35 protein-coding genes (1 of these 35 cut by a window edge) are annotated in these 40,387 nt (G+C 44.0%); 13 read left to right on the top strand and 22 right to left on the bottom strand.

Annotation, left to right across the window (positions count from 1 at the left end; translation table 11 throughout):
* Positions 1 to 580: 580 nt before the first annotated feature.
* Positions 581 to 2,008, bottom strand: a complete 1,428-nt coding sequence (gene ccoG, locus ACHA99_RS21580; RefSeq protein WP_105250769.1) for a cytochrome c oxidase accessory protein CcoG — start codon at positions 2,006 to 2,008, stop codon at positions 581 to 583.
* Positions 2,009 to 2,099: 91 nt separating this feature from the next.
* Between ccoG and ACHA99_RS21575 the strand changes: the two genes are divergently transcribed.
* The 3 genes from ACHA99_RS21575 to ACHA99_RS21565 all read left to right on the top strand — a co-directional run bounded on the left by ACHA99_RS21575 (position 2,100) and on the right by ACHA99_RS21565 (position 3,867).
* Complete coding sequence (locus ACHA99_RS21575; protein ID WP_113941424.1) at positions 2,100 to 2,450, top strand: hypothetical protein; 351 nt, start codon at positions 2,100 to 2,102, stop codon at positions 2,448 to 2,450.
* 124 nt (positions 2,451 to 2,574) lie between these two features.
* The gene (locus ACHA99_RS21570; protein WP_113941423.1) at positions 2,575 to 3,480 is read left to right on the top strand and encodes a 1,4-dihydroxy-2-naphthoyl-CoA synthase; all 906 of its coding nucleotides are present in this window, start codon (positions 2,575 to 2,577) and stop codon (positions 3,478 to 3,480) included.
* A gap of 183 nt (positions 3,481 to 3,663) precedes the next feature.
* The gene (locus ACHA99_RS21565) at positions 3,664 to 3,867 is read left to right on the top strand and encodes a DUF2061 domain-containing protein (RefSeq protein WP_105250772.1); all 204 of its coding nucleotides are present in this window, start codon (positions 3,664 to 3,666) and stop codon (positions 3,865 to 3,867) included.
* 108 nt (positions 3,868 to 3,975) lie between these two features.
* Here the strand turns inward: ACHA99_RS21565 and glmS are convergent, their stop codons facing one another.
* The 18 genes from glmS to mioC all read right to left on the bottom strand — a co-directional run bounded on the left by glmS (position 3,976) and on the right by mioC (position 23,188).
* Positions 3,976 to 5,805 carry a glutamine--fructose-6-phosphate transaminase (isomerizing) gene (glmS, locus tag ACHA99_RS21560; protein WP_105250786.1) on the bottom strand — a complete coding sequence of 610 codons (1,830 nt, stop codon included), beginning with the start codon at positions 5,803 to 5,805 and terminating at the stop codon, positions 3,976 to 3,978.
* Between the two features lie 44 nt (positions 5,806 to 5,849).
* Positions 5,850 to 6,620 carry a DeoR/GlpR family DNA-binding transcription regulator gene (locus ACHA99_RS21555; protein ID WP_131524526.1) on the bottom strand — a complete coding sequence of 257 codons (771 nt, stop codon included), beginning with the start codon at positions 6,618 to 6,620 and terminating at the stop codon, positions 5,850 to 5,852.
* Positions 6,621 to 6,821: 201 nt separating this feature from the next.
* Complete coding sequence (locus ACHA99_RS21550) at positions 6,822 to 8,942, bottom strand: TonB-dependent receptor (RefSeq protein ID WP_393944882.1); 2,121 nt, start codon at positions 8,940 to 8,942, stop codon at positions 6,822 to 6,824.
* A 277-nt stretch (positions 8,943 to 9,219) separates the two neighbouring features.
* Positions 9,220 to 10,584, bottom strand: a complete 1,365-nt coding sequence (glmU, locus tag ACHA99_RS21545; protein ID WP_393944880.1) for a bifunctional UDP-N-acetylglucosamine diphosphorylase/glucosamine-1-phosphate N-acetyltransferase GlmU — start codon at positions 10,582 to 10,584, stop codon at positions 9,220 to 9,222.
* Between the two features lie 198 nt (positions 10,585 to 10,782).
* Positions 10,783 to 11,211, bottom strand: coding sequence for a F0F1 ATP synthase subunit epsilon (locus ACHA99_RS21540; RefSeq protein ID WP_105250790.1), 429 nt, complete (start codon positions 11,209 to 11,211; stop codon positions 10,783 to 10,785).
* A gap of 36 nt (positions 11,212 to 11,247) precedes the next feature.
* The gene (gene atpD, locus ACHA99_RS21535) at positions 11,248 to 12,639 is read right to left on the bottom strand and encodes a F0F1 ATP synthase subunit beta (RefSeq protein ID WP_105250791.1); all 1,392 of its coding nucleotides are present in this window, start codon (positions 12,637 to 12,639) and stop codon (positions 11,248 to 11,250) included.
* A gap of 35 nt (positions 12,640 to 12,674) precedes the next feature.
* Positions 12,675 to 13,535 (bottom strand): F0F1 ATP synthase subunit gamma, encoded by an 861-nt coding sequence (atpG, locus tag ACHA99_RS21530; protein ID WP_006084762.1) that lies wholly within the window; start codon positions 13,533 to 13,535, stop codon positions 12,675 to 12,677.
* 50 nt (positions 13,536 to 13,585) lie between these two features.
* A complete protein-coding gene (gene atpA / locus ACHA99_RS21525; protein ID WP_168827626.1) occupies positions 13,586 to 15,127 on the bottom strand; it encodes a F0F1 ATP synthase subunit alpha in 1,542 nt (513 codons plus the stop codon).
* 14 nt (positions 15,128 to 15,141) lie between these two features.
* Positions 15,142 to 15,675, bottom strand: a complete 534-nt coding sequence (atpH, locus tag ACHA99_RS21520) for a F0F1 ATP synthase subunit delta (RefSeq protein ID WP_006083842.1) — start codon at positions 15,673 to 15,675, stop codon at positions 15,142 to 15,144.
* A 15-nt stretch (positions 15,676 to 15,690) separates the two neighbouring features.
* On the bottom strand, positions 15,691 to 16,161 hold the full coding sequence (atpF, locus tag ACHA99_RS21515) for a F0F1 ATP synthase subunit B (RefSeq protein WP_006083841.1): 471 nt from the start codon (positions 16,159 to 16,161) through the stop codon (positions 15,691 to 15,693).
* Between the two features lie 37 nt (positions 16,162 to 16,198).
* Positions 16,199 to 16,450, bottom strand: a complete 252-nt coding sequence (atpE, locus tag ACHA99_RS21510; protein ID WP_006083840.1) for a F0F1 ATP synthase subunit C — start codon at positions 16,448 to 16,450, stop codon at positions 16,199 to 16,201.
* A gap of 64 nt (positions 16,451 to 16,514) precedes the next feature.
* Positions 16,515 to 17,309, bottom strand: coding sequence for a F0F1 ATP synthase subunit A (gene atpB, locus ACHA99_RS21505; protein ID WP_105250793.1), 795 nt, complete (start codon positions 17,307 to 17,309; stop codon positions 16,515 to 16,517).
* Between the two features lie 12 nt (positions 17,310 to 17,321).
* Positions 17,322 to 17,705: an ATP synthase subunit I gene (locus ACHA99_RS21500; RefSeq protein ID WP_105250794.1), complete on the bottom strand. Its 384-nt coding sequence runs from the start codon at positions 17,703 to 17,705 to the stop codon at positions 17,322 to 17,324.
* 225 nt (positions 17,706 to 17,930) lie between these two features.
* The gene (locus ACHA99_RS21495; RefSeq protein WP_131524523.1) at positions 17,931 to 18,809 is read right to left on the bottom strand and encodes a ParB/RepB/Spo0J family partition protein; all 879 of its coding nucleotides are present in this window, start codon (positions 18,807 to 18,809) and stop codon (positions 17,931 to 17,933) included.
* A gap of 9 nt (positions 18,810 to 18,818) precedes the next feature.
* Positions 18,819 to 19,607, bottom strand: a complete 789-nt coding sequence (locus tag ACHA99_RS21490; protein ID WP_393944875.1) for a ParA family protein — start codon at positions 19,605 to 19,607, stop codon at positions 18,819 to 18,821.
* A 73-nt stretch (positions 19,608 to 19,680) separates the two neighbouring features.
* Entirely contained in the window at positions 19,681 to 20,301 is a 621-nt protein-coding gene (gene rsmG, locus ACHA99_RS21485; RefSeq protein ID WP_393944872.1) for a 16S rRNA (guanine(527)-N(7))-methyltransferase RsmG, read from the bottom strand.
* 117 nt (positions 20,302 to 20,418) lie between these two features.
* Positions 20,419 to 22,308 (bottom strand): tRNA uridine-5-carboxymethylaminomethyl(34) synthesis enzyme MnmG, encoded by a 1,890-nt coding sequence (gene mnmG, locus ACHA99_RS21480; protein ID WP_113941417.1) that lies wholly within the window; start codon positions 22,306 to 22,308, stop codon positions 20,419 to 20,421.
* Positions 22,309 to 22,747: 439 nt separating this feature from the next.
* Positions 22,748 to 23,188: an FMN-binding protein MioC gene (gene mioC, locus ACHA99_RS21475; protein WP_393944871.1), complete on the bottom strand. Its 441-nt coding sequence runs from the start codon at positions 23,186 to 23,188 to the stop codon at positions 22,748 to 22,750.
* Positions 23,189 to 23,438: 250 nt separating this feature from the next.
* On the opposite strand from mioC, the gene ACHA99_RS21470 reads away from it, so the two are divergent.
* From ACHA99_RS21470 to ACHA99_RS21450, 5 genes are all read left to right on the top strand, one after another.
* Positions 23,439 to 24,992 carry an oligopeptide:H+ symporter gene (locus ACHA99_RS21470; protein WP_263174234.1) on the top strand — a complete coding sequence of 518 codons (1,554 nt, stop codon included), beginning with the start codon at positions 23,439 to 23,441 and terminating at the stop codon, positions 24,990 to 24,992.
* Between the two features lie 265 nt (positions 24,993 to 25,257).
* Entirely contained in the window at positions 25,258 to 26,292 is a 1,035-nt protein-coding gene (locus tag ACHA99_RS21465) for a DUF4365 domain-containing protein (RefSeq protein WP_259562017.1), read from the top strand.
* Between the two features lie 204 nt (positions 26,293 to 26,496).
* Positions 26,497 to 27,084: a recombinase family protein gene (locus tag ACHA99_RS21460; RefSeq protein ID WP_393944868.1), complete on the top strand. Its 588-nt coding sequence runs from the start codon at positions 26,497 to 26,499 to the stop codon at positions 27,082 to 27,084.
* Complete coding sequence (locus tag ACHA99_RS21455) at positions 27,081 to 28,910, top strand: class I SAM-dependent DNA methyltransferase (protein WP_393944866.1); 1,830 nt, start codon at positions 27,081 to 27,083, stop codon at positions 28,908 to 28,910. The genes ACHA99_RS21460 and ACHA99_RS21455 overlap by 4 nt, the downstream gene beginning before the upstream one ends.
* Positions 28,870 to 29,946, top strand: coding sequence for a BsuBI/PstI family type II restriction endonuclease (locus ACHA99_RS21450; RefSeq protein WP_002015199.1), 1,077 nt, complete (start codon positions 28,870 to 28,872; stop codon positions 29,944 to 29,946). Before ACHA99_RS21455 ends, ACHA99_RS21450 begins: the two co-directional genes overlap by 41 nt.
* A gap of 63 nt (positions 29,947 to 30,009) precedes the next feature.
* Here ACHA99_RS21450 and ACHA99_RS21445 read toward each other — a convergent pair whose 3' ends face one another.
* On the bottom strand, positions 30,010 to 30,654 hold the full coding sequence (locus tag ACHA99_RS21445) for a hypothetical protein (RefSeq protein WP_173248478.1): 645 nt from the start codon (positions 30,652 to 30,654) through the stop codon (positions 30,010 to 30,012).
* Between the two features lie 1,056 nt (positions 30,655 to 31,710).
* Between ACHA99_RS21445 and ACHA99_RS21440 the strand changes: the two genes are divergently transcribed.
* The 3 genes from ACHA99_RS21440 to ACHA99_RS21430 all read left to right on the top strand — a co-directional run bounded on the left by ACHA99_RS21440 (position 31,711) and on the right by ACHA99_RS21430 (position 34,096).
* Positions 31,711 to 32,583, top strand: a complete 873-nt coding sequence (locus ACHA99_RS21440) for an integrase domain-containing protein (protein WP_393944863.1) — start codon at positions 31,711 to 31,713, stop codon at positions 32,581 to 32,583.
* 980 nt (positions 32,584 to 33,563) lie between these two features.
* Positions 33,564 to 33,749: a hypothetical protein gene (locus ACHA99_RS21435; RefSeq protein ID WP_046821255.1), complete on the top strand. Its 186-nt coding sequence runs from the start codon at positions 33,564 to 33,566 to the stop codon at positions 33,747 to 33,749.
* A 77-nt stretch (positions 33,750 to 33,826) separates the two neighbouring features.
* Positions 33,827 to 34,096, top strand: a complete 270-nt coding sequence (locus ACHA99_RS21430) for a hypothetical protein (protein WP_046821256.1) — start codon at positions 33,827 to 33,829, stop codon at positions 34,094 to 34,096.
* 304 nt (positions 34,097 to 34,400) lie between these two features.
* Here the strand turns inward: ACHA99_RS21430 and ACHA99_RS21425 are convergent, their stop codons facing one another.
* Both ACHA99_RS21425 and ACHA99_RS21420 read right to left on the bottom strand, forming a co-directional pair.
* Entirely contained in the window at positions 34,401 to 34,859 is a 459-nt protein-coding gene (locus ACHA99_RS21425) for a hypothetical protein (protein WP_393944861.1), read from the bottom strand.
* Positions 34,856 to 35,713 (bottom strand): hypothetical protein, encoded by an 858-nt coding sequence (locus tag ACHA99_RS21420; RefSeq protein WP_393944859.1) that lies wholly within the window; start codon positions 35,711 to 35,713, stop codon positions 34,856 to 34,858. Before ACHA99_RS21420 ends, ACHA99_RS21425 begins: the two co-directional genes overlap by 4 nt.
* 243 nt (positions 35,714 to 35,956) lie before the next feature.
* On the opposite strand from ACHA99_RS21420, the gene ACHA99_RS21415 reads away from it, so the two are divergent.
* Entirely contained in the window at positions 35,957 to 37,381 is a 1,425-nt protein-coding gene (locus tag ACHA99_RS21415) for a conjugal transfer protein TraH (RefSeq protein WP_113604264.1), read from the top strand.
* A 3-nt stretch (positions 37,382 to 37,384) separates the two neighbouring features.
* On the top strand, positions 37,385 to 40,387 hold the 5' portion of the coding sequence (locus ACHA99_RS21410) for a conjugal transfer protein TraG N-terminal domain-containing protein (RefSeq protein WP_393944856.1). 402 nt of this gene lie beyond the right edge of the window; the window shows 3,003 of its 3,405 coding nt (coding positions 1–3,003); the start codon lies at positions 37,385 to 37,387; the stop codon falls past the right edge of the window.

Genomic DNA, 40,387 nt, shown 5'->3' with positions numbered 1-40,387 from the left:
CGACTTCAGCGGCTCAATGAATTCTGATTTTTTGTTTCCACTTAAAAGCAGAAACAAACTGTACATATTACTATGAACACTCATTGTTACATTGATTTAAATTTTTGACTGCCAACCCGAAGGTTAAGCAGTTTCGATTAACTCAACACCTGTGAGTGTCCACACAGATTTCTTGTTTTATCTTGTTAAAGAGCAACTCAATATCCGTAAGAGAACTTGAGTACCACACTGAGCGCCGAACGCTTCCAGTTGGCTAGGGCTGCGTATTCTACGCATTTCCCGTTTCGCGTCAAGGAATTTTTTACAACTTCTTGCTGCGCTTGAATTAAGTGCTTAAAAGCGACTCAATTCAACCTAACTCGTCAGCTGGCTTTCGCTGTCTGCCGTGTCAGTGGATGCGCATTATAGGGAGCAGGAGATTTTGTGCAAGGGCTTTTTGTAGGAAAATAACGATTAATGGTTTAGACGTTTACTTATCAAACGATACGTATAAAAAAGGGGCTAAAAAGCCCCTTTATCTCGATTAAGTCTGGCAATCTATATGAGTCACGCTCAGCTAGATCATCATAAATACTGTTATCTATGGACTAAAGAAACGAGATTCTTGCTCAACTTCGACTTCTTCACCGTCGATATGAGTTTTCACTTTTATCTCGATATTAGTAACTGAACGAGACAGCTCAACCGGATCGATACCGACACTAATAGGGAGAGTTAACACTTCACCACCCGCAATAGTGACCGAAGTTGGACCGTACCATTTATAGTTGTCTAATCCTTCGACACTCATAGTGTATTCGTGGGATTGCTCTGTCTTATTAAGAATCTTCAAGGTGAAGGTGTTTTCAATCAAACCTTGATTGTTCTCTCTATAGAGTTGGTTGCGGTCACGAATGATGTCCATACGCACAGGCGCTATGGTCGCACTGGAGTATATAAAGACTAATATCATCGCTATCAGTACCACGCCATAACCGACAAGTTTAGGTCGCAGCACTTTTTGCTTAATTCCTTCTAACTTGTTCTCGGTGGTATAACTGATAAGCCCTTTTTCATACCCCATACGATCCATGGTTTGATCGCAGGCATCGATACAAGCGCCGCAGTTAATACACTCATATTGCAGACCATTACGAATGTCGATTCCCGTAGGACATACCTGCACACACAAGTCACAGTCGATACAGTCGCCAAGCCCTAGCTCTTTAGGGTCATCTTTGCGTGAACGCGGACCACGGGTCTCACCACGTTTAGTATCGTAACCCACAATAAAAGTATTCTTATCGAACATGGCCGCTTGGAAACGAGCATAAGGACACATGTGGATACACATGATTTCACGCATCCAACCCGCATTGCCGTATGTGGCAAGTGTAAAAAACACGACCCAGAAGTAGATACCGCCAGAAGCATTAAGCGTAAATACATCGACATAGACTTCACGACTTGGCACAAAATAGGACACAAAGGTCATCGCCGTCATCAGAGAGAGCAATAGCCAGGCCGTATGTTTTGCCGTTTTACGCCAGAGTTTGTCAAAGCTCCATGGCATTTGATCTAACTTAATGCGTTTATTGCGTGCGCCTTCAAGTTTTTCCTCGAACCAGATGAACATAAAGGTCCATACTGTTTGGGGGCAAGTGTATCCACACCAAACACGGCCAAGATAGGTGGTCACAAAAAACAGAGCGAAGGCAGCGATCATAAACAACGCTGCAAGCAAGGTGAGATCCTGCGGCCAAATCGTTAAACCGAAGACGTGAAACTTTTGTTCGCCCAAGTTAAACCATACGGCTTGACGGTCGCCCCAAGGGATCCAAGGTAAAAGTAGGAAAAATAACATGGCGATCCAGCCCATGCGGCGACGTACGCTACTCCACAAACCGTCTATGGCTCGGACATAAATCCGATTACGAGGATTAAAGCGATCAGCTTTACTCGCATCTGGCTGGTGAATCTTAATTCGATTGGTTTTCGAATAGTCCTTGTTGTTAGATTCTGAGTTCATCGTTACAGCCTTTTACTGCTTTAATATTGGACGAAAACTAGCTTATTATACCCATATTCTTAATGGTTATTCACTTATGTTGGACTAAAAGATGAAAGGTTGGATCATATTGGCGCTACTCGCGGGTGCTTTATATTACTTATACACAGAAACAGATAAATTAGATGTTCCTATTGCAAAGACTGAGGCGATGATCAAAGAAATAGAGAATAAAGTTGACTCTATGACAGGAACAAAAATTATTAAAATCGACCATAAACTGGCTAAGGTAAGAACCGACATAATAGAACGTTTATCCACATTAGAACTCGAAGCCTTCAATCAAATTCCAATGACACCCGAGTCTATTGCCGACTTTAAGGCTAACTATTGCGGTACTATGGCACCTCAACATCCAGTGTTTAGCAAAGATAATCAGCTTTATCTATGTGATCACCTCTAATCATTACAGACTCATAGGCAAACGGGATTTTGCTATATAGCGCTAAGGTTTAGACTTAGGTGATTGACCTTATATATGATTCCGCCTAGCCTTTGAGGCATTACAGCATAAAGGCCTATGAATCATGACCCAACAAGTATCAGACATTTTTGATCCCACCCTATGGGATGAAGTCAGTGGATTTCATTTCGACGATATTACTTACCACAGAGCCAAAGCGCACGGCACAGTACGCATTGCCATTAATCGCCCAGAGTGCCGCAACGCCTTCCGACCTAAAACCGTTGATGAGTTATTTATCGCACTCGACCATGCACGCCAATGGTCTGATGTAGGTTGCGTACTGCTTACGGGTAACGGTCCTTCGGCAAAAGATGGTGGCTGGGCGTTCTGTTCAGGTGGAGATCAACGTATTCGCGGCAAAGATGGCTATAAATATGAAGGCGCCGAAGAAGGTAAGGCCGATCAAGCCAGAATGGGCCGCTTACATATATTAGAAGTACAACGCCTTATCCGCTTTATGCCTAAAGTGGTCATCGCCGTTGTGCCGGGCTGGGCGGTGGGTGGCGGCCATAGTTTACACGTAGTGTGCGACTTAACCTTAGCCTCGAAAGAACACGCAATATTTAAACAAACCGATCCCGATGTTGCGAGCTTCGACTCAGGTTATGGCAGTGCTTACCTCGCCAAAATGATAGGTCAAAAACGTGCCCGCGAAATCTTCTTCTGTGGTTTTAACTACAGCGCCGATGAAGCCTTCGACATGGGTATGGTCAATAAATCCGTTCCCCATGCAGAGCTAGAAACCGAAGCATTAATGTGGGCGAAAGAGATTAACTCTAAATCACCTACGGCTATGCGTATGCTTAAATACGGCTTCAACATGACTGATGATGGTATGGTCGGTCAGCAATTATTTGCCGGTGAAGCGACGCGTTTAGCCTATGCGAGCGCCGAAGCACAGGAAGGACGCGATGCCTTCCTCGAAAAACGCGATCAAGATTTTTCAGCCTTCCCTTGGCACTACTAATTTTAGAATCGTATTAATTTACGTTTAAATGCTCAAAGCCCTCTATCGTGAGGGCTTTATGTTTTTTACAACGGATAAATAGATAAAACCGTTTAAACTAATCTGAAAACACAGCTTTTAATTTTAATGAGAATTGTTATCATCTATATATTCCCGCTGGGAGCCTATTTAGAGGACAAGATCATGACTAAGACACTCACTTTTGCCGTACTACATTTTAGCGTCGCTTTTACCGTAACCTATTTATTAACTGGCAGCGTAGTCGTCGGTGGCGCAGTAGCCTTAGTAGAACCAGCGATTAACACTGTAGTGTTTTACTTCCATGACAAAGTGTGGAAACGCATTGAGGCAAAAAAGCAGCACGAGCTAGATGCCATTCCAGCATAGAAAGCTAAGCCACCAGCATTTACTATTGCTGTAAGTTAATCGTCATTTTGTCGTGAATCTAAATGAAAAAACCGCCAATAAAGGCGGTTTTCATTTAAATATCTCTATTTATTCTACTGTTACAGACTTTGCCAAGTTACGTGGTTGATCCACGTCAGTACCTTTGATTAATGCAACATGGTACGACAATAGCTGTAAAGGAATAGTGTAGATCAGTGGCGCCATAAAGATGTCACAGTGTGGCACAGGGATCACTTTCATCGTGTCATCCGACTCGAACTCGGCATCTACATCGGCAAACACATACATTAAGCCGCCACGGGCACGCACTTCTTCAACATTCGATTTCAGTTTTTCGAGCAATTCATTGTTTGGCGCAACGACAATAACTGGCATATCGGCATCGATAAGCGCTAGTGGGCCGTGTTTTAATTCGCCAGAGGCATAAGCTTCAGCATGAATATAAGAAATCTCTTTCAGCTTTAACGCGCCTTCCATCGCAATCGGATATTGATCGCCACGGCCAAGGAATAATGCATGGTGTTTATCGGCAAAATCTTCAGCCAGTTCAGCAATCGCAGCATCTAAACCTAAAGCTTGTTCCACTTTTGCTGGCATAGATTGTAGGCTTTGAGTGATTTGAGCCTGCATTTGATCAGACATACCATTGTGGCGACCGATCACCGCAGTCAACATTAATAAGCCAGCAAGTTGTACTGTGAAAGCTTTAGTCGATGCCACACCAATCTCTGCGCCCGCTTTCATCATGTAAGCCATGTCAGATTCGCGAACCAGTGATGAACCTGGCGCATTACAAATCGTCAATGTGGCTTTGTAACCCATTTCTTTCGCTAAGCGCATGGCCGCTAAGGTATCGGCAGTTTCACCCGATTGTGAAATCGTCACCAACAGGCTATTTGGGAATAAGTGCGACTTGCGATAACGGAATTCAGAGGCAATTTCGACGTTACAAGACACGCCAGCCCAATCTTCTAACCAGTAACGTGCCGCCATGCCCGCATGGTAACTAGTACCACAGGCAATGATTTGCACATGTTTGATATCTTTTAAAAACTCAGCAGCGTTGTCACCAAAAGCCGTGTCTAGCACTTGCTTATTAGCAATACGACCTTCAATTGTGCGCGTCAGTGCCAATGGCTGCTCGTAAATTTCTTTAAGCATATAGTGACGATATTCGCCTTTGTCACCGGCATCGTGGGTAATTTCAGATTCTTTGACTTCACGCTCAACGGCATTACCGTTTAAGTCGAAAATACTCACGCTGCGACGGGTCACTTCGGCCACATCACCTTCTTCGAGGAAAGCAAATGAGCGAGTGACGGGTAATAAGGCGAGTTGATCTGAAGCGACAAAGTTTTCACCTAGACCAAAACCAATCACCAATGGACTACCAGAGCGAGCAACAACCATACGTTCACTATCACGACGGTCGATAACGACTGTGCCATAGGCGCCTTCGAGTTGTTTAACCGTGGCTTGTACGGCACCAAGTAGAGTGTTATGGGTTTTCAGCTCATGGTGCACTAAGTGACAAATCACTTCGGTATCGGTATCTGAACTAAAGTTGTAACCTAAACCTTTAAGCATTTCGCGCAGTTTATTGTGGTTTTCGATAATACCGTTGTGCACCACGGCAATATCACCTTCCGATAAATGCGGATGAGCATTACGCTCACTCGGCTCACCGTGGGTCGCCCAGCGAGTGTGCGCGATACCGGTTCCGCCTGCTAATGGGTCAGTTTCAAGCGCAGCCGACAACTCTTGTACTTTGCCAACGCGGCGCGTACGGTTAAGTTCACCATTGTGAATAACGGCAACGCCTGCGGAGTCATATCCGCGATATTCTAAACGGCGTAAGCCTTCTACCAGAATTTCAGCCACATCCCTTTGCGCCACGGCGCCTACGATTCCACACATAGTCTTTACCTATAAATTAAAATGAAGTTGTTAAGCTATTTTGTCTATTGAGCGTAGGGCGCTAACATAACTCGCACGCCCTGATCTGAAATTTGTTTGAGCGCACTCTCGTCGATACGTGAGTCGGTGACCAACACACTGACCTTGGACCACGGTAACTCTAAGTTAGGGATCCGCTTGCCGATTTTGTCTGAATCGACCATAACGATCACTTCGCGGGAAACTTCGGCCATCACTTTGCTTAGACCTGTTAACTCGTTAAAGGTGGTGGTCCCGCGTTCAAGATCGATACCATCGGCACCGATAAACAGTTGGTCGAAATTATATGAACGCAACACTTGCTCGGCGACTTGGCCTTGAAAGGATTCAGAATGCGGGTCCCAAGTGCCACCGGTCATCAATAAGGTGGGCTCGTTTTCGAGTTCATGGATGGCATTTGCAAGGTGTAGCGCATTCGTCATGACCACCAGCCCACGCTTATCGTTCAGCTGTTCAATCAAGCCTGACGTCGTAGTGCCACTATCGATAATGATGCGATTGTGATCTTTAATCAGCTGCGCGGCGGTTTTCGCAATAGAAAGTTTATTAGGCGCGATCTTGGCAGAGAACTGTTGAGTGACTTCGTCTGGAATCGCCACGGCGCCACCGTAACGGCGCAATAATAAACCCGTTTTCTCAAGCGCGGCGAGATCCTTACGAATCGTCACTTCTGAGGTTTCAAAACGTAACGACAGTTCATCAACGCTCACTTCACCCTGTTCGTTCAATATGGTGATTATGCTGTGGCGACGCTGCTGTGTGTTTCGTTTATTCATAAAACCTTTCAGTTAAGTTTCGATTCGAAAGGTGCATTATAGTGAAACGAAACTTTTTTGCTAGTCATACGAAGCACTCTTTCGCATGATCGCGAGTCATTTTAATTAATTTAAAATTGTGAACTTAAAAACTAACCAATAAAAAAGCAGTTTATCCTTTAGGGATGAACTGCTTTTAATGGATTTAAAACGTTATGAATTTTAGAACTTAGCTTCAACAGCAACACTGAAGTTACGATCTTGGCCAATCGTCACCATCTTATCACTGCCACCATCTAAATATTCAGTATCAAAGAGGTTTCTGACGTTGGCACGAATACTGACATCTTTACCCATGATATCCATAGTGTAGGCAGCACCTATATCAAAACGCACATAACCATCTTTGGTGATGGTGTTATCAGCATCAGCAAAACGTTCACCCACATAAATAGCACCAAAGTTCATCGCAAAGTTGTCTGTCACTTCGTAACGGGTCCAGATATTGGCCGACCATTCAGGTGCATCAATAGGAGTTTTACCATCTAAGTTCTTGCCACCGATTTTGCCTGCACCGGTATTATATTCAGCATCTAAATACATCATAGAAGAAGTCACAAACCAGCTATCACCTAACTGGCCTTGGGCGCCAACTTCAAAACCTCGATGATGCTGCTCACCACCTTGGGTAGTGATCGTTTTATCTCCTTCATTCGTTAATGGGATGTCTTGTACTGTGGTGACATTAGAAACCGTAATATCAAACAGGGCTGCTGTTAGCAGTAGGCTATCATTAAATAACTCCCACTTAGTCCCTAGTTCATATTGAGTACCGTACTCAGGTTTCAGGTTATCTCCATGATTGACATCTTCAGAACTGGTTACTGAACCCTGTGGTGTAAAGCTTTTTGAATAATTAACGTAAATGCTACCATTAGCCATTGGCGAGTAAATTACCCCAAACTTAGGCGACACTGCATAGCTGTTTTCACCTTCTCCGTCTTTCTTCTGTTCGTCGTAACGCACACCAGCAAGCAATTTCCATTGCTCATTAAGCGTCATCAAATCCTGTAAATAGAAACCGTAATACTTGTATTCACTTGGGTTGCTTAGCTTACCTTGGTGATAATCAAGATCTTGCTGAATAATTGGTTGCCCAGGAATTACGGGCTGACTTTTGCCTTTCTGAATTTGCTGCTGATAGAAATAGTCTAAATAGTTAGCACCAATAAGGAATTGATGCTCCATTCCTGCCAAAGAAAATTCACCCGTGAAATCCACATAGGCCGTTTTATGCTGCCAATCGTCATAACGGTCGAATGGTTTGATGTTATAACCATCTTTGAATGGATCTTCAGAGCCTTCAATCAAACTTGGCGCAGAGTCTAAACGTTGGCGATTAAACTGCTGATCGTTATAACCAACTTTGACTTTCCAATCATCACTCATCTGCCAAGTTAGATCGGCACCTAAGTTAGAGACTGTATTATCGGTAAAGGCCCAAGGTGCATCCCATACTGTTTTATGTTCACCGATAACATTACCTTGTTTATCTAACCACCCACCCGCATCAATGCCCGCTTTATCTTGGGTATGATCGTACTTAACCGATAACAGAACATCATCACTGACATCAAATTCTAGGTTTAAGTAGCCCAACCAACGGTCACGCTCTTGATTCTCATCGTTAGCGGAATACTCACGCCAGTATTTTGTGTCTTGCTTCACTAACACGCCGCGGTAACGAAGACTCTGAGCATCATTTAAACTGCCGCCCGCATCTAGCTGAGCACGGGTCGAACCAAAACCATCAGTATCAAAACCTAAATCGAGCATTGAATCATAGGTCGGTTTCTTAGTGACCATATTCACTAAACCACCAGGGCCAGATTGGCCGTACAACATGCTCGAAGGACCTTTCAATACTTCGACTTGCTGTAAAGTTTCAATTGGTTGTACGTAGTGAGACCATTGTTGATGGCCATTGATAAGATAACCGTTACCCGAATCGAGCTCGAAGCCGCGGATACTGAAGACTTGACGGTTCCAGCGCGTGGTTCCCGCTGTAACACTCGAATCATTAACTAATACTTCCGCTAGATTGGTTGCCAACTGTTCATCAGTCACAAAATCAGGGATCACATTAACTGACTGTGGAGTATCCATTAAGTCGATATCGCCACGCATGGCACCCGATGCACTACCGACTTTATAGTCGTTAAAAGTACGGCCAGTCACATTGATGCGCTCAATATTTTTATCGCTCGCCACTTCTGCAATAACCGGCATAGCCATTAATGCCGAGCCTACAGCTAAACCTATAACTGAATATTTAAATACCATTGCCAACACCTCAAATAGACCTTTCGTCTTAGAATTGCAGGCAATATAAATGAGAAGTGTTTTTATTTTCTCTTCTTTACGAAAATTTACAATTGAGTGTGATAGTGATCAAATTAACTTAAAAACCAACAATTTGCCCATACCACAAAAACATGAAGAAAATCTTAATTATTAAGCATTACTTAATAAAAAGGCTTTTTAGTGCAACAGATTGAACACAATAAAGATAAAAGCGGCACATGGCCGCTTTTTTGACATTAAGTTGAGTTTTATAAACTTACTTTTTAATTTTCACTGGACGTTGCCAACCTGTGAGGTGTTTTTGTTTAACACGAGTGATCACTAACTCATTCTCACCTACATCACGGGTAATCGTTGAACCGGCCCCTAAAGTTGCCCCTTTACCTATGGTCACTGGAGCCACCAACTGAGTGTCAGAGCCGACAAAGACGTTATCTTCGATAACAGTAAGATGCTTATTCGCGCCATCATAGTTGCAGGTAATAGTACCAGCACCAATGTTGACGCCATCACCAATGATGGCATCGCCTAAATAGGCTAAGTGTCCAGCTTTGGATCCCACACCAATCACCGCTTTTTTCACTTCAACAAAGTTGCCTATATGTGCATCTTGCTTAAGTTCTGCTCCCGGACGTAAACGGGCAAATGGGCCAGCACTGGCAGCAACGCCAAGCGTAGCACCTTCGATAATAGAGTAAGGCTTGATCTCAGCATCATCGGCAATCTCGCAATCAATTAAAATCGCGCCTGCGCCAATAGTGACATTATTACCCAAGGTCACTTTGCCTTCGAATATCACATTAATATCGATCATCACATCCATACCAACAGTGACTTCACCACGGATATCGATACGGCTTGGGTCGCGAAGGTTCGCTCCCGCCAACATGAGTTTTTCGGCTTCACGAGCTTGGTAAGCACGTTCAAGTTGCGCTAATTGCATGCGATTATTGGCGCCTTCCACTTCAATGGCCGATTGTGGCTGAGCAGTATCAATAGCAACGCCATCAGCGTGCGCCATAGCAATAATATCCGTTAGATAATATTCGCCTTGGGCATTATTGTTCGATAAACGGCTCAACCAAGTTTTAAGTTGTTTACCCGGAACCGCCATGATGCCAGTGTTAATTTCGTTGATCAGCAACTGTTCTGCTGTCGCATCTTTTTGCTCAATAATTCCAATGACTTTTCCTTGCTCACGGACAATACGGCCATAACCCATAGGATTGGCTAAATTCACCGTTAAGATGGCCACGCCATTTTCAGGACGAGCGGCGAGTAATGCTTCGAGAGTCGATGTTTGGATCAACGGCACATCGCCGTAAAGAATAAGCACTGTATCGCTATCGGCAATATGCGGGCTCGCTTGCGCAACCGCATGTCCCGTGCCTAATTGCTCAGCTTGCAATACCCAGTTGAGTTGTTGCTCACCTAAGCTGGCTTGTAGCTTGTCAGCACCATAACCGTAGACTAACTGAATCGCATCGCTGCCCACTTTATGAGCGGTATCGATGACATGTTGCACCATGCTCTTATGGGCGATGGGATGTAATACCTTAGGAAGATCAGAGCGCATCCGTGTTCCCTTGCCAGCCGCTAAGATCACTACATTTAATGCCATTACCATATCCTTGAACAAATACCCAAGAGGGTGAAAAATTACGGTCGATTTTGTGGCGTAATTTTAACGGAAAGCACATCGAAAAGCGAAGTAGATAGCGACACTCATCAATCAAAGACATGCAAGAATGCCAATCTATCCCATTTTTAGACACAAAAAAGGCGACCATAGGGTCGCCTTTTTTCACAAACAATAACCTTATCTGGCAATGTTTTTCTTGATGGTTTCAACAACACGTAATTGAGCCATAGCCTTAGCTAACTCAACCATAGCCGCGTCATAATTGAAGTCAGCTCCAGCAGTTGCCATATGGGCTTCTGCACGACGCTTAGCTTCTAATGCCGCTTGCTCATCAATATCTTTGGCACGCATAACCACATCAGCCAATACGGAGACAGAAGAAGGCTGCACTTCCAGAATACCACCTGAAAGGTAAAACACTTCTTCACTGCCGTCTTGCTTGACGATGCGCGCCATGCCAGGTTTGATATAACTAAGCAAAGGAGCGTGGCCATGCATTATGCCCAACTCACCTTCAGAACCAGTCACTTGCAGCGAAGCTACACGACCAGAGAAGATTTTGCTCTCTGCGCTTACAATATCAAGATGTACTGTCATGGCTGCCATCCCGTTCTCCTTAAAAAACTAAGTATGAATACTTAGTTATTTCTTTTTGTTCGCTTTCTCGATGACTTCATCGATTGAGCCAACCATGTAGAACGCTTGTTCTGGCAGGTGATCAAACTCACCGTTCAAAATACCCTTAAAGCCACGGATAGTGTCTTTCAGAGAAACGTACTTACCAGGAGATCCAGTAAAGACTTCTGCTACGAAGAAAGGCTGAGATAAGAAACGCTCAATCTTACGAGCACGGAATACGACAGTCTTGTCTTCATCAGACAATTCATCCATACCCAGAATCGCAATAATGTCTTTCAGCTCTTTGTAACGTTGCAGTACAGTTTGCACGCCGTTAGCAACGTCATAATGCTCTTGGCCAACAACCAATGGATCTAATTGACGTGAAGTCGAATCCAATGGGTCAACCGCTGGGTAAATACCCAGAGAAGCAATTTGACGTGACAGTACAACAGTCGCATCTAAGTGAGCGAAGGTTGTTGCTGGTGACGGATCGGTTAAGTCATCCGCAGGTACGTATACCGCTTGTACAGAAGTAATAGAACCCGTCTTAGTTGAAGTGATACGCTCTTGCAGAACGCCCATCTCTTCAGCCAATGTTGGTTGATAACCTACCGCAGAAGGCATACGACCTAACAGTGCAGATACTTCAGTACCGGCTAAGGTATAACGGTAGATGTTGTCAACGAACAACAGTACGTCACGACCTTCGTCACGGAACTTCTCTGCCATAGTCAGACCAGACAGTGCAACACGCAAACGGTTACCTGGAGGCTCGTTCATCTGACCATAAACCATGGCCACTTTGTCGAGAACGCCAGAATCTTTCATCTCGTAGTAGAAGTCGTTACCTTCACGAGTACGTTCACCTACACCGGCGAATACAGAAAGACCCGAGTGGGCTTTAGCGATGTTGTTAATCAGTTCCATCATGTTAACTGTCTTACCAACACCCGCACCACCGAACAAACCGACTTTACCGCCCTTAGCGAATGGACAAACAAGGTCGATAACCTTGATGCCAGTCTCTAACAGTTCAGTAGAGCTTGATTGATCTTCGTATGAAGGAGCTGTACGGTGAATAACATAACGCTCTTCTTCACCGATTGGACCCGCTTCATCAATAGGCTCGCCTAATACGTTCATGATACGGCCAAGAGTGGCGGTACCAACAGGAACAGTAATAGGTGAACCTGAGTTTACTACTTCAAGACCACGACGCAGACCGTCAGAAGAACCCATAGCGATGGTACGAACTACACCACCACCTAGCTGTTGCTGAACTTCCAGCACCAAACCATTACACGGGCCTTCACCTACGATTTTCAGAGCGTCATATACTTGAGGTACGGCATCTTGTGGGAACTCTACGTCCACAACCGCGCCAATCACTTGGACAACAGTACCTGTGCTCATGATTAATCCTCTAAAACTTGTATTCGTTACCTAACCTAAACCGCAGAGGCACCAGAAACAATTTCCGACAGTTCCTGCGTAATCGCAGCCTGACGGGCCTTGTTATAGACCAGTTGCAAGTCGTTGATAAGCTCACCCGCGTTGTCTGTTGCCGACTTCATTGCCACCATACGGGCAGCTTGTTCAGAGGCAATGTTTTCAACAACACCTTGGTAAACCTGAGATTCTACATAACGGACCAATAAAGTATCCAAAAGTGCTTTTGGATCTGGCTCGTAGATATAATCCCAACGATGAGCAGTTTCATCATCTTCTGATTTAGGCAAAGGTAGCAGCTGCTCGATCACAGGAGTCTGCGTCATAGTATTCACAAATTTGTTAAATACCACGTACAGACGATCCAGCTTGCCTTCGTTGTAAGCTTCTAGCATGACACCGACTGTCCCGATCAAGTCAGCGAGCTTTGGAGCATCGCCTAAACCTGAAGCGTGAGCAGACACTTGTCCACCGAAGTTTTTGAAAAACTGCACACTACGTGCACCGATAGGGCAAAATTCAAATTCTGCACCTTGGGCTTTCCAGCTTTTCACGTCTGCAATAACCTTTTTGAAAAGGTTAACGTTCAGACCACCACAAAGGCCACGGTCGGTTGCTACAACAATGTAACCAACCCGCTTAGCCTCTCTCACCTCCAAATAGGGGTGTTTATACTCGAGAGAACCTTGCGCGACGTGACCGATCACCTTACGCATGCTTTCCGCATATGGACGGCTCGCAGCCATGCGTTCCTGCGCTCTGCGCATTTTGCTGGCTGCCACCATTTCCATGGCGGACGTGATCTTCTGAGTGTTTTTCACACTCGCGATCTTGGTTTTAATCTCTTTAGCGCCGGCCATCTCTACTCTCCAATCTGGACCTGAGGTGTCTTAAGACACCTCTATCATTGTTACCAGGTTTGGGTTGCTACGAACTTGTCGAGGCCAGCTTTTAATTCAGCTTCGATATCAGCGCTATAATCGCCAGTATCATTGATAAGCTTCATTAAAGGAGCATGCTCGCTGTTCATGAACGAGAGCAGAGCGGCTTCGAAATTACCGACCTTATTCAGCTCAACACTCTTCAGGTAACCTTTTTCAGCTGAGAAAATAGACACAGCTTGAGCGGCTACGCTCATAGGAGCATATTGCTTTTGCTTCATCAGTTCGGTAACACGCACACCATGCTCAAGCTGAGCACGTGTTGCATCGTCAAGATCAGATGCAAATTGCGAGAACGCAGCAAGCTCACGATACTGTGCTAGTGCGGTACGAATACCACCAGACAGTTTCTTGATGATCTTAGTCTGAGCCGCACCACCAACACGAGAAACAGAAATACCTGGGTTAACCGCTGGACGTAGGCCAGAGTTAAACAGATCGGTCTCAAGGAAGATCTGACCATCGGTAATAGAAATTACGTTGGTCGGTACGAATGCAGAAACGTCACCCGCTTGCGTTTCAATAATCGGCAGCGCGGTTAAAGAACCAGTTTTGCCAGTTACTGCACCTTTAGTGAACTTTTCTACATAAATCGCGTTAACGCGTGATGCACGCTCTAATAAACGTGAGTGTAGATAGAATACGTCACCTGGGTAAGCTTCACGGCCTGGTGGACGCTTGAGCAGTAACGAAATTTGACGATAAGCAACTGCTTGCTTAGACAAATCATCGTATACGATCAAAGAATCTTCACCGCGGTCACGGAAGTATTCACCCATAGAACAACCAGAATATGGCGCTAAGTATTGTAGAGCAGCGGCTTCAGAAGCAGTTGCAACAACAACGATAGTGTTAGCTAACGCACCGTGTTCTTCTAGCTTGCGTACTACGTTAGCGATAGTAGAAGCCTTTTGGCCAATCGCGACGTACACACATTTAATGCCAGAATTTTTCTGGTTGATGATTGCGTCGATCGCCATTGCTGTTTTACCAGTTTGACGGTCGCCAATGATCAATTCACGTTGACCACGACCGATAGGGATCATGGCATCAACGGCTTTGTAACCAGTTTGAACTGGTTGATCAACAGACTGACGTTCAATAACACCTGGTGCGATAACTTCAATTGGCGAGAAACCATCGTTATCGATAGGTCCTTTACCGTCAATTGGCTCACCTAGAGTGTTAACAACGCGGCCAAGAAGACCGCGGCCAACTGGAACTTCCAGAATACGGCCAGTCGTTTTCACTTTTACGCCTTCTGCTAAATCAGCATAAGGACCCATTACTACGGCACCGACAGAATCACGTTCAAGGTTCAACGCGATTGCAAAACGGTTACCAGGCAGTTCGATCATCTCACCTTGCATCACGTCGGCTAGGCCGTGGATGCGGATGATGCCGTCACTTACCGCAACGATAGTACCTTCGTTACGAGATTCGCTAACGACTTCGAACTGCTCGATCCGCTGCTTAATCAGATCGCTGATTTCAGTGGAATTCAGTTGCATGCTCAAACTCCCAATTACGACTGCAGCTTATCAGACAGACGCGATAACTTACCGCGGACCGAGCCATCGATGACTAGGTCTCCTGTCTTAATGATTACACCGGCGATGAGCGCGGCGTCAGTGCTACAATTCAGCTTAACTTTGCGTGCGAGACGTTTCTCTAAAGAAATACTAATCTGCTGTTGTTGTTCAGAGCTCAGCTCAGTTGCAGAAACCACATCGGCTTCTACTTCTTTTGCCCACTCATTACGGTATTCAGTAAATAACTGAGATACAGCAGGTAGCACCTTTAAGCGACCGTTTTCAGCCATTACCTTTATCAGGTTCTGACCTTGCACATTGACTTGCTCACCACACACACTAATAAAGAGTGCTGCGAGCTTAGTGCTGGCTAAAGAGCCAGCTAACAGTGGTTGCATGGTTTCGTTTTCACTCACCAATGCGGCAAACGTGAGCATTTCAGCCCAAGAATCCACTGCATCTTGTTCAATAGCAAAGTCAAAAGCTGCCTTTGCGTAAGGGCGAGCGATGGTGGTTAATTCAGCCATAACTCAACTCCCTTATCAAATTTCAGCGACTAGTTTATTAACTATGTCACTGTGGGCGGCTGGATCAATAGAACGCTCAAGGATCTTCTCAGCACCCATGATGGCAAGAGTAGCAACCTGCTTACGCAGATCCTCTTTGACGCGATTACGTTCAGCTTCAATTTCTGCTTTACCCTGAGCGATGATTTTAGCACGCTCAGCGTCTGCTTCGGTTTTGGCTTCTTCAACTATTTGAGCTTTACGCTTGTTAGCTTGCTCAATAATTTCATTAGCCGTTACCTTGGCTTCTTTTAGTTGGTCAGTCGCTTTCGCTTGTGCCAACTCCAGGTCTTTTACCGCACGATCAGCATCAGCTAGACCGTCAGCAATCCTTTTTTGGCGCTCTTCGATGGCATTCATCAAAGGGGGCCATACAAACTTCATGCAAAACCACACGAAGATGATAAAGGCGACCGTCTGACCGATTAGGGTAGCGTTGAAATTCACAACAGCCTCCTATTTAGAGTTAAGACAGAAGCGTTTTTTACAGCATTGCACCCAGTGGGTTGGTAAATAGCATAAATAATGCGATACCAACACCGATCATAGTTACGGCGTCAAGAAGACCCGCTACGATGAACATTTTAACTTGTAGCATAGGAGCCATTTCTGGTTGACGCGCAGCGCCTTCCAAGAACTTACCGCCTAATAAGCCGAAACCGATTGCAGTACCAAGAGCACCCATACCAATCAGCAGAGCAACAGCGATAGCTGTCATGCCTAAAATCGTTTCCATCTGTATCTCCAGTATCTAAATCTATATTAGTTGATGATTTAGTTTAAAATTTCTTCAGCAATCCTTAATGATCTTCATGCGCCATGCTTAAATAAACAATGGTCAACATCATGAAGATAAACGCCTGCAGCGTGATAACCAAAATGTGGAATATTAACCAGCCCAGTTGCAGAGTCACACCTAGGGTAGATAATAACAAGTTGGTACCATACATCAGCGCAATAAGGATGAAGATCAACTCACCTGCGTACAAGTTACCAAAGAGTCGCAATGCCAATGAAATTGGCTTAGCAATCAAAGTAACAGTCTCTAATAGGAGGTTGACGGGTATCATTGCCTTATGGTTAAAGGGCTGTAGTGTCAATTCTTTAACAAACCCAGACACACCTTTGACCTTAATGCTGTAAAAAATAATCAGCACGAACACACCAATAGCTAAGCTAAAAGTAATGTTAACGTCAGTCGTCGGAACCGCTTTTAGATAGGGAATACCCATTAAACTTGCTGCGTGAGGCAGCCAATCTACAGGGATCATATCCATGAAGTTCATCATGAATACCCATACAAAAATGGTCAGAGCTAAAGGCGCGATCAGAGCATTGCGACCATGAAAACTTTCTTTCACGCTGTTATTTACGAACTCGACGATAATCTCAACAAAACATTGCAGTTTGCCAGGAACACCGGAAGTCGCTTTTTTACCAACGCTGCGGAAAATCCACAGAAACAGAACACCAAGACCAACCGAAAAGAACAACGAATCAATGTGCCATGTCCAAAAGCCTTCACCAACACTTAAGTTGGTAAGGTGATGTTGGATATAGCCCTGCGGTGTTAACGCTTCACCAGTTGCAGCCATGATTCATCCCACTTAACTTTGCTTGAAGTATAAAGGAGCTGTCCAATGCACGATTAGCGTCAGCACATAACAAACAAAAAGCGGCATAAAAGCGACCTTAAGATTGATAAACACAAACGAAAACATTGCGATGGTTAACAGCAACTTTACCGCTTCCCCCCAGTAAAAAGTCTTTATGACTTTTGCAGCTGAACTTGCTCCCGTGTGGGAGAAAGCGAGGGTTGCGAATACAAAATTAGGGAGCACAGCGATTGAACCACCTGCTAATGCAGAATAGCCAAACTGAACTCCCCACACGGCGAAAAAGAGAATTGAAGCACCCCCAGCGACCGCCGCCTGCATCATCACCAATTTATAGGCTGACCACCGGCCACGACGCGCTAAAACCTTACTCAATTCATCCTCTCCGCATTCATACTTTTTGTTTCGATGACCGGATGACAAATACCCGTATTTATGTCGATGCACAAAAAGCTTGCGAAAGTATACCTTTTCACGCCTTCATTGCAACTTTGAGATAAGGAAAAACAACACTTTTAACGTGATCTCGCGCCAAACGAGTTAAAATGTAAGATTAGCATCTGTCACAAATTTACATTAAAAACTGTTAATCTACAGACATTAATGAATTTTACTAAGAATTCCGTCTAATTCAGCCAGATTCTGATAGTTAATTACAATTTTACCCGTGCCCTTACTGCTATGAGCGATCGAAACCTTGGCACCTAATCTTTCAATTAACTGCTGCTCTAAACGACAAACATCTTGATCTTTAGTCGTAGTTTCGGCTTGTTTAGGCGGATTTAAGGTTTGATTAATTAATCGTTCAGTTTCGCGAACGGTTAATTCCTTAGCGGCCACTAATCTCGCAAGATTTGTTTGTTCTTCTCCCTCAATTGCCAACAAAGCGCGAGCATGACCCATATCAATGTCGCCATACTCGAGTAGACGCTTAACCGGCTCATTTAAGCCGTTTAAACGTAACAAGTTAGATACACTCGCTCTGGATTTTCCCACAACATCGGCAACCTGTTGGTGAGTCAGTTCAAACTCTTGCATTAAACGTTGCAATGCAATGGCTTCTTCCATGGCATTTAAGTCTTCACGCTGGATGTTTTCAATCAAAGCAATAGCAACAGCGGCTTCATCAGGTACTTGCTTTACTATGCAGGGGATTTTATTCAAGCCAGCAAGTTGCGCAGCACGCCAACGACGTTCACCCGCAATGATCTCATACATGTTATTCGTCACTTGTCTCACAACGATAGGCTGAATAATGCCTTGGTTGCGGATAGAGTGTGCCAGTTCTTCCAACGCTTCGGGGGACATGTCTTTACGAGGTTGATACTTACCTGGCTGTAATAAGTCTAAATCGAGATGGATAAGCTCTTCTTTTTTATCGACAACATCAGCTTCGTCAGTGTGCTTTTTACTGGCGGCATGACTGTTACTCAGTAGGGCATCTAACCCTTTGCCTAATCCTCTTTTTTTCAACGTCATGGTGATCCTTTACGCTTGCTTAGCCTGAGTTTGTTGTTCTGAACGACGGATCATTTCACCCGCAAGCGCTAGATACGCCTTAGCGCCAGCACTCGATTTATCGTAATACATAGCAGGCGCTCCAAAACTTGGTGCTTCTGCTAGCCTCACATTACGTGGGATAACGGTACGATAGACTTTGTCACCAAAATGTTGTTTTAGCTGATCGGACACATCATTAGACAAACGATTACGCGGATCATACATAGTACGTAAAATGCCTTCGATGCCAAGTCCAGGATTAACCATAGCAGCAAGCTTAGTGATGGTATCAATCAGCGCAGTTAAGCCTTCAAGGGCATAATATTCACACTGCATAGGCACGAGTACAGAGTCAGCCGCTGACATAGCGTTCACAGTTAACATGTTCAATGAAGGAGGGCAGTCGATAAAGATATAATCATATTGATTTTTGATCGGTGCGAGCGCGTTACGCAAACGGATCTCACGGGCAAAAAACTCCATCAATTTGATTTCTGCCGCAGTGACATCGCCATTACTGGCGATCAGATCATACTTACCCGCAGTGTTTTTAATGACGATCTCGTCGAAGGATTTTTCTTCAACCAATAATTCATAGGCTGTATTAGCTACGTCATACTTATCGACACCGCTCCCCATGGTGGCATTACCTTGAGGATCGAGATCGATCAATAATACTTTACGTTTTGTTGCTGCTAACGAAGCGGCGAGGTTAACGCAAGTAGTTGTTTTTCCTACGCCACCTTTCTGGTTAGCCACGGCAATCACTTTACCCACAATATCACCCTGTATGTAAATGCTGGTTTATTGCCCTTGCTTATAAATGATTTATTTATCACTTTTAAGCCTGTTATTCTTTGATTATCTTCAATAAATGTCTTTTTTCATCGAGTTTAGGCACCTTAAGCTCGATAACTTCTTTCACCACAAATCCACTGGGAATATGTTGCATCTCTTCATCATTCAACTGGCCTTTAAGTGCATAAAACTGTCCATGTTCGGCGGGGAGATGATGGCACCAAGTCAGCATATCTTGGATTGAGGCAAATGCACGACTTAATACGCCGTCGAATTTATCCTCCGGTTGATAAGCTTCTACGCGGCTTTCAACTGAGCTGATGTTATGTATGCCTAATTCAAAGGACACTTGTTTTTGAAAACGAATACGTTTACCTAAGCTGTCCAATAACACAAATTGTTTATCGGGATTCATAATGGCTAATGGGATCCCTGGTAAACCCGGTCCAGTGCCTACATCGATAAAACGTTTACCTTGCAGGTGTTTTGAAACCACTAAACTGTCCATGATATGACGGATCAGCATAGCTTCAGGATCTCTCACCGATGTCAGGTTATAGGCTTTATTCCATTTGTTGAGCATGCCAACAAAATCAATTAGTTGTTTTTTTTGCTCGGCGGTTGCGGGCAAATTAATTTCGGCTAAATAAGCCTCTAACTGGGCAGATAACACTGAGCAACCTCAACAAAGATACGATTATGAACGCGAAGGCTATTATGAAGCCCGAAAACGATGAAGGGAAGCCTGAATGCTTCCCTTCTATGACCTAAGCAGCGATTAAGCTAGCTTTTACGCACTCTTACGTAATAAGCCACGCTTTTTGAGGTGAACCAACAAAATTGAAATAGCCGCAGGCGTAATACCAGAGATCCGTGAGGCTTGGCCTATGGTTTCTGGTTTATGGTTATTTAACTTAGCAATCACCTCGTTCGATAAGCCCGGTACTTCTTTGTAATCGAGCGTCAAAGGTAAACCAGTGTTCTCATTACGCACAGCTTTGTTGATCTCTTCCTGCTGACGTTGAATATAACCAGAATACTTAACTTGAATCTGAACTTGCTCAGCCGCCTGTGGATCTTCAAGCCCTGGACCAAAACCTTCGATCTGCATCAACTTGCTGTAATCCATTTCTGGACGACGCAGTAATTCTTCAAATGATGCTTCGCGAGAGATCGGCGTATTCAAATGTGGGTTTAACGCATGGATCAAAGGTGAATTTGGATGTACCCATTGAGCGCGCAAACGTTGTAACTCAAGTTCGATCGATTCTAACTTCTCACTAAATGCCGCCCAGCGAGTGTCGTCAACTAAACCTAATTCGCGACCTTTTGCCGTTAAGCGAATATCAGCGTTATCTTCACGGAGTAGCAAACGGTATTCGGCACGGCTAGTAAACATACGGTACGGTTCTTTGGTACCCAGAGTCGATAAATCGTCAACTAGTACTCCAAGATACGCTTCGTCACGGCGTGGACACCAGGCTTCTTTGCCTTGCACTTGCAGCGAGGCATTCATGCCTGCTAACAAACCTTGAGCACCGGCTTCTTCATAACCTGTAGTACCGTTTATTTGTCCAGCGAAGAATAAACCGTTGATTGCTTTGGTTTCTAATGAGTTTTTCAGATCTCTTGGATCGAAATAATCGTATTCGATCGCATAACCTGGACGCATGATTTCTGCGTTTTCCATGCCTTTGATCGAACGTACTAAATTCAACTGTACATCGAAAGGTAAGCTAGTAGAGATCCCGTTAGGATAGATCTCATTGGTATTTAAACCTTCTGGTTCGATGAAGATCTGATGCGAAGATTTATCCGCAAAGCGGTGGATCTTGTCTTCAATCGATGGGCAATAACGTGGACCAATACCTTCGATGACGCCTGAATACATAGGGCTTCTGTCTAAACCACCACGAATAATTTCATGGGTTTTTTCATTGGTGTGAGTGATCCAGCAAGAAATCTGTTTTGGATGATGACTGACATCCCCCATAAATGACATGACAGGTAACGGAGAATCGCCTTTCTGTTCAGCCATTTGAGAAAAATCGATCGTGTTTGCATCGATGCGTGGCGGTGTACCTGTTTTTAAACGGCCGACTCGGATCGGTAATTCACGTAATCGATTTGCTAAAGCAATCGCTGGTGGATCGCCTGCACGGCCACCGCTGTAGTTTTCTAAGCCTATATGAATTTTGCCGCTTAAGAATGTACCTGTTGTTAATACAACAGCTGGAGATTCAAAAGCTAAACCCATTTGGGTAACTACACCAACTACTTGATGATTTTCAACAATTAAGTCATCTACGGCTTGTTGGAAAATACGTAAGTTAGGTTGGTTTTGTAATATATTTTGGATTTTTTGACGATACAGTGCACGGTCAGCTTGTGCACGTGTTGCTCGTACTGCTGGGCCTTTACTTGAATTTAAGGTTCTAAATTGGATCCCTGCATAATCGGTTGCGATTGCCATTGCACCACCTAAGGCGTCAATTTCTTTCACTAAATGGCCTTTGCCTATACCACCGATCGCTGGATTACATGACATTTGTCCTAACGTATCGATATTGTGCGTTAGTAATAATGTTTTTGATCCCATTCTTGCTGCTGCCAACGCGGCTTCAGTTCCGGCATGACCACCACCAACAACAATAACATCAAACCGTTCATGAAAATGCATGCCACTACCTTCAATTGCTAAGAGACTCAGTACGAGCCGAGCATTTTAGCATTTGCTTCGTCTTAGGTGAATGATCATTTTACGCTGTTAGATCGAGATGATCCGGACTAATAGATCTTAAGATCTTTATATAGATCTTCTTATTATGTTTACTATTAGGATCGCATTTTTCTGTGCATAACCCAAATTCATTATATAAATCATTAATTAGCGCGATCTTGATCCTGTGATCTGATCGCGATCTAATGTCATTAAACATGGGGATAGATCGCCTACTTATCCACAAGGCGGATCATTAAGCAGATCGGACTGTGAATAGTACAGAGGTTGATCAGATCTAAATAATAGCTTATCCACATGTTTATACTTTAAATAAGTAAATTGTGGATAAATAGGATCTAAACTGTACATAGATCGGGACCTTATCCAATAAGCGATCTTAAATATCCTGTTGCCATTGTGCTAACCATGCAAGGGCTGGGTCTTCCGGCACAGGATCAAGCTGTACATCGATCTGGATCTTATCCACAAAGGCTTTTGCATCGCAGTCTTGAATGGCCGAAATTAATTTTTCTGGGCCTTGGCAAAAGGTATCGTAACTTGAGTCACCAATTGCACATAAGGCAAAGTTTACTTGGCTGAGATCCGGTTTTTGCTCGGTAATTTCGTTGAAAAAAGGCTGAATATTATCTGGAAGATCACCAGCTCCATGAGTTGATGACACGATAATCCACTGTGCATGGGTGTCTATTTCGCACAATGTTGGGGTTAAATGAACTTGAACTTGATGTCCTTGCTCCGTTAATTGGGCCATCATTTCGTCGGCAACATACTCTGCACTGCCCAATGTTGTACCAACGATTACTTCAATCTTTGCCATTATGATTTCTCAGTGTGTTGTTGTTTTTAAAACTAATTTCAATTAAATAGATAGCTGAATGGCTATTATTATGTTCATCATAAAGGAAATGTGGATAGGACCACAGAAGCAATACGTGATTTTTGCAGTTTTTGCATCCTTTATATAAGGTTGGTTTCGCTTACATGTTACCTTTAGCTTCTTGATACATAATTAATATATTTAAAAAGTTAATTTCATTTAAAATCAAATAATTATAATAGGATGATCCATGACAACACCCGTAAATGCGCCCCAGTGGCCACGGCAAATTCCTTACATCATAGCCAGTGAAGCTTGTGAACGTTTTAGCTTTTACGGTATGCGGAATATTCTTACCCCATTCTTGATGACAGCACTTTTGTTGTCTATTCCAGAAGAACTGCGCGGAACTATGGCTAAGGATGTGTTCCATTCCTTTGTCATTGGAGTGTATTTTTTCCCGTTACTCGGTGGTTGGATTGCCGATCGTTTTTTCGGTAAATACAATACTATCTTATGGTTAAGCTTGATTTACTGTGTTGGTCATGCGTTTCTCGCTATTTTTGAACACAGTATTCAAGGGTTTTATACGGGATTATTTTTAATTGCGCTCGGATCGGGTGGGATTAAGCCCTTGGTTTCTTCCTTTATGGGAGATCAATTTGATCAAACCAATAAAACATTGGCGCAGAAAGCGTTTGATCTGTTTTATTTTACGATTAACTTTGGCTCCTTCTTTGCCTCGTTATCGATGCCATTACTATTGAAATATTATGGTGCTGCGGTCGCATTTGGGATCCCTGGTGTCTTAATGTTTATTGCAACTGTGTTCTTCTGGTTAGGTCGCAAACGTTATGTGCATATGCCACCCGAGCCGAAAAATCCCCATGGTTTTTTACCCGTTATTCGTACCGCATTGCTCACTAAAATCGCTGGTCAAGCCAACATAGGTTTAGTGTTAGCTTTAGTTGGGATAATTTCTGCAGCGTATGCTTTAGTGAATATTCCAACCTTAGGTATCGTTGCTGGTTTGTGTTGTGCGTTAGTGCTAGTGATGGGATTTGTTGGCGCAGGGGCTTCATTGCAACTCGAACGGGCTAGGGGGATCCATCCGGATATCGCCGTTGATGGGGTACGCTCAGTACTACGGATCTTAATATTATTTGCGTTAGTGACTCCTTTTTGGTCTTTGTTCGATCAGAAAGCGTCCACTTGGATACTGCAAGCCAATGACATGTCTAAACCTGAATGGTTTGAACCCGCCATGATGCAAGCTTTAAACCCATTATTAGTTATGTTACTTATCCCATTTAATAACTTTGTGTTATATCCGGCGATTGAGCGTATGGGTATAAAGTTAACTGCTTTGCGTAAAATGGGGGCAGGGATTGCCATCACGGGCGTGAGTTGGATAGTCGTTGGTAGCATTCAATTGGTGATGGATGGCGGCTCGGCATTATCAATATTTTGGCAGATTGTGCCCTATGCTTTGCTCACCTTTGGTGAAGTATTAGTCTCTGCCACTGGACTAGAGTTTGCCTACAGCCAAGCGCCTAAAGCTATGAAAGGCACTATCATGAGTTTTTGGACCTTATCTGTGACTGTCGGTAACTTATGGGTGTTACTGGCGAACGTCAGTGTGAAAAGTCCGGCTGTGACCGAACAAATTGCCCAGACGGGGATCAGTATTACCGCATTTCAGATGTTTTTCTTCGCAGGTTTTGCCATCTTGGCGGCATTGATATTCGCGCTTTATGCAAGATCCTATCAAATGCAAGATCATTACCGCCACGTCGAATCATGAGTTAGCCGATGAGTGGAAATATTCGGTTGTAGATAAAAAATCAGCCCATATTGTATGGGCTGATTTATATGGAAATAATATTAAGGTTAATTATTTTCCGATACAGAAAGTGAAAAAACATTAATTATCAATTAACTATAATTAAATTGGCGTGCATTTGGGGTAATTTCGGTTATTCACCTAAGTACGGTTACTTTGTACTGCCAGAACATATTATATTAAAAAATGCGTTCTGCGTCAGTGTTCAAGGTATTGAGGAACCAATATGCCAACCTATGCAAAATCGTTAGTAACCTCTAAGAAAGGTATTAACTACGTAAGAGGAGTTATCGAGGGAGTTGGCTGCTTGTTTCAAAAGATTGAGCAGGAAAATGATCTTGGGATAGATGCGATTTGCGAGTTGATAAACTCAAATGGTCAGCCAGAAAACCACCTTTTTGCTTTGCAGATCAAGTCTGGTGACTCTTACTATGATAGTTCTAAAAACTCCTGTTCATTTAGGATAGGAACTCATAGGGATTACTGGACAAATTATAAGGTCCCCCTTTTTGCTGTTGTTTACATACCATCTCTCGACACGGCTTATTGGACAGATATTAAGAAATTTCTGAAGAGTAACGTTCACGCTAGCTCCATTAGTTTCGATTTGAGTCGTGCCAATCACTTTGATGAAGAGAAGTTCATTTCTTACTTTAAGCCCTTGGTTACTGGGAGAGGGCCAAATATTTCTCTGGAAGACAGTTTAAGACTTGTTAGAAGCAGTAATGATGACGAGGCTTGGCTTGGTTTAACAACGTTATTTAGGCGATTTCCTAATACATACCAAACCTGGGATGAGTTGGTTAGAGCTTTCAAAATAAGAAGTATTGCCAAAATTCCTAGATTACTCATTTATCTTCTAGCCCATATCCCTTGGCATGGCGATATTTCATACAGTGGCGAAGAGATAAAGTCAGAGATTAGATGTTATGCCGCTGACTTGTTTAATTCGTTTGATGAAGGTGACATACGTAAGTTACTGTCCATGATCGATGACAACGGAATACAGAGGGGAGCTATCGGGCAATCGGTCGAAGCTGTAATTAACTGTGTAGGTAGTGCATCACAGTATCTAATTAGAATAATCAGGAATGGCTGCGACAGTATGGAACTAAGAGAATCAGCAGCGTTCATTTTGGCCGTCGATAAAGGTGTTGAGGCTATACCGTACCTTCGAGAGTTAGCATCTAGTGGCAGCGAGATATCCAGTTTGATTATTCAGGATATCGCTGAACATGGTGGGTTTTACCCATACTCTTAATGCTTTTGATTTTCACCTCAACGATATCCATCTAATCTATCAATAATTAAGTGCAAAAAGTCCGCAACCCAAATTGGATGCGGACTTTTTTTTGTCCAGAAAACCACCGTTTATTGAACAGTTAGAACACTTACCTATGGATTGGTTTTTTAATCAATAATCTGTTAAAATACTCGTATAAAAAACTATGTAAATAAAACGTGCATGAATCAAATAATCGGCTATGCCAGAGTATCAACTGATGACCAGAACCTGCATCTCCAGCGGGATGCGTTGGTTGCTGCCGGTTGTGAAATCATTTATGAGGACAAAGCCAGCGGTAAAAGTACTGCCCGGCCAGAACTAGATAACTGTCTAAAGGCTCTCAGGCCAGGTGATACGTTAGTTGTTTGGAGGCTCGATAGACTCGGTCGCAGCCTGGGTGATTTGGTTAAAGTCGTGACTAATTTGATTGATGAACGGGGAGTTGGATTCCTGAGCTTACAAGAGCAGATTGAAACCAATAGTGCTTCTGGAAAGTTGATTTTTCATGTATTTGCAGCTTTAGCTGAGTTTGAGCGTAATTTAATTAGTGAACGGACTAAAGCTGGACTCGATGCTGCTAGGGCTCGGGGACGTAAAGGTGGCAGAAAGCCGAAGCTCGCACCAAAGGATATTCGAGAGATTAAGGTATTACTAAAAGATCCAAGCATACCCGTTTCCGATGTAGCTAAACGATTTGGTGTATCTAGAACAACAATTTATAACAGTGTCGGGGTCATAAAACCTGACCGTGAGGGGGCAAGTATATGAACGCTTTCCACTTTCAGGATCTTTTAAGTGAGTCAGCAGAGCCTCTTGTTCGTTATGAGGCCTGTAAAGGTATGGCTCGTGGTTATGCTAACTCTGTCATAGATGACCAGTATCGACTTAAAATCGCCAGGTCTTATTGCGCAGCTTTAATAAAATCTTATTGGGACGAAATTAACGCTAGGCACAATAGCAAGCTTAAAATTTTTTCAATCCCAACTGATTCTGAATTGGCCGAAATTACTCTCGATGCAGAGGATGTTGCTAAAAATACCGGTAAAGTGATCGCACAATTCCCTGATATTGATGCGGGCTATCTTATAGGATCAATATATACAGCCATGTTGCCTACTGCTTATCGATCTGATTTAGGAGCTTATTACACTCCGCCACCTTTGGTATCTAGGCTTCTTGATTTGGCTGAAGAAGCAGGCGTTGATTTCAGTACCGCGTCGGTAATTGATCCTGCATGCGGCGGAGGTGCTTTCCTTGCGCCAGTCGCTATGCGAATGCTCCAACGTTCCAAACATGCTTCAAGTGAATGGAAGCTTGCGCAAATTGGCAAGAGGCTCAAGGGGGTTGAGATAGATCCATTTGCTGCCTGGATGACGCATGTCTTATTAGAGTGTGTATTAATAGAACATTGCATTATTGCCAGAAGGCGGCTTGCAAAAAGCGTTATCAGTATTTGTGACGCTCTAACGTACCAGTCACCTGTAGATTTTGATCTTGTAATAGGCAATCCTCCATACGGTAAAGTTTCTCTTGATACAGAAGTTAGAGAGAAGTTTAGTCGCTCACTGTTTGGTCATGCCAATTTATATGGTCTTTTCACCGACCTCGCTTTAAGACTCGCCAAGCCTGAAGGGGTAATAGCTTACTTAACACCTACATCATTTTTGGGTGGGCAATATTTCAAGGCATTACGTGAGCTGTTAATTGATGAATCTGCGCCACGAGCTTTTGATTTTATATCAAATAGAGAGGGTGTTTTTGACGATGTTTTACAAGAAACTCTTCTTGCAACATTCAAAAAGTCAGCAAGAAAAACACCAGCAAAGGTTTCATTGTTAGTACCGGAGGGGCTTAACGAAGCAAGAGTAGAGCCTATTGGAAAGGTATCAATTATTAAAGGTGATGGTCCGTGGCTAATCCCTAGAGTAGCTGAAGACGCTGCATTGTTAAATCGACTCAAGAAGATGAAGACCCGTCTCCCTGATCTGGGCTACGTTGTTTCGACTGGGAAACTTGTTTGGAATAGACATAAAAGCCAGTTACGTACTGAAAAAACAAAAGGGACACTACCTCTTGTTTGGGCTGAATCGGTAACTTCAAATGGCTTTAAATTCTCTTCGGTGAAGAGAAACCATGTGCCTTATATTCAAATTGAAAAAAACCAGCGACATCTTGTAACTACTGATTCATGTGTTTTGGTGCAGCGAACCACATCTAAAGAACAAAATCGAAGAGTTCTCGGTGCTGTCATACCACAAGACTTTATTGATCGATATGGTGGTGTCGTTGTAGAAAATCATTTAAATATCGTTTACGCAGATACACTTATACGGGAATTGAGCGTAGAAACTATCAACGGATTACTTAATTCTCAGGTCTTTGACCGTATATACCGTTGCATAAGCGGTAGTGTAGCTGTTTCTGCTTATGAGCTTATGGCCGTGCCTTTACCGAGCTTGGATGATATGAAAAAGCTGGAGAAGATCATTGCAGCAGGTTCTGATAGACTCTCCATCGAGAAGTGTATCGCAGGATTGTATGGAGAGAGCAAACTTGAGCTGGCCACATGTACCAAGTCTGGAGGTGATTGCTGAACGCTTACCTCTAATATTCCCTGAAGGGACAGAAAATCGTAATTATGTCATCCGAGAAATGGCTGCAAGAACTCTCTATGTTATGTTCTACGCAGGAGCTGTCGAGGGTGCTGATCGTTGGATTCGGCCAAGCCAAGTAACCGACATGTCTGATGTCCAGGCTGCTCTCTTGACGGACGAGGAGCGTCAGTCTTGGGTTAAGCAGGCGCTATCTAGTAAGAAAGATAGGCCTGTTACGACCTGGTATGCTCCAAATTCTCGAGAACCTGTCAGAGATGAAACTATTCGATATGGGTTTATAGCCCTTGGTGCCGTTATTGAACGCACTGGTTTGCCTGTGACAACTCCTCTTCCTAAATACGCAATGTCAAAAGCATTTGCAGCTCTGTTCAATGTAGATTTAATTGGGGATGATTTAGAGGCTTTAATTCGTAGCTGGCAGAACTCTCACCTTAATGCTGCCGCTTTAAGTCGAATTCGATTACTTGGTGCGCATGCCACTGCCGCAGCATCAGATCAGATAACCGCGACATTACCTAATTCTGGGTTAGTAATGCTTGAGTCTGGTCCGTCAGGCGTAATAGGTAAGGCGGTGATCGAACAATTCGCTCGGAAGTTTTTAAAGACGCCAGCCGTATTATGGTTGTCTCAGTCAGGGGAAAAGGTTGGTATTGATCTTGCGAGTAGGTTAAAGCTCAAAATTGACCCTTCAAAAACGTTACCTGACGTTATTTTAGTTGATCTTGGGACCAAGACTGACGGTAGTGACATGTTATTTGTTTTTATTGAAATTGTTGCTTCAGATGGTCCAATTAACTCTATGCGTAAACAGAAGCTAACTGAGATAGCTATTGAAGCTGGCTTCTCTGCCCAGAATCTTGCTTTTGTAACTGCATTTCAAGATCGTTCAGCCGCTCCATTCAAAAAAGCAATGTCAGAACTCGCGTGGGGAACTTATGCGTGGTTTTGTTCTGAACCAGATAATTTAATTGAGCTAAGAGATGGCAGTTCTATAATCTTGTCAGAGCTTTTATAGGACATAATAATCATAAAGCTGGTTTGGTAAGCCAGCTTTATGATTGCTCTATAGCTCAGGGGTCTATAACGGTTTCAAGTTATATCCATTTTGCTGTAGGTAATTGGCCCTATCATAAATTCTTGCGACCTCAGATTTTATTGGACCAAAAAAGTACTTTTTCCCCATTAGGACAAGGCATTCTGCTTCTGGGTCCAGAAGTTTAAACAAGTGATAGGCCGGTTCGTCAGCAAGAGTATGATTGCCAATTGCTGAGTCAGGAAAAAAATGTCCAGCATCATTTTTCAGAAGGTAGTCGTCTAAGTTTTCATCAAAATGTTCCCAGGCGTTCCGCAGATCCCTGTTATGAATAGGTGAGTCTTCTTCCATACCAAAAGCAGATATTAACTTTTCGCCTCGTTTTTTTCTCAGAGCTGCTTGATAGGGATGGGTTTTGTTTAGCTTGCCCGGATACCAAACCGGCCAGAAGTATCGAGATAAAGCCGCCGCATGCCCTATTGCCTCTTGTACCAAACTAATTAAGTAGTCTGAATCAGCCTGTTTTTCCTTTGCAAATTCGTAGTGTTCAAAAGCTTCCAAACATCGGCTAGCTGAATAAATTATCGAATGTATATAAAAAGCGTCGTATGGAGAAAAAATACCGCTGAAATCTTCAACAATTATTTTTGCTCTACTTTCCAATTCATCTAATTCAAAGTTTACTGACATCTGATATACCTACTAAAACCCCATCGAAAAGCAATCTATTGATGCTAAATATTTGGTCATCGCTCTAAGCATTACCGAAAAGCCACCTAAAAGCGACCGTTGAGTTAAATTCGAGCCCAACGAACAAACCGCACCCCAAAGACAAGCACTGAAAAGCAACCCAAAAGCAACTTTACGATGTACTTGACGCCTCTATCTGTTTGATTAATATATAAAGTGTTTTTGGTAGCTGGCCTTCAAACAGCATTCTGCAAAACTAAGGCGATTGCCTTCATTTCTTAACCCTCAGGGGGACTGCCCCCTATGGGCATTCCTCCGTCTATAACAATCTCCCCGGAGGAAAATCAGATGTTTATCATCATTATGCTTGCAGCGTTATGCTGCTGCCTGTGCTTGTGTATTGCACAAGTTAACAGGCTTCCATACCGCGATTTTGCTCAAAGCAATGTCGTGTCCTTGGTACTCGATTCCGAGCAGCCAAACCAAAGAGGACCACCCTCAACATCAGGACGAGTGTTGGAATACCCAACTTGCTCGATGCTCCACCCCGTCTCTGTCGCCGTAGGCGTAAACAGAGACGGGGGTAGAGCCCCCGACGGAAGCCTTGAGCCTCAAGGGCTCTAGGCTTTCGCACCGCGCACGAATGTGCGCGAATTATACCGCCTTCGGCGGTTGGCGCGCTTCGCGCTTTCCTTTCCAAAGAATGACACGACAGTACCAGCCGGATCTGCTGGCAGTCTGTTCCGTCGGAACAGACCAGCCAATGGAATGAGCAGTTCGCTCCATAGCAGTACAGTTCGTAATTAATGACCGTGGACATCGGGTTTAACTGTCCTGTGTTTGGGCAAGATCCCAACGTTGGCCTTAGCATGCAGAGCTAATTAAAAAACTGCGTTTCACTTACCACCGGATACGGACGGGCCAACAAAGTAGCAATTTTGATTAACAGAGTTAGGGGGAACAATGCGTTCAGAGCGGACTAATCCGGATTCACAGAATTTTGGCCTTCGTAGTCGAGATATAAACAAGGCTGCCCTGAACGCTCTCAAGGAGGGGATGAAGAGTTTTCAGTCCATAGCCACTATTCATGACCGATGGAGCGTTTTTAGCGCTTGGATTAAGTCCGAACAGGGCATAAAGGACATGCGGAATATAGAAAAGGCTCATTTGGTCGCTTATGCGGCGCACCTTAATGATCGCTACGAGCGGGGAGAAATTGCGCCATCCACGGCGCAGAACTACCTGAGCGCAGTGAACCGGGTGATGGAGATTGCGCGCGGCGACCGACAGGTACGCGTAGATCCTGTCTCCGAGGGGGGACTTCCAAAGCGGTCAGGTATCGCCACTGGCGACCGAAGTGTTTCGAAAGCTTCCCATAATGTCGCAATGGAGGCAGCCTCCGAGCGCCTTGGGGCTTTGCTGGAACTACAGCGTAATTTCGGTCTGCGGTTCGAGGAATCGGCCAAGCTGGATGCAGCCAGAGTACTAAGAGAGGCCGAGAAAACTGGCTCCGTGAGCATAAAAGATGGCACCAAGGGGGGCCGGGCGCGCACTGTTCCGATCACCAGTGATGCTCAAATTACGGCACTCCAGCGAGCCGCCGCCATACAGGATGGCCGCAGCATGATCCCCGCCGAGAAGAATTATCGTGAGTTCCGGCAAGAAGCCTACCGGGAGATCGGCCGCCATCCGGTGAACTTCCACGGCGAACGGCACCACTACGCTCAAACGCGCTACAAAACTTTGATGCGTGCTGATTGCCCGGTAAAAGCAGGTGTTAAACATGGGCGAGAGCACTATGAATATTTAGCCAAAGAACTTGGAGTATCAGTAGCTCACGCCAAAATGCTGGACAAAGAAATCAGATCTGAAGTGGCTTTGGAATTGGGTCACGGTCGCATCGATGTGACAAATAGTTATTTGGGGTAATTGATGGAAAAATGGGTAAGAGAAAGAAGCCATGTTTATGTGCGGCATGGAGGGAAGACGGCTCGGCGGGCTATGGTAAAAAGGCTAATTGCGGCTCTAAACGATATTGCCGCCAATGAAAAAGGAGTCAACGCACCATCGCAAATTGGAAGAGCTCATATTCACCGGTATTACACTAGGCATCAAGGATTGAGTACAACGACATTACGGGATCATTTTTATGCGTTCCGACTCTTGTGGGAATTGCTTAACCGTCCTGGAGAGCCTCCACGCCCAAAAAACACCGGCTCTGCTGATTAAAAGCCATCTATGCCTATGTCATATTTCTTAATCAGACCTTCCGTTCGCCGCATTACCGTTTGTAATTACCGTATTATCATAATTATCGTAATTACGATAAACAGCAGGTGGAAGGGGGACTTCTGCATAATAAAAATAGCTCCAGTATTGTCTAATTGTGCCCAAAAAGGGCCAATACAGCGCGTGTCGATTCAGAAATGAGCTGTTAAATTTGAATCAACTTCAGCCCCGTGCTGAGTATGTGCGATAGCTGGTCGCCAAAAACAAACAGCATTTTATCAATTTATCCCGTAACCGGGGTTCACCGGTTATGCGGTGTAACCCCTTCAATTCCAACTAATTGGAGGTGTTTATGTACTTTTCTACGTTCGTTTTGATCATGATTGTTACCGTGGGCGTTATTGCTTTCGGGGCTACGATTGTCGCCAAACTACTAAATAAGGCTTCGATTCTGGCATATCGATCATTGATAAAAACGCGGCCCGTACGGGTCGTCAGCCCATTGGTAACTAATAGCAGTTCATTGTGTGGTGAATGGTTGAAAGCTACCTCCGGTAGCAATCAACCTAGAGTCTCCGATGCTGTCGAATGCGCTCCGCTTGAGGGTGAGCTGGTTGCAGAACGCGCTGTAATAGGTTCCACCAGGAAATTATTGTCAGCTCAAAGATGAGGGAGATTTAATGTATCGACTGATTCTAACAAACCAAAAAAAGCGCACTCGAGAGTATCAGCCTTCTGATGCTGGTTATAGGGCAGCTCTCAAAGCCACGCGCAAGTTTTTGGAACAAAATCCCCAGGGAAATGCAGTGCTTTACGGGCATGGTGTTTGTGAGTCCTTCACCATACGCAACGTGCCTGAAGCCTAATCCCTAATTAAACGACCCAACCGGGTACTTAGCCCGGTTGGGCTAAGTCCCGGCTATTAAACTCTTGGAGAATTAAAATGTTGGGACAAAATCAAACAGAGATCCATCAATTTGATGTGTGTGGCCGCGTGTATTATCGTGGGATTAACTACACTGAAAAAGATGGTGAGTTGGCTGTTGAAACTGTAGAAGCTACTTCTCATGATGAAGCTGAAGCGATGTTTAAAAGCCTGCAGGATGAGTATGCTCGTGAGTGTAATCGGACTGTTGAGCGCATCGATATCACTTTCACTATTGACTTGACGATAGCTGAAAGCGACAACGATGAACCGTACTTAGTGATGTAATTACTGAGAAAAGCAAAGGGCCAGCTTGTCTGGCCCTTTGCTACTTCTGGGGATAGGAATCTACTGAATCGATTTCATGATCCTGCTTGGTCGTTTGCTCATCCAAGAGGCGGAGCATCTCTGACGCCTTGCGTCTGGCCTCGGCTACAATTTCTGGCTTCTCCTGCTCCAAGATCTGGTCTAGTGTCTTTGTCACTGGTAAATCTCGCTAATTTGGTTAGACTTTGAGTATATAACGTTTTAAAAGAGAGGTTCAGTTCCGTGGATGCTTTCACTATTGCAATGCTAAGTTTGCTCGCATTTTTTACAATTGTGACGTTCGGAAGTTTGTATCTGTACAACAAACATCATCAAAACCAGTCTGATAATTAACTATGACTGGTATTTTTACTGTCTTAATCAGGTGATCGGACATAGCGTTAATTTCCTCATCGTCTAGCTTTGGAGCAAATAAAGGCGTTCCCCAGAATTGAATCTGTGGATAGTCTGAAAGCCTAAATACTCCATGCGGCCATCGGTCCTCATCACCTAACCACCGGCGTAAAGTCAGGTCTATACCCCATCCATCCTTTAACTCTATCCAGCAATGCGGATTGATTTGTATCTTGTTATGCACAGCTTCAACAAAACCTACTCTGCACTGATGTGGAATGTCTGATTTGGCTAAAATATTGCTGATCACGTAAGTCATCACATCACAACTGGCTTTTGAATCCTCCAGATTTAGCAAAGCCAGTTCCAGTTCTTCATGCCACAGACTCATTGTGCCTTCCTAAATAGCAATTGCTGGCCTTTTTCATAGATAACTGGATATGGTAAAGCTTTGCCATCCTGGAACACACTATTGGGCGGGAAATACATGACTGCCCATTCCGGCAGCGCTCGGCTCGTACTTTTGTAAAAATCGTCCATTGGAAATGATTTCACGTCGCTGACCTGGGTGAAAATCAATCGAGAATATTTAGTTGTGTTATTAGCGGCCAGATTAAAGCTATCAATATTACCACTGCCCACAAAGGCTGGTGTTTTCCAAGGATTCGGCATTGTAACGTTGTATGCAATTACGCAGTTTGAGCCATCACAGCCAAATTGCGGAGCCGTTACTGCCCACATAATTAGTGGATTTCCATCAATCTTAGGCGCTGTACTTTCCACTATTTTAGTTAAATCCAGGTTCATAGATTTCGCGGCTACCGCAACGGCATTATCAATTAGGTTTATATAGTTGCTATAAGCATCTCCTGAGGATTTAGCCATTGATGCAGGCATCCATGCCATCAAACTTGGCCTAGCGGATGGGTTATCCGGTGATGTAAGAATGCTTGCAGTGTTAAACATGAGAGTTTGCTGACCGTTCAATCCTCTTAATGGAGCATCAAGCGATGAGGCCAGGCTTGTGACATTTAGCGCTTTCATCAATAGAGACTGTTTATATGAGTTCCGCCCATCTTCTGAGTCTCTCAGATCTTGGTCATAAATACCCCCAGCTCTTGCCAAGTTTAGCGCTCTGGACATCTCTGGATTATAGGATTTTGGAGTTGTAGCACAGCCTGTGAGCATAATGGCGGCGAACAAGGCTGTAGCTGAACTTACGGAAGTTGACATATTCATTTTCATTTAAAGCTCCTCTTTTAGAAATAGAGTGCCATTGGTTTGTGAAAATGCAACAAGGGTTAAGTAAAACTTTTTAAAAATCATAAGTTTGTACTGACGTGACAAAGTTGCCGACATTATTCAATGATTAACTTTCACATGTGAAAGTTTTATTTGGACTGCCCAAATTGGACAGTTTGGGAGTTCGGTTTGTACTCATTTGCTCGGTAGGCTTTCGGGTGACACGAAACCTATTGGAGCAACAGTATGAGAGTCTCTCCCCCTTACATTAGAACACTATCTGCCTCTTGTTTAATCATCTTCTCTGTCGTCGCCACTCATGCCTCGGCTGAAGGGCTTCAGTCCGAGATGGATAGACTATTCAACGAAATGAGTAATACAACCAGACCAGGTATTCATGAGACACAACGCCGTGGAGTTATTGCGGGTGGGCGTGTGACCACCAAAGCGCGTATTTTTGATGAAAACCTAGTTAGCTTTGTCCCTCCATCTTGGAAAGCTGGGTGTGGTGGCGTTGATCTATTCGGTGGTTCTTTATCATTTGTGAATGCAGATCAGATTGTTCAACTGATGCGAGCTGTGGCAGCAAATGCAAAGGGCTATGCTTTTCAACTAGCTCTGGATAATGTTTTTCCTGATGGTGCCAAATGGATAGAAAACTTTCAGAAGAAAGTTCAGGCTTTGAACCAGCATTTAGGCAATTCTTGTCAGTTAGCTCAGGGTATTGTTAACGATTCACTAAGTGCTTTTGACACGAAACTAAAGAACGATACTCGTACAAAAGCATCGACCAAAGGTTTATTTGAAGACATGTTTTCTGCAACGCAGGAAACGGATGGACAAACGGCAATCAAGACGCTGAAAGACAACTCGCCACAGGCCTACCAAGAGATGATAGGTAATATTGTCTGGAAGCAACTCAAAAAGAATAGTGTAAGTTCATGGTTCCAGTACGGGGATAACAGCCTGCTTGAAGCCATGATGTCTATAACTGGTGCCGTTGTCATTGGTGATTTAATTAATGATCCAAATCTTGCTGGAGCAAACAACAGTACTAATCCCATCGTCACCTTACCGGGGAATAGAATTACCCTTGGAGATCTCATTTCAGGTGGCTCTGTTAAAGTTTATTCATGTGACAGTGATACGGTTAACTGTATTTCTGCTGGTTCTGAGCTGAAGAGTGTTCAGCTCAGGGGTATTGGCAATCAAATGTCAGATTTACTTCTTGGTTCTGATTCTTCACCTGGATTGATTTATAAATATGCAAACAATGTTGGGGCTTTAAGTTCTGCCGAGATAGCTTTTGTATCAAATCTCCCCAGTAGCTTTGGCTCACTTTTCCGAAATCTTGCTGCTGTTTCCAGTGATACAGCAGAGCAGTTTGCTCAGCAAGCACAGACCATCATAGCGCTAGATATAACCTACAGGTTTATTGAGGAGATATACCGGGCAACAACTATTGCGTTAGCTAACAGTGATAATGCCTATCAACAAAAAGCTGTTGATGTACTTGATGCTTCTCGGGCTGTTGTCAGACAAGAGTATGACCAATTAATTGTGAGACACGGGAAGCTAAGTGATCTGATGGGTTATTACAACAGCTTACTTGATGTCACAAAGAAGCAGCGGCTTTTACTTGCGGCCCAAGCATCAGGGAAAAAGGAGTAGCTAATGGATTTTAGTATTTATTCCGTCGGTGATGCCGCATTTCTAGAGCAAATAATGATTGCTGTGGCGATGGCTACAGGCACCGGTGATTTTGAACGCATGGTAAGTATTGGCCTTTTAATTGGCGCTCTTATCATCTCATTTCAGTCGTTATTCCAGGGAGCTAAATCCTGGGATTTACATCAAGTTTTTGCTTGTTGGCTCGTGTATGCAATTTCCTTTGGAGCCGGCGTTACGGTAACTATTGAGGACGCGTACAACGGACAAGTGCGAGTAGTGGATAACGTACCTGTTGGTCCAGCCGCCGCTGGTTCTATAATCTCAAGCGTTGGATTTGGTCTCACAAAATTATTTGAGGTTGCATATAGCCCTGTCGCGAGTGTGACTGAATCAAAGTTCATGGATTCTTTAGAGTTATTATCAAAGCTCAGAAATCACGAAATGGAGTCAGCACTATGGACTGTCTGGAATGATTCCCTAGGAGGCGGTGCTGTTGATATGAAGAAAAGCCTGACTAACTACATATCAGAATGCACATCAATTAAATTTTCATTAGGTGAGTCAAATGAGGATCAAATCAACACAGAGAATTGGCGTACAGCTCTCAGATTTGATTCACAAATATATGGGACCCGATTGTTCCTGTCTCCATCTGGCCCGACAGATCCCAGTTGTACAGATGGCTGGATTCAGTTGAGTCAATCCCTTGAAACAGCCTTCAATTCTGGCCTTTCGCAACAAGCTCTTGGCTATTTGCTGTCTACCACTGATGCTTTGAATGCTACATCTGACTCTTTATATCGCCTGCAGGTTACGAATGTGGCCGCAGGTGATTTTATAAAAGCCAATTTTCTGCAACCTATCGTACAGCGTGGCTTTGCTCAGTACTACAGTGATATGAATGATCCGTACGCACAAATCATGCTCACTCAAGCTGAGTCTCAGCGAAATACGCAATATGCAGCCGAACAGTCTTTGTTTGTAAAATCGATTCAACCTCTTATGACCTTGGTAGAGGGGTTTGCCTATGCGATTACGCCCATAGCCGCATTTGTTATGGTGCTAGGTTCTAAAGGTTTGCTATTGGTCGGTAAGTATCTTCAAATGCTTATATGGGTACAACTTTGGTTGCCAATTATGTCGGTAATCAATCTATTCATTTACATAATGGGACAGCAGGCGCTCGGAAAATATACCACAGGGAACTTATCCTCATTTGAAGGTGTTGCATATGCTGGGGCCGAAATTGAGCGTTGGATAGGGATAGGTGGAATGATGGCCGCAGCAACGCCAGTCCTATCGTTGATGTTAGTAACTGGCTCAGTATATGCCTTCAATAGTCTTGCTCAACGAGTGGGGGCGAGTGATACCGTCAATGAAAAACTAATGTCTCCAGACTTAGTGGACCGTGGTTCTGTTTTGAGTCAACAACCACAATTTAATCAATCCCGAATTGCTGGAACAATGACCTCTGGAGGTGAGTCGTTAGTTGATAGTATTAACTTAGGAAGTACCGTAAGTAATGCCCTTAGCAGTAGTTCTGCTGCTACTGCACAGGCTCAGAAAGGCTTCGCTAGTCAATTAAGTAATAGTGTGTTTTCTGGACATGGTTCAGAACAGACTTATTCACAACTACACTCATTAGGACAAACGTTGAGAGCGTCTGATTCAACTCAGGCTAAAAGTATTTTGTCCGCGGCGCAGAACTATGTTACTGATCGTGGGATAAATGCTTCTCACACGGATGCTGTGGCTGGAGCTATTGCTATGCGAGCCAGCGCTGGTGTGGATGCCGGAAAACTTGCTGCTGCTTTTACAGGACCGGTTGGTGCCGCTGTAAATGCCGCTAATCCGGTATCTATGAACGGTAGTTTAGATGTATCTGCGCAATCGCAGAGTCAGGATAGTAGACAGCAGCTTAGTTCTGATATTGACTCTTTATCTCGCGGACTCGGTTTTACAAAAGATGACAGTTCAGCATTAACGAGTGATTTGGCTCGGCAAGTGTCCACTGATAAAGGTCAACGTTTTACCCAGAGCTTAGGTGAAGAGCAGAGAAAGCAGCTCATGCAATCCAGTTCTGATCTTTTGTCTTCGCAACAAACCTACCAAGAGTTATCTCAGGCTCAGCAAACTATCGGGACTACAAGCAACAATAATATTAGCGCGTTAGCTGACAAAGTTCTGAACAACTGGTCAGCCGGTAAGTCATTGTCAGATGGTGTTAGACAGTCATCGCCAGAGACAAGAGATTTTGCGCAAAGAAAAGCCCAGCATTACAAAGATTTAGGTATTGATTCCCAGAGGGCAATAGTTGGAGGGCAGTTGTTTGCTATGCTCAATTCCAACTCTCCATCTGAACAAGCAATTGCAGCCAGTGCAATAGCAAAGGCCACTGGTGGCAACAGTGGTATTGACTTTAATCAACCTGGTCAAAGTGCAATGTTGGTAAAGGATGCTCCGCGCTATGTCTCGCCGGTTGAAAATTCGAGCGCACTTTCGGCACCGGAAAGAATGAGCAATGAACAAAAGCTTTTAGCTGAATCAGGCAGTATTGGATCTGAAAATTCTGTTCGTGACGCTCATGAAAAGGGTATCCAACAACTTGAGCAGAGTTATGGGACAAGCAGAAATGAATATCTTAATGACCGCTTGCCTGCGTTAAGAGCACAGATCATGGCATCCGATTTGGCCCCGTCAACATCCAGTGCTTTGTTTGCAGGTGCTGAGGGCGCAGGTCGTTTTGTACAGCAAGTTGTGGGTGGCGCAGGAGCCGCCAAAGAAGGGTTCGCAGAGAGTTTTGGGCAATCGATGTCTAAGTTAGCCCAGATGACTCCGGAACAACGAGATCAGTTTATTGAGGACACAAAGAAAGGGGACGATTACGTCAAGCAAGAGTATGGTCTTGGAGGCTTCCTGGCTGTAGGTGCTGCAAATCTGGGTAGGGATATCATTGGTGTGGGAATCAGTGGATTTGAAGCCGGTAAAGAATGGTTAACCGGTAAG

It is taken from the genome of Shewanella sp. S23-S33 (assembly GCF_043359565.1).
Lineage (GTDB): Bacteria > Pseudomonadota > Gammaproteobacteria > Enterobacterales > Shewanellaceae > Shewanella > Shewanella oncorhynchi.
The sequence above is the reverse complement of the archived record's forward strand: the minus strand, read 5'-3'. Positions and strand labels throughout refer to the sequence as shown.

Coding starts and splice junctions, on each gene's coding strand:
- ACHA99_RS21445 (WP_173248478.1), bottom strand. CDS start 30,654: ATGTCAGTAAACTTTGAATTAGATGAATTGGAAAGTAGAGCAAAAATA.
- ACHA99_RS21575 (WP_113941424.1), top strand. CDS start 2,100: ATGAAAGGTTGGATCATATTGGCGCTACTCGCGGGTGCTTTATATTAC.
- atpD (WP_105250791.1), bottom strand. CDS start 12,639: ATGAGCACAGGTACTGTTGTCCAAGTGATTGGCGCGGTTGTGGACGTA.
- mioC (WP_393944871.1), bottom strand. CDS start 23,188: ATGGCAAAGATTGAAGTAATCGTTGGTACAACATTGGGCAGTGCAGAG.
- ACHA99_RS21570 (WP_113941423.1), top strand. CDS start 2,575: ATGACCCAACAAGTATCAGACATTTTTGATCCCACCCTATGGGATGAA.
- ACHA99_RS21425 (WP_393944861.1), bottom strand. CDS start 34,859: ATGAGTCTGTGGCATGAAGAACTGGAACTGGCTTTGCTAAATCTGGAG.
- ACHA99_RS21435 (WP_046821255.1), top strand. CDS start 33,564: ATGTATCGACTGATTCTAACAAACCAAAAAAAGCGCACTCGAGAGTAT.
- ACHA99_RS21420 (WP_393944859.1), bottom strand. CDS start 35,713: ATGAAAATGAATATGTCAACTTCCGTAAGTTCAGCTACAGCCTTGTTC.
- ACHA99_RS21540 (WP_105250790.1), bottom strand. CDS start 11,211: ATGGCAGCCATGACAGTACATCTTGATATTGTAAGCGCAGAGAGCAAA.
- atpA (WP_168827626.1), bottom strand. CDS start 15,127: ATGCAACTGAATTCCACTGAAATCAGCGATCTGATTAAGCAGCGGATC.
- ACHA99_RS21495 (WP_131524523.1), bottom strand. CDS start 18,809: ATGACGTTGAAAAAAAGAGGATTAGGCAAAGGGTTAGATGCCCTACTG.
- mnmG (WP_113941417.1), bottom strand. CDS start 22,308: ATGCATTTTCATGAACGGTTTGATGTTATTGTTGTTGGTGGTGGTCAT.
- atpB (WP_105250793.1), bottom strand. CDS start 17,309: ATGGCTGCAACTGGTGAAGCGTTAACACCGCAGGGCTATATCCAACAT.
- ACHA99_RS21465 (WP_259562017.1), top strand. CDS start 25,258: ATGCCAACCTATGCAAAATCGTTAGTAACCTCTAAGAAAGGTATTAAC.
- ACHA99_RS21455 (WP_393944866.1), top strand. CDS start 27,081: ATGAACGCTTTCCACTTTCAGGATCTTTTAAGTGAGTCAGCAGAGCCT.
- ACHA99_RS21550 (WP_393944882.1), bottom strand. CDS start 8,942: ATGGTATTTAAATATTCAGTTATAGGTTTAGCTGTAGGCTCGGCATTA.
- ACHA99_RS21460 (WP_393944868.1), top strand. CDS start 26,497: ATGAATCAAATAATCGGCTATGCCAGAGTATCAACTGATGACCAGAAC.
- ACHA99_RS21555 (WP_131524526.1), bottom strand. CDS start 6,620: ATGAATAAACGAAACACACAGCAGCGTCGCCACAGCATAATCACCATA.
- ACHA99_RS21470 (WP_263174234.1), top strand. CDS start 23,439: ATGACAACACCCGTAAATGCGCCCCAGTGGCCACGGCAAATTCCTTAC.
- glmS (WP_105250786.1), bottom strand. CDS start 5,805: ATGTGTGGAATCGTAGGCGCCGTGGCGCAAAGGGATGTGGCTGAAATT.
- atpE (WP_006083840.1), bottom strand. CDS start 16,450: ATGGAAACGATTTTAGGCATGACAGCTATCGCTGTTGCTCTGCTGATT.
- atpG (WP_006084762.1), bottom strand. CDS start 13,535: ATGGCCGGCGCTAAAGAGATTAAAACCAAGATCGCGAGTGTGAAAAAC.
- atpH (WP_006083842.1), bottom strand. CDS start 15,675: ATGGCTGAATTAACCACCATCGCTCGCCCTTACGCAAAGGCAGCTTTT.
- ACHA99_RS21565 (WP_105250772.1), top strand. CDS start 3,664: ATGACTAAGACACTCACTTTTGCCGTACTACATTTTAGCGTCGCTTTT.
- ACHA99_RS21415 (WP_113604264.1), top strand. CDS start 35,957: ATGAGAGTCTCTCCCCCTTACATTAGAACACTATCTGCCTCTTGTTTA.
- ACHA99_RS21440 (WP_393944863.1), top strand. CDS start 31,711: ATGAAGAGTTTTCAGTCCATAGCCACTATTCATGACCGATGGAGCGTT.
- ccoG (WP_105250769.1), bottom strand. CDS start 2,008: ATGAACTCAGAATCTAACAACAAGGACTATTCGAAAACCAATCGAATT.
- glmU (WP_393944880.1), bottom strand. CDS start 10,584: ATGGCATTAAATGTAGTGATCTTAGCGGCTGGCAAGGGAACACGGATG.
- ACHA99_RS21430 (WP_046821256.1), top strand. CDS start 33,827: ATGTTGGGACAAAATCAAACAGAGATCCATCAATTTGATGTGTGTGGC.